Genomic DNA, 55,881 nt, shown 5'->3' on the forward strand with positions numbered 1-55,881 from the left:
ACGCCGGCATGGCGGTGGCGAGGGAGTGGATAACCTCCAAGTTCGAGGGCCTCTTCGTCCCGAGGAGGTGGGGCGAGGGAGGGGCTCACGAGGCGATCAGGCCTACCAAGCCCCTCAGCGCGGAGGAGCTGAGGAGGCTGATAGATGAAGGGCTAATAACGCCGCCGAAGGACCTCACCAACCAGCACTTCAAGCTTTACGACATGATATTCAGGAGGTTTATGGCCAGCCAGATGAAGGAGGCTAAGGTGAAGAAGGCCATATACGAAATAACGCTTGAGGAGGGAGGGAACGTAGTAGGTAAGAAAATCTTAGAGAAGTACGTAGAAAAGGTGTTTGACGGCTTCCTCCTCGTGTATCCGATAATCAAAACAGAAAGCTTCCCAGAGGGAGAGTACGAAGTGAAGGAGGTTGTTAGCGTCACCCGCCACACAGTGCCCTTGTACACCCAAGCAGACCTCATAAGGTTAATGAGGGAGAGGGGGTTGGGGAGGCCGAGTACGTACGCGAAGATAGTTAGTACATTATTAGAGAGGAAGTACGTAACCTTGAGCAAGGCCGGCAAGAAGCTGATCCCCACAGTCAGGGGCTACGCGGTCTACTCGTACCTCACCGGGAGGGTCGTGGGGAGGGGCTGGGCTAGGAAGTTGCTGGAGAGCATAATAAATCCGGAGGGCAAGTCGAGGTACTTCCAAAAGCTCGTGGACGAGGAGGCCACGCGGAGGCTAGAGAAGGTTATGGACGAGATAGCGGAGAAGAAGGACGAAACAACGTACATCAACGTTCTCAAGAGCATTATAGAAGAGACCAGAGCAATACCGTTCTTGAGCGACAAGGGGGCTCAAGCGAGCCTCCGGTAGGCCTCCTCCAACACCCTCAAGTAGTCCTCGTCCTTCTCGAGCCTAATCCCCAGCCTGTCGGCCAGCAACTTGAGTGATGACTCGCTGTTCAGCTTCCTCCTAACCAACGTATACAAGTTGGTTACCAAGCCTCGGGTGGCCGCCGCCAGATAAGTCCTATAGACCAACGGGTGCTCCTTAAGCACCGCCTCCAGCCTCCTCTCGGGCACGTAGGTTACCGCTTTCCCGCTGGAGAACACGTCCACTAACACCAACAAATCTCTGGGGTTGTTGAACTTCTTCTTTATTATTTCATTACCTTTCTTTATTAGTATATAATCGTCAAATATTAGGAAGTAGTTCGCCTCTTTCGGTTTTGGCTCGATCTCTTTGATCGTGCTCAAGCTTTCAAAGGCCTTCCCTCCCATTTCCAACGTAAGTTCAGCAGCCAACTCCTTGAGCTCGTTCCAACCGTCCTTCTTCAAGAACTCGCTCACTGAGTAGGGATCCACCATTAAGGCGACCACTTCTGTGAGCTTATCGTGCTTGTGGGACCTAACCTCCTCGCTCACCGAGTTCCAATCCAAGGACTTCAAGAGGCCTGAGGCCTCCCTCTCCCACACTACCACCTCTTTGAACCGCCCTTTCTTCAGGCTGTAGGCAATTTCTGTAATATCTATCGAGTCCTTCACCCTCAGCACAGCGAGCGCGTAGGCCATAGCGGCGTAGGCCTCCACTTCCTCCCACCTGTCGCTTATCGGGTAAGCGTAGCCGTAGGTGTAATCCTCGTACTCTCCGTAGACCTTTACGTCCAGCGTGACCTCTTCTCTCTCGTAAACGGGAACGTACCCCTTCCCCACCCTCTTTAAGTCGGCCTTGACCGACTCCACTATCCATTTCACGTGCAAGGGCTCCTCGCTCAGCTTGCCAAAACCCTTCTCGGGGGGCCTTACCAACAGCTCTACCTTAGAGGTTAACTTACCGAACTTGTAGTCCTTCTCCGGCGTGGTCCACGTCTCCCCCCACTTGGACTTTATCGTGTAGTATTGTTGCACCGCCTCGAAGGCCCAGCGGTAGCGCTTGACGGCCTCGCCCAACGGCATCTCCAGTATCCCCCTCTCGTCCACCTCCGTCACCACCGCGTCGGAGGAGTAGTCGAAGGAGCCGGGCTGGAACCTCTCCACCAAGTCCCTCCTCCCGACCGGCTCGAGCTTCTCCTCCGAACCGCCCTTCAGAACCCTCCTCGGCACTCCGTAGGGGGGGCCGTACTCGTAGAAGCCCAAGTTCCTCCAGACCCTCTTACCCTCCGGGGTGAGCGCGCCTTCCTCGTAAAGTCCCAAGGACTTCAACACCGCCTCCTCGTCGTCCCTAATTATTTGTCCAGCTACCGCCTTCCAGAGCCCGGTAAACATCTTCACCCACTCGTTTGTCGTGTCAACGTAGAGCTTCTCCAAATCCATTTTGGCCCACTCTAAGAGCGTCGAAGTTCCGTACTTCAACATCTTCTTGTCCCACTGACGGAACGGCAAGATTATGGTCTCCGTGAAGGCTATGTCGCCGCGCCTCCCCTTCCTCCCCTCCCTCTGCTTGAACTCCCTTACTGTGTCCGGCAAACCAACGTGGACCACCCTGACCACGTGTCCTATGTCTATTCCCTGTGCGAGCGTCTTTGGAGATATTATTACCTTCAATTTGCCCTCTCTTGCCATCTCTTCTATTTTGCTCCTCCTTTCCTTAGACACCATGTAGTGGTGGGTGGCCACCTTGTCTTGAAGGTTCGGGGGGAGCCTCTGTTTGACCTCGCTCGCGAGCTTCTCCGCTTGCCTTATGCTGGGCACGAACACGAGGGTTAGGCCGTCTCCCTCGCAAGTGACGTACGAGGATATTATTTCAGCAAAGTCCATGGAAGGAGAGGGCACCTTCATCCCTTTACTTCTCAAAACTTCTACTATCGTGAATACGTTTTCCTTAAATACGTCGTAGTCTACCAAGGCCTCTGCGAGTTGTGGGACCCTAGAGAGGACCTCCTCCCTCTTGGCCCTTATCCTCTCCCACAGCTTCCTCAAGTCCTTTGATATTACTAGGTATCCCCTGTTCTCCACCTTAAACGGCTTTCCGGAGACGACCACGCTCTCCCTCCCGGTGACGTCTTCCAACAGCTTGGCCACTTGCTCCGCATTGCCTAAGGTTGCAGTTAGCAACACCACTTGCGGTGGCTTCTCTGCGTACGAGGAGATTATTTCTATCATGCCCAGTATCGCTGACGTTCCGTGAGAGCCGTAGAAGTCCAACTCGTCGAAGACTAATAAGTCTGTCTTGAACAAGAACTCCCTCAAGTACCCCCTCCCTTCAGCAATCCTCTTTAGGTCCTGCATCAAGAAGGCCGGATTCGTAGCGACTATTTTGGCGTCGCTCAAATCGTTTAACCTCTTAACCGTTGTTGAGTCAACCTTCATTACGGCCTCCGGCACCCCCAAGTCCTCGAAGTACTCCTTGAGCCTCCTCAGCTGGTCTGAAGAAAGCGCCAAGGTAGGGTACACTGCCAAGGTCCTCAAGCCTCCACGGACCGCGGCCAGCGCCCACGCCTCGGTCTTGCCGGAGCCCGTGCCGGCCACGAGGATGACGTTCTTGCCCTCCTCGAGCGCCTCTACGGTCTCAACTTGGTGTTTGTAGGCGTAAAGCCCCTCCAACCTCTTCAGCCCCGGCGCGAGCTCGTCGAACCTTACGCCGCTGAGCTCGGGCTCGCTGGGGGGCTCTCTGTAGGACTGGAAGTCGTAGCCCATGGACCTCAGCAGCTCTCCGCTGTCGCAAGGCTTGAGCATTTCACTTGCTCCTAGCGCCCACACGAGGTGGAAACTTAAGTTGGGGTCGCGGGCGTTAGAGCTGCTAAAGGAGCTCTGCGAGGACCCGTGTTACCGTGAGCTGGAGGAGTGCGAGTACTTGGAGGAACTAGAGGAAGAGCCCCATCCCCACTTGGCCCGCAAAGCCTCCGTGGAGATCTTGTATTCGGCGTCCGAAAGGGGCTGCGACCCCTCCCGGGCCCTAGACCTCTTGATTAAGCTCTCGGAGGAAGGAGAGGAGGGCAAGCCTTGGAGGTCTTAAAGCCCGTTGACCTAGTGGGAGACAAGGTAGTGTGGCTGGACACGAGGTACGTGCCTTGGAAGGAGCTCTGGAAGGAAACCACCGACTATAAGGAGGTAGCCAAGGCTATAAAGAATATGGAGATTAGGGGAGCCCCGGCAATAGGGGTTGCTGCGGCCTTCGGGATGGCATTAGCGGCCTTGCACTACGGGGGCGAGGACGCGGAGGGGCTACTGAAGCGATTGAGGGAAGCAAAGGAAATATTGGCAAACACGAGGCCTACTGCAGTTAACTTGTTCTGGGCGTTGGAAAGGGTAATGAACGCCGCGGAGAGGGCCGCCGAGTCTGGCTCCGCAGAAGCAGTGAGGAAGGCCGTAGTTGAGGAGGCTAGGAGGATCCAGCAAGAGGACATAGAATCGAACATGAGGATGGGGAAGATCGGAGCTAAGCTAATAGAGGACGGGGACGTCGTGCTCACCCACTGTAACACCGGGAGCTTGGCGACGGCGGGCTACGGGACCGCCCTGGGCGTAATAAGGGCGGCCTGGGAGGAGGGGAAGAGGATAGAAGTAATAGCCACGGAGACAAGGCCTGTGGACCAAGGGGCCAGGTTGACCGTATGGGAACTCAAGAGGGATGGCATACCTGTGAAGCTGATATCTGATACTATGGTAGGATACTTAATGAGTAAGGATATAATAGACAAAGTGTTCTTGGGGGCCGACAGAATACTCCTCAGCGGTCACTTCGCCAACAAGATAGGCACCTACCAGATAGCGGTATTAGCGAAGCACCACGGGATCCCCTTCTACGTGGTGGCCCCAACTTCCACCGTGGACCCGAAGACCACGTTAGGGGAGCTGGTCATAGAGGAGAGGGACCCAGACGAGGTCAGGCGGTGTCCCTACCCCTTTGAGGAGGTGTACGTGACCGTGAGGGACGTCGAGGTCTACAACCCCGCCTTCGACGTAACGCCGCCGGAGCTGGTAACAGCCATAATAACTGAGAAGGGGATAGCGTACCCGCCCTTCTACGTGAGCTTGAAAAAACTGTTGGAGAGTTAGCCGCACCTCTTACCCACTACGGAAACGTGGAAGGTCTTTTCACCGCTCATCCCGTTTATAGTGTACACCACCTTAATCGTCGCCTCGTGCGTGCCCGGGACCGATGGCGAGAAGTAGAGGTCCGCCTCCAGGCCTTGTCCCGGGGCCAGCGTGACGGTTAGGGGCAGCGTCGCGGGCTTGCCCCCTACCACGGCGGCCACAGTAGCGTTGCTGACCTTCACGTAAACTGTCACCGTAGCCGGCGGGTTGGTGGCTGGGTTGAACAACTTCAACTTGAGATTGGCAATGCTGTTAACACACGTCGTGAGGATTTTGTTCCCTTCCAGCTCGACGCTCAACCCGTAGCCGGTTGGCCGGGCGGAGAAGAAGGCGAAGTACGCCAGCGCCCCAAGCGCGAGCAGGGCGAGCCCGGCTAAGGCTAGCAGATCCGCTTGACCCTTCTTTGGAGCCATACTCCCTCCACAAAAGCGACCTCGAGCAAACCAATAAGCTTTGGTATCACTAAGTCGGATTATTTTTTATTTAAGAGAAGGGGAAGTTGCGAATATTTCTTAGCGAACTCGAGTACTTCCCTAATCTCTATCTTTTCGTTAGGTTTGTGGGCCTCCGAGGGGTCCCCGGGCCCCCACGCGACGGCGTCGTAGCCTCTATAGTACCTTAAATCCAATCCTCCTTCGCACACCTTGGGAGGATGCCCCCAAGCGCTCCTTATCGTTTCCGCCAACTCGCTCTTGCTGTTTATGAATGGCTCCATGACCTCCAATACCTTGGCTTCGGCGTAGTCCGGCAAGAGGGAGTACACCTCCTTCGCTACCTCCTCGGCGCTTTCTTCCGGTATTACCCTTATGTCCACGCTGAAAACGAACGAGCCTGGCACGACGTTCTCCTTATTCGAAGTGGAATATGCAACTCCGCCTATGTTCACCGTGTTAAGCTTGGCCAACGGGTGGCCCGAGGTGTAATCGTAAGAGCTGGGCCTCTTGGAGAACCTCTCCGAGAGTTCGCGGTAAAGCGTCGTTGCTAAGTTGGAGGCCCTCAAGAAGGCGTTCTCCCCCAACCAAGGGGTGGAGGCGTGAACTTGGGAGCCCCTTACCTTAACCTCTAACCACACCGCCCCCTTGTGTCCTACCCAAACGCTCCCGCCGCTCGGCTCTGCAACAACTACGTACCTTCCTATTTGATACTTCTCCTTCAGCTTGCTAACCCTGTACCCGGTCCCGCACAGCCCGCCCACTTCCTCGTCCGGGACGAAGACGGCTTGTACCTTACTTCCCTTCCAGTTCGACAGCTCGGCCAGCGAGGCGGCCACGGCAGCAATCCCTCCCTTCATGTCCGTCGCCCCCCTCCCGACCAAGTACTCGCCCGCCGCTGTGGGCTCGAAGGGGTCCCCCTCCCAGCCCTCGCCCGGGGGAACCACGTCGTAGTGGCCGTTGAACTCCAACAGCGGATCCCCGTCGCCCACCCAAGCGAAGAGCAAGGGCTTGGGACCTTGGGGACAGTGGGCGGCTCTGTACTCCTCGTCCACGTACTCCACCTCGGCGCTTACGCCCCTCTCCTCGAGCCAGCCCTTGAGGAAACGGACCAAGTCCTCGTACTGCTCCCCTTCGGGAGAGACCGTATTGAAGGAGATGAGCTGGGAGAGGAGGTCCAGGACCTCTCGGGGCGACAAAGCGGGGGCACCGCGCAGGGGCCTCAGAAATTATTAATTAATGTCTCAGCAAGCCCTTGTTGAGCATTTCGTCAATTAGGGGCAGTATTAAGCTCTCCACCTCTTCCCTGTTCATCCCGCTGATGGCGGCTGCTTGTGCTACCACGTCCTCTGGCGTGGAGTCCTCCGAGAAGCTCTGCCAAACCAAGTACGCCCCATAGCCCATCAAGAACTTCTTCCCGTTGGCCTCAACTACCACTCCGTCCCTCCTCCGCGATATTACCCTCCCGCTGGCTAACACGTCGCTCCCCGTTCTTCGTATTTTGAGAAGCTTAAAATGCTCTTCCTGCAGGTAAGGTAACTCTATAATATTACCATGATACCGCGGGCCTCTTCAGCACGACCTCCGCCGGGAGTGCGATCGCTCCGTCGTCGGCCTTTATGTAGTAACACTCTTTCCTCAAGCACTTGTAAGCCGTCAATGCGCACAACGCCGCGTCCAAGAGGTCGCCGCTCAAGGGGAGGTTCACCAGCCCCCGCAACGGGGCCGGGAAGGTCTCTACCACCCCTATACCCCTCCTCGTCAGCTCCTCCCTCAGCCTCTCGCCTTCCTCCGCCAACGCCCTCATCCCCCTCCAACCCGGAGGGAGCACCTTGAGGCCCGCCCTCCGGGCGGCCAAGTCGACCTCCCTCCAGAGGCCTTTAGGGAGGCTAAGGGGGGCGTCCACAGCGACCAGCTCGGGCCTCTCGGCTTCTATTACCCTTATGAGGGTCTCGTTGTCCAAGTACCTTACCCAAAAGTTAGAGCCGTCGAAGAGGGCTGTTGCGGAGGCCCTCTTAGCCGCCAAGTCCACGCCAACCACCAAAAGCAATTACCCTCCCGCGATGTCGAAGGCAGGGAGGCGCTAAGGGATGAGCGTTCGTTCGGAGGCGCTGAAGTTGGTGGCGGAGGCGTGTGAAGACTTCGTGCTGTCGGTGATTCCGGAGCTCGTGGACGAGGACACAGCCTTCGAGCTGGCGAAGGCCTTCTCTTCGGACTCTCTCGCCCAGAAGGTGCTGGAAGTGGTAGGCAGCGTCCCCCCGGAGAAGCTGGTAAAGGCATACTTCAACTTGTTCGAACTAATAGGTAAGCCCTACTCTTACGAGGTAAAGAGCTTCAGACCCTTGGTCATCGAGGTAAGGAACTGTCCACAGAGGAGGAGGCTGAAGGGCAGGGGCTCTTGCGCCGCTTGCTTGGGTTTGATCGCCGGGGTCCTGGAAAGGGCCTACGGCAGCGCTGCGGTTGAGGCTTTCGGGAAGAGGTGGGGGCCCTCGGACGCCAGAGTCGTGCTCCGCAAGGAGGGGGAGCCGGGCAACTGTGTTTGGAAGATCGAGGAGCGTAGGAGCCCGTAGCCCGCTGTAGCGGGCCCGCCGGGATTTGAACCCGGGACCACCGGGTTAAAAGCCCGGCGCTCTTCCTGGCTGAGCTACGGGCCCTCCGCGGTAGCAAGCTTGAAAGAGGTTTTAGAGTTTTCTCCGGACCCCTCGGGGCAAGACCTTGAGGCTCTTACACGTAAGCGACTTGCACGGCTCCGTTAAGGCTTTAGAGCTCACTAAGGAGTTGTACTTTAAGCTGGAGGCAGACCTACTGGTCGTGTCGGGCGACTTGAGTGGGAAGTGCGTGTCCAACGGGAGGGTCACGAGGTGCGTCTGGGGAAGGCGAAAGGACCCCAAGGAGATGGGAGAAGAGCTATTCTTAGCCTCGGGGGGCTACTTCGTGAACGCCCCAGACAGGGAGGTGGAGAGGAACGCCCCCGGCTTGTTGGCCAAGGCAGCCGCCGCTAGGATAGGGGAGTGGCTAGGGGACCTAAAAGAGGCCGGAGTGAAGTACTTCGTAATAGCTGGTAATGTGGACCACCCGTATATGGATGAGGTCTTAGAGGGAGAAGAGGCCACGTTCTTCGGACTCAAGTTCTGTGGTCTCTCGTACGTGCCGTACACTCCCTTCGGCACCTATAGGGAAACTTCCGAAGCGCGATTGAAGGAAATGTTGCCCAAAAACAAGTGCGACGTCTTGGTCTCTCACACTCCCCCGAAGGGGTTCTTGGACTACAGCAACTACCACGAGGGGGGCCACGTGGGCTCGACGGCGGTTAGGGAGTGGATAGAAAAGAACGGGCCGCTCTTGAGCTTGCACGGGCACGTACACGAGTCGAGGGGGGTCGCGAGGGTTGGCAAGACCTTGGCCGTGAACCCCGGGTCGGAGGCAGAACACGGGGCGCTGCTGTACGCGGTAATAGACCTAGACGGCGAGCCCACGGCCGCGCTAGGGGAGGTGCGCTACTAAAAAAGGCCCGCTTTCGACGCCCCGAGGCTATGGCCAACGCTCTCTTGCTGGCGCTCACGTCACTGTGGCTCGGAGAAGAGCCTCCCTACGAGGAGGTCTTAGGCAGAGAAGGGAGCGAGTCGGAGGTAAGGGAGCTCCTGTCCCGCTTAACTGTGAACTGCTACCCCTACGAAGACAAGAAGCTATGCGTTTACTCATACAAGAGGCCGCCGAAGGAGCCTGTGCCCTTGTTATTGGACTCCAGAGGAACCGTAATAGAGTGGAGTAAGGAAGGTCCCGAGCTTGTCGCCTACCCCCTTCATAAGTTCTTTAACGTAGGAGAAATGGACTTTCCCGAAAAACCACTTTTAGCCTACGAAAAGTTGGACGGAACTATGGTTTCCTTGTTCTTTTACGACGGGCGCGTACGCGCGGCGACCAGAAAGAAGCTAGACGTGGACTCCCCCTTCGCCAAGAAGGCTCTGGAGCTCTTCGAGGGAGAGCTGGGGGAGGAGACGAGGGTCTTCGAGCTGTTGGGGCCCGGATCCGGGAGCCCTTGGGTGGGCGGCGACCACGGGCTCTTGAAGGGCGGGCGCTGGTCGTTGGTCCCCCTGGCCTACAGGGACATGAAAACCTTGAAGTTGTACCCTCTAGACGGTCCTAGGTCGGTGGAAGTTGAGGACTTGGAGGACGCGAGGAGAAAGGCAGAGGACTTCGGGGAGGGGTTGGTGTTGTGGTTTGAAGTTGGCTCTCAAAGGCCTCTAATGGCAAAGGTAAAGTCAGTTAAATACAAGAGGCTCGTAGAGCTTTTGAAGTTAGGCTGGCAAGGGTTGGCAAAAATAATATTGATGAACGCCTTGGACGACGTCGCTCGCTTCCTGGACGGCGAAGTTTATTTGAGGGCGAAAGAGGTGGAAAACAAGCTAGATGATATAGAGAGGTCAGTCTTGAAGGGGACGTTTCCGGACGAGGCGGTTAGGGAGTGGCTCCCCATAGACCCCTCTAGGGCCTTGGAAGAGGCAGTGAGAGTTTGTCTGGAAAGAGGTTGTTGAGGACGGTCTTCGTGGTCACTTGTAAGCCGGGAAAGGAGCTCAGAGCCTCAGAGGAGGCCCTGGACCTCTTGCTATATTGTGACGAGAGCGCCCTCGCCGCGCCTGCCGGAAAGGGTCTGGTCCTCGGGAGCGCTGCCTTGTCCCCGGACGAGGCCGCAACTTGCCTTGAGGGGAGAGTATCGGCCTACATAAACTGGATTTACCTCGGAAACGAGATTTGTGAGAGCTGTAAGGCGCTGAAGAAAGGGTGCCTGAGGGACCTAGAGGAAGGCTGCGAAGCTTTTTGCGTCGGAAGAGCCGTTTTGAGAATTAAAAAGGCGCTGAGATCCAAGAGGGGCGTTTTGGTCAGTGCTCTCCCTCGCTGCCGTAGTGGGCGATAATAGCTCTCAGTACCGGCCTCGCGAGCAGCATGTAAACCATCATTCCAGCCGCGTGCGCCGCTACCGTGAGTGCCCATTCTAACGGCGTCGGCTGGTAGACCACGAGCTTGCCCAACACGTCGGGGACGTACGCCGGTACGACTATGGGTAAGGTCTTCTCTCCGACCACCGCCAATATTATTAGGGTGCTCAGGAAGACCACGCCCTTGCGCGTCTTCCTCAGTTTCGGCACAAATATCGTCAACAACACCGCTATGGAACCGAGGATTATCCAAACGAAGTTCATTAACGCCAAGTACTCCATGCCGGGGTAGCCCCAGCTGCACCCTTGAATCGAGCCGGAGAAGAACACGGCGAAGTCTTTGAGTATAGGTTTTATGAGCGAGCAGAACGGCTGTAGGGCGAAGTTAAACACGCTGATCGCTTGGGCCCTCTTAGCCGGCTCTGTAGTATACCAGAAGAGCTCTTGGGCTTCCGAGAGGGTGAAGTAAAGCCCGACTATCATCGCTGCTGTCGCGGCTATTAGCGTCTTTTCGTATACGTAGTCAGGTACTCTGAAGCCCTTATAGAATTTCTCTGCTATTACGGACACTATTAAGAGCAGTGCCGGCCCGGCTGCCAACGCTGTGGCCACGTAGCGTGGCGCCAAGAGGGGGGCGTTCCATATGGGCCTCGCCGTCAGCGGCTGGCTGATGAAACCTGTTACCGTGTGTATGCCTATGGCCATCGGGGCGGCTATTACCATGAACAAGTACATCAGCCACTTCGGCGGGGCGTACTTAGGCCCTCTGCGGTACCAGTGCACCGCGATCAGTACCCCTATCAAGTTGATCACGAGGTAGCCGTTCAGTACGGTGAAGTCGTAGTCGAAAATCGATTGAGGGTTCGGGAACTGGAACTGCGTGGCTATCGGCAGAGCCAGCAGCTGTATAGTCCTTATCGGCCTCCCGACGTCGACAAAGACCAAGAGGAGCGCGACTGTCAGCGCAGCTACGGCTTGGACCTCGGCGAGCGGCGCTAGCCTCATGAATCCCTTGTCTCTGAAGACGTAAGCTGCTACGCCGAAGAGCACGCCGGCGGCTGCTACGCCGACCCAGAAGACGAAGAACGATATGTAGAGGCCCCACGCTACCCAGTCGTTCATAGCTGTGTAGACCATGCCGCCTCTCTGATCAGAGATCCCGAGCTGTTGCAACAGCTTGGGGTCTACCCCAAGGTGGTAGACCAGCTGAACGTAAATCGCCGGCGCTGCTTGGACCCCTGCCCACAAGCCCAAGCCGAAGGCCGTCAGGCCGGCCATTGCGAATATCCACGTCCAACCTCTCCAGTCTCCCTTGAACATGTGCTTTATTATGTACCATATTGTTAAAACGAATTCTATTATCGGATTGCTCACGGTAGCTCACCCCTTTCGCTACCTTTCGCGCGAGAGGCTTCGGAGGCGTTTTTCTCTACTCCTCCCTCGGCTTTTGGATTGCCCAGCCAGTTACTGGAATTGGGGTTCTCCGAATCCAGGGGAGGCGTCCTGGCCGGGCCGAAGTAGTAGAAGAACCTCGGCTTGGTGCCGGCGAAGGGCTTCAACACGAACACGCCGTACTCCTTTATTATCCTCTGTATCGGGCTATTCTCGTCGTGGAGGTTACCGAAGGCCCTGGAGCCCACCGGACAGATCTCCACGCAAGCGGTCGTGCCGCCGTCCCTGGTCCTCTGTATACACCAAGTGCACTTCTCCACCGTATGTACTTCTCTCGGTACGTTGCCAAAGACGTGCATGTTGGGGTTTAAGGTCAAAGCGTCCACAATTACGGGCTTCCAGTTCATGTGCCTGGCGCCGTAGGGACAAGCAGTTATGCAGTACCTACAGCCTATGCAGCGGTAGCTGTCGACGACCACTATTCCGTCGGCCTCTTGCCAAGTAGCCCTCACGGGACAAACCATGGTACAAGGCGGGTACTCACACTGGTTGCAAGCAACCGGTATGTAGACTCTGTCCTTGTAAGGGGCTTCCACGTAGTTAATGTCCACTCCTAGCAGCTCCAGCTCCTCCCTATTTACATTAACTACCTTAATCCATTCTATCCCTTGAGTACGATCGACGTTGTTCTCTTGTACACAAGCGTAGGCACAGCGCCTACAGCCTATGCACTTGTTCAAGTCCAGCGCCATAGCCCAGCGAACTCCCTTTTTAGCTAAGGTCCACTTTACTTTGATCTCGTTGCAGTGCTTCTTCGCCAGCCTGCACTCCGGGCTGTTCTCGCCGAGCCTCTGACATATCGAGTTAGCGCTCTCCATACACTTCTTCTTCGCATCCTCTTCCTTCTTCTTTGCAAGTTTTTTAATCTCCTCGGGGGTCTTGTAAGGACTGTACTCGCTTATCACGTACCCTCCTTCGTCGTAGACATAGCCTAACAACTCCTCGTCGCTGAGCTTGTGCAGTACCTTACCTACTTCGTCCCTGTTGATTGTCATGAGGCCTACCGCGCTCGCCGCGGCTATTCCCTTGAGTAAGTTCCTACGGGTCTGACTAGCCATGCTCCCACCCAACGTACTCTACCTCACTTCTTAACGTATGCTATAACAGAGAGAGCTGTAGCTAGGGCCATCAAGAAGAATAGCGAATTCAAGACGGCTTGCTGAGGGTAGGGCTCGGGTCGGTCGCTCGGAGGGGGCATTATGCTTGCCGGAGGCTTTATGGGGTTGTGCGGGTCGTGGCAAAAGACGCACGGCTTGCCCTGGACCACTTCCAAGTTAGTATATTGAGGGCACTCGTGGTACCAGTAAGGCGCCCCCTTGTAGCCGTAAACGAAGTGAGAGCTGCCACCCTCGCACACGAAGGTTTCGTTGGCGTGGGCCCCTACTAGATAGTCAGCGTACACCCTTGGGTGGCACTGGGCGCACAAGGTGTCGTACTGGTGCATTTGTTCCGGGGAGGCTAGGTTCTTGGGGACTACGGTAGCTCCGTTGACGAGCTTGATAGGGTCTTGGGAGTCGTGGCAGTTGGAGCAGTAGAGGCCGGCGTGGGCGCCTTGCAACAAGTCGATCTTGTGGAACCCGACTGTCTTGACGTTGCCGTTTAGCTTCAACCAAGGCGTGTGGCAGTAAGTACACGGGTAGGCCGGGGTGTAGGCCAGAGATATAGCGGCGAGTAGCGGTAGAAAAGCAGCGAACCTCTTCATAACCTCACTACCCAACTCCTGAGGCACCATTCTCCATTTTTATTGAAACTTGGCCGAGCAGTCCGTAAAGCCGTTTTCCCCTTGTCACCTCTCGAACACGGGGCCACATGCGTTGGGCGGAAACACAATAGGTAAGATGTTCAGTGTGACCACGTGGGGAGAGAGCCACGGCAAAGCGATAGGCGCAGTAATAGACGGCTGTCCGGCCGGCTTGCCCCTCAGCGAGGAAGACCTCTTGGTCGAGCTATCGCTCAGGAGGCCCGGGAGGAGGTTCACGACCCCGAGGAAGGAGCCGGACCTCCCCGAGATAATGAGCGGCGTTTTCAACGGGAAGACCACCGGTATGCCTATATCAATAATAATAAAGAATAGGGACGTTATCTCTAGTTACTACGAAAAGATCAAGGAAACGCCTAGGCCTGGCCACGCCGACTTAGCTTACATAAAGAAGTACGGTTACGAACACTGGGACTACAGAGGGGGCGGAAGGGCCTCCGGCAGGGAAACGGCAGCCAGAGTGGCGGCCGGGGCGGTGGCCAAGAAGCTATTGAGCTGTCTGGGCGTGGTGATCTCCGGCTATGTAGTGGAGCTGGGCGGGGAGGAGTTCCCGTCTGCGGTCGACGCCGAGGAGTCTTTGAGGTCGCGCCTCTCGCCCTTCCGCGTCTTGTGTTGCGAGGAGAGGGCCGAAGAGGTATTGAAAAGAGTACTCGAGAGGAGGGACAGCGTAGGCGGAGTCGTGGAGGCGGTGGCTTGGAACGTTCCCGCCGGGCTAGGGGAGCCGGTCTTCGACAAGCTAAAGGCTGACTTGGCTAAGGCAATGATGAGCATACCGGCGAGCGTAGGCTTCGAGGTGGGTTGGGGCTTCAAGCTGGCCCGCCTTCGGGGGAGCGAAGCGAGAGACAAGATAGTGAGCTCCGTCGGCGAGGCCACTTTGGAAGGCGAGAAGGCGGGTGGGATGTTAGGCGGGATAAGCGTTGGAGCGCCGATAAGGATCAGGGTGGCTTTTAAGCCGACAAGCTCTATAATGATTCCCGAAAAGACGGTCAACATCCGCACGCTGGATGAGGCAGAGGTAGAGGTCCCGGGAAGGCACGACCCGGCTATAGTCCTAAGGGCAGTATCCGTAGTCGAGTCTATGTTCGCCATAATCTTGGTGGATCACGCGATGAGGGCGGGCTTGTTGAACCCGGTTAGGGTGGAGTGGGGGCCCCACTGCCAGAGGGTGTGGGAGCTCTACGCCGAAAGGGTGCCCTAGCGCTTCCAACAAACGCCTTTCACCCTCATAACGAATGGATTGTTCAGTTCACCGGAGATCTCTATTTCGAGGTCCGGGAGGAACTTCTTGACCACGTGTACGTGCGTCCAAGCGTGCATAGTCAGCGCGGCGCCTCCCACCTCGGTCGTCCCGCACGCCAAAGAGACGTAGGGAATTATCATGTCGCTCATGTGTCTGTCCAAGGCCTTACCAGTGCCTAGATCCTCCAACAGCTTCCTCGCCGCCTCCTCGCCCACCTTTTCGGCCCTCTTCCCCCTCGCACCCAAGGAGTCTGCGCCGAGTAAGCTCTTCTCCGTTATTGCCCAAAGCACCACCCCGCTCCCCGGCCCTAGGTGGGGGTCCCTCTCAGGAGGGTACCACTCCAAGTCTATGTCCACGTTCCTCAGGCCGGCTTTCTTGAGCACCCCCTCGGCTGCCCTCGCTTGCCTCTCAGCGACGTGCTTGGGAAGCTTAACGCAGTGAGATAGGCCGCGAACTTTCAAAACGTCCCCGCGCTCCACCTCGCCCCACTGGACCAACGAGTCCGTCGGGGTAGAGCTGAACTCCACCTCTCCCCCTCCCTTGGGATAGTGACCGCGCCGCTTGAGGACCAACTCTACTTTGGCGCCGAACCTCTCCAGCAAGGGGTAGAAGACAAACCTCAAGTAGTCGGCTGGGGGACTCATCGGCACGTCCGTGCCTCCTCTCAGCCTGACCCTCACTTCTCCCGGGGCGAAGAGAGCTGCCGGAGTGATGGCTTGAAGCACCAAACTGACGCTGCCGGCCGTGCCTATGTCGAACTTGAACGTACCGGCTTTCAAAGTTCTCGGCACGAACACTATTTCGGTAGAGCCAAGTTCGAGGCCGCGGACCTCGGCGTCGGTCATCTCCGCCAAGGCCTTGACTGCGGTCATGTGTTGTCTCCTCAGGCCCGGGTTCTTTCTCTTAGCCCTTATGTTGAATATCCTAACGGGCTTCAAAGTTACTGCTGAGAGGGCGACTGAGGTCCTAAGTATTTGACCTCCTCCCTCGCCGAAGGAACCGTCTATCTCTATCATAGCGTACTCCTAAAAAACTGTAAAGGTCTAGGTTTTATTGTCGAGCCCCCTCTTCTGGGGGACAGCCGGGACCGGCAAGTACTCCACGCCAGGCCTCTGCGGCTGAGCTTGCGGGTAGAGCTCCATGAGGGCCCAGACCTCCTCGGGGACCCCCTTCTTGACCGGCAACCCGAGCCTCGCCAGATCCTCGTAGAACAACGGGTGGTCGTGGGTGTACTTGCCGGCCACCAGCTCTTCCGCCACCTTCCTCGCATTCTCCTCGCCAACCTTATCCTTGAGGATGTATGTAACAAACTCTAACATTTCGTTTAACGCCTTCTTGGCAACGTCTGCGTGCACTAAGAAGTATTCGCTGGCTTCCTTGCCCTTCTCCTCCGCTACCTTGACCACGCTCGGAGAGGGCAAGTGTATTGGGCCTGCGGGGGTGGCCACAGGCACTTGAGGGTCTAGCGGCCCTAAGGCTGCCGCAGGCCCCATCCATACTTCGTCCGCTGCTAAGGCTATCAACGTACCGCCACTCATGGCGTAGTGGGGCACCACGGCTACCTTCTTGGCGGGGTGGTCGTGAAGCGCCTTGGCTATCTGGGATGCAGCCAATACCATTCCGCCCGGCGTATGAAGTATTACCATTATCGGTACGTCTTTGGGGGTGTTGTGAATAGCTCTAATAACGGCCTCGCTGTCCTCCACGTCTATGAAGCGGTAGAAGGGTATGCCGAAGAAGCCCACCTTCTCTTGCCTATGTATCAAGGTGATGACTCTGTAGCCGTACTTCTCTTCTATTTTCCTCAATATGTTCATTCTTGCCGCCTTTACGCGTTGATATTCCAGGACAGGTTCGGTTATCATAGTTAACAACAATAACCAGAACAACAGCCCTATAAGATCCATGGTTGAATCCCTAAGAGAAAGCGCCCCGGAGGCTTTTTGAAGGTGGGCGCGGACCTTGAGGTGCGTTAAGTTCAAACATCTAGTATTCGCCATCTCCATTTACTTGTTCTTGTCCACTTTGTTCAACTACGCGTTGCTGGGCGGTTACTACGCACTCTCCAACTTCATCGTAGGGGCGCTTTTCTTAGTAACCTTCTCCATTGCTTTATTCATAGTAGAGGAGTTGGGTTGGTGAGGGAGTTGAGGAGCATAATAGTTGTCATGATCCTTACGCTGTCCTTACTCGCCGACTCCGGCGACTGCACGTTCGGCTGGTGGAAGGACGTTTTGCACGCCTCGAGCGCCTTCTCGGAAGGGATCACGGGCAAGGGCGTGAAGGTCTTAATTGTGGACACTGGGGCGGACATCGACGTTTTGAAGACCGTTTTCAACAGGACGGTGGACTGGTATTACAACGCGGTTTACAAGGCGCACGAAGGGGATTGCCTCAAATACGTCAAGTACAGAAACGTTACCATGTGTGTATATGAGTTAACCGAGATAAATGGGCGGAAAGCCTACTTGGCCGCGCCCGTTAACGAGACCACCGACTTGGGGGGCCACGGGACGGCGGTCGCTGCGGCGCTCCTATCAATAGCCCCAGACGTAACCTTGTACGTAGCTAAGGTGGCCAGCTACGTCCTCTTCCTCGACCACGACGGCTCCGTGGTTCAAGCCGTTCCTCTCATAGATCCGGAAGCGCTGGAGCTGGCCTTGGAGAAGGCTGTCGCGGGGCCGGACGGCGAGGCGGAGGTGGTGAACTTGAGCTTGGGCTCTGTAACTCCGGTGACCGGGCCTCTGTTGGACGTCCCCAGCGCCTTCGTGCTGAGGAGCTTGTGGAACACGATCTACTCTAAGAGTTCGGAGGTGGCCTTCATAGCCGCAGCGGGAAACGAGGGCCTCAAGGTCCCATCTTTCCCCGCGCTCTCGGAAAACGTCATAGGAGTGTCGGCCTTGTCCTACGAGGACGGGAAGTTTGAAGTTGCGGGCTTCAGCAACGGGGGCCCCGGCGTGGACTTCTCGAGCATAGGGGTTGGGCTCTACTTGCCGGTGCCCAATTATTCCTACATAGCTGACGTAGTGAAGGACCCGTGCGCCAAGGAGGACGGAAAGGCATTATTCTTAAGGCTCGACGGAACCTCCTTCGCCGCTCCTCTGGTCTCCGGCGTGGCCGCCCTGTGGGTCCAGAGGGAGAACGTCAAGGGCACCTCGGAGGTTAGGGAGGTGTTGAGGCAGAACTCGTTGCACCCCTTCGGTTCCGGCTGGACGCCCGAGGCCGGCTGGGGGGTGCCGGTCGCGGAGCCGATAGAAAGTCGGGGGTTCTCGCTAAGCGGAATACCCATCGCAGGTCTGCCGGCCTTGTTCTTAGTTAAGCGTAAGAGGAGAACGGCTCTTCTGGCAGTATTGGTCATAATAAGCGTCCCAGCACTGGCGCTGGAGCCCGAAGAGTTGGGCAAGGCCTTCGCCCTCTCAACCCTAATGACTTGGACTGTGTATTACGCGTTGATCGGCGCCGACTTGCTGTCCTCGCTCTGGATGGGAGTCCTCAACGCGCTCGTTTCCGCTACCTTATTAGCAATCTCGTGGAAAGTCGTGGAGCTGGTCTTGCGCAGCAATTAATTGTGTTCAGAAGCCCGAACGCGGGCACGCGAGATTGAGATTAATAGAAAAACTGGGAGAAAAGCTAGAAGACCCAGCTTCCGTAGCCAAGGCGACGTTTGTAATAGCAGTGGTGCTCGCGTCCATATCTTCCTTGTTCGTCATACTAACCACGCAAATTAAGCCCGTTAGAGTTGAGTGGAGCGGTTCGGTCTTCGTCACAGGATGCAACTACGGCATAATGGTGACGCCCAGCCCCTACAACCGCCCTACTATAGTGTTCTTCACCCCTCACGAGACCTCTACCGTTTGGTTGTTGTCTTTCAACGACGTGTTGAGCTATTTCAACGGCACTCCGCTTTCTCACTTGGGTTATCCTAAGGTTAGTGTCGTCAACGATTCCAAGATAGTTATCGATTACGGTAAATTTAAAAAGGTAGTATACATCGTAAACGACACGATCAACATAGATCTGTTGAACTTCACAAACGGCGTCTTGGGCCTCTCGGTCCCTGCCCTAGATGGAGTGGAGAGCACCGACGACGCCGTGAGGCTGATAGGTATTAAGGGACCTTTTGCAATGAAGTTTGACAGCATTATTAAGTTCGAGGGCTGCGAGCACGAGGTCCTCCGCTCGACGCCGTTCAAGGACGTGATCGGCCTCAAATACTTGGTCCAGATATCGCTAAAGTGTAATAAAACTTCAAGAATAAAAATTATCGCGAGGAATATTGAAGATCCATTGATAGGAAAGTTTATTTTGTTAACGATAGACTACTGGATATACGCTTTGCCATTAATTGTAGTACTCTTTGGGACGCTCTTGTGGTACAAGTGGCTTTCTAAGAACTTGGAGACCGTTAAGGGGGCTCTGGTCTTCATAGCCGTCTTGCTCTTGCTCTCAGGACTCAGCGGGCACCACTGGGACTTGTTAATGACTTTGAAGTTCGGCAAGTTGCTGACAGAAGGGAAAGACTTGTACCAGTGGACGTATAACAACACCCTTTTGATGCGAAGCCGCCTACCGAACCCTCAGATATTCTACCCGGGCTACGCTTACCTACCTCAGCTCTCACCCTTCTTCGTACCAGTTTACTTAACTTACAAGTTAGCTTTCGACAAGCCTTACTATTACCAAGTAGTCCCGAGGACCGTTGACATGGCAGAGATTAGGGCCTTGCTCTTCGGTGCCCCTGCCTTCGTTTACTACCTCCTCGCTCACGGATATTTCACGTTGTTCTATTTGATCGGCGCCTTCCTTATTTATAAGTTCTACGGCAAGGACAAGTTCCTATTAAGCTTATATTCATTCCTTCCCATAGTTATTATTATAGAGTGGGGGATGTTCGAGGCGTTCTTGATACCATTCTTGGTAGCTTCGTTGGTTTTGTTGAAGAGAGGTCGTAAGCTTTCCCAGTTCCTTTCGGGCGTCAGTTGGGGGATAGTCTCGTCCAAAATCTATGCAGCCTTAGCCGTGCCGGCGCTGCTGATGAACTCAAAGGAGAAACCCCTTTGGATGCTCGGCTTCTTAATAGCTAACTTGCCTTCGCTGTACTTCTTGATTGTGGAGCCACAGGTCTTCCTCTCATGTACTTTATTGTTCCACACTAACCGCAACATTGGTGACGTCAACTACTACCCCAGCTTCCTCGGTAACCCGGTAGAGTTGCTGTGGTGGGGGAAAGTGGGCACCTTCATAGAGGCAGCTTTACTCCTCATAACCTATTACTTGATATGGAAGGTTAGGCCTTCTCCGGAAACCGGCGCAGCAGTCGCCTTGGTGCCGTACTTACTCTTCAACCGCTTGGTATCCCCACAACACTACTTAACGTTCGCCACGCTAGTGTTGCTTTCCGGCGACAAGAGGACGTACGGCTTGCTGAGCTTGTTAATACTACTTCACGTGAACCTCATAAGGCCTACTGAGTTTTACTTGGCCTACCACTGGCTGAGCAGCGAAGTAGCTCTAAGTTACTTCTCCTACGATCCTACCGGAATTTTGAACCTGGTAATTACAAACATAATCCCGTCGATCGTGTGGCCCTTCTTTATCCCGACGCTGGCGGGAGTCCTAACGCTCTATTACTATAGGTCGCTGGGCCCTAGGGGTAGTTAAGTGGAAGTCGTAATCTCATTCAAGCCCGACGAGAGGGCTAGGGGACTGGCGAAGAGGGTCGCGAAGGAACTAGAGGGGGCGGGGGTTAGGGTGAGGTGGTTTCCCGAGGGAGACCCGTGCGCCGCGGACGGCTTGGTGGTCGTGGGAGGGGACGGGACGCTTCTGTACACCCTCTCGAGGGCCCCGTGCGAGACTCCCCCAGTGATGACGGTTAGGGCCGGAAGGAGGGCCTTCTTGCTGGACGTCGAGCCAGAGGGGGTCGACGAGGCTGTCAACAAGTTCGTCAGGGGGGAGTATCAGCTGGAGGAGCACAGGAGGCTCGAGGTCGACGGTCACTTCGCGCTCAACGAGTTCGCAGTGCTAAGCAAGTGGAAGAGGGTCACTAAGTTGAACGTCGAGGTGTCCGGGTATTCTGTATATGAGGGTTTAGAGGGCGACGGGATAATAGTTTCCACGACCTTGGGGTCCTCGGCCTACGCGCTGAGCGCCGGGGGCCCCGTGGTGGACCCGCGGACGGAAGTAATGGTGTTGGTGCCGGTCAACCCCATCCAGCTCGACGCCAGACCGGTAGTGATCCCGCACGACGCCGAAGTTAAGGTGAAAATTGTTTACAACGTCAACGAGGCTGTAGTACTGTTGGACGGAATCGTGGAGGTTTCCGGAGACGAGTTCACAGTAGCGCTAACGGGACCGAAGGTGAGGTTCGCGCGCTTCAAGAGGGAAAACTTCTATAGAAGGCTTATAGAGCTTAGGTCGTTCAGGGCATAGGCTAGGGGCTGTGGAGGCGTCTCTGGTTTTAGTAGCCCACGGGAGTAAGAACAAGGACTTCTATAAGATGGTAGATAACGTAGCCAAAATGCTCGAGAAGAAACTGGGAAAGAAGGTTTACGTGGGCTACCTAATGGGAGAGCCCAGCGTGGAGGACGCAATCAAAGAGGCCCCAGGCGAGTTGGTCGTGGTAGTGCCGTTCTTTATATCCGAGAGCAGCCACGTTGTTCGGGACGTTAGGGAAAGGGCTTTGAGAGCCTCTAACGGGAAGAACGTTGTATTCGCCAAGCCTCTGGGCGACCACCCCTTGATAGTGGAAGTGCTTTACTCCCGCTACTTAGAGGCGCTGAAAAGATGATATACTCTTTTACGGCCAAGTTCCACGCGAACGTCCAAGCGCTCCACAAGGGAACTTTGGAGGTAACGTGCGAAGAGCGCTTGACGCCCCGCGGAGATTGCGTGGTGCTCACTTCCTCCGACCACGACCCCTTGGAGCTGACGCGCTCTTGCCCTGAGGGTAGGAAGGCCGCGTTCGTGGTGGTAACCCGCTTCGGCGGGTTCTGGGTGGAGGGCACGTGTGCCCCCTTTCAAGTGGATTGTGAATTCGTGATTAGGAAGAGCAGAAACAAAGTCCCCAAGACGCTGATTGTCGGTGCGGACAAGGGCGCTTGGGACTTGCCCAGGGACGTGATCAGGAAGGCTTCCCTCTGGGGGGCCAGGGCGGTGGCGTTGCTAGTAGTACGCTAGGTAGGCGTGGAGCAAGAGCGAGGCCAGCGCCACCCCCAAGGTAGCCGCCACTGCCACAACTCCTACCTTAAACCACTCCCAGAAGTTCACCGTTCGTCCGTACCTTTCGAGTATCCCTAGGGCCACTATGTTGGCTGTGCTTCCTATTAGCGTCATGTTCCCTCCCATCGTAGAGCCGTACAACAACGCCCACCACAGCACCTCTCCTCCCGGGAGGCCCACTTCTATTAAGGTCTTAACCACGGGACTCAGAGCGACGACCACTGGCATGTTGTCTAAGAAAGCAGAAACTAATGCGGAAACGACAGCTATTGTAATTGCCAAAGTAACCGTGGACTCGAAAGTAAGCCCTCCGACCATCTTGACTAACGAGTAGGCCATCTTATCGGTCACTCCAGTGTAACTGAGTGCGGAAGCTATAGCAAACAGAAACATGAAGAACAGCAACGTCCACCATTCAACGCCCTTTTCTACCAACCTCCTAGGCTCCTCGTGAGTGAGCATCAAAACCGCAGCAACAACTATTGGACTGAACACCAATAAGGCCTCGGGCGATGCCTCTGCATGTATGCTGACCTCCGAGCCAGCGCTCATAGTAGCGTATAAAGAAGCTAGAAAGCTGTTCAAGACCTCCGAGAGAGGTCCATGGAACGCGATCAGAAGCAGTACAGTTATAAAGAAGGCCCAGCCCCTCTTGAACCTCTTGAGGGCGACCTTTACCTCCTCGGCCTCTTTGCCGGCCAGCTTGCCAGACTTGTAGGCATTGTAGAGCTCCACACTTATGCCCAAGGCGCTCCACTCGTCTAAACTTACCGTAGAGCCCTTTTCCCTTAACTTCTTGAATAGGCCAGACCTAGAGAGCCAGAGTAAGGCTATGGGTAAGAGCGTGAGTAAGGCGAGGAAGCTTCCGGGGGTAGCCCACTGTAAGAATTCCTCGAAGCTCTTGCCAGACTGAAGGGCTATGTATATCCCTATCGGGTTGCCTATCATTGTAGCCGAGGAACCTATGTTGGTTGCCATTACAGAGTATATGATTAGCGGGACGGGGTTTAGGTCAAGTATTGACGCTATCGACATGATTACTCTCGTTATGAATACTATACTGGTTACCTCGTCCACTAGGGCTGCCATAAGCCAGCTCAAGAATCCCAATATCACGATGAAACGGAAGGGTTTAAACTTGCTAGCCTTCACTAACTTTATTGTTATCCATCCCAAGACCCCGCTCTCGTTCAAGTATTCAACTATAATCATCATTGATATTAAGAACAATATCAAGCCTAACTCCATATGTTCCAATATCATTTTGAAGGGCGCGACCCCTAGGAGCAACAAGAGGGTGACGCCGATCATAACGAAGCTCAGCCTTTTGTTCCAAAACATTAAGGTACCTAGTATGGTAGCTACGAAAGAAGACGTCGCTAACGCCTCGCTGAACGCGACCACGGCAGAGTTCAAATCAACCTTACACTCCTCCAGTGCCTCTCGATACCCCAGTCCGTATTCCTTTGCGACCTTTATCCACTCGCAATGTTTCAACTTGAAGTTAATCATTATCTTCTCTACGATGTCCTTCAGTGGTCCTTCTGGCTCCACCTTTAATGTGCTGAACGCTACAAAAGATATTACGAACGTTGCAATTATCGCTATTATCATGATAGACGATTTTCTATGCAACCATTAGCCCCTAGCCTAGTGGGAGTATCATGTTAAAGGAGTTTCTGAAGAGCTCGGCTACCCCGGAGCTGCGCCCTCACCCCTCGGCGAGCATGACTTACCTCATCGCTAGGGCAAGTACGCGGGGGAGTTAACTACTTCCGTTATCACGGGACTGCCGTGTTCGGAAAGAGCTTCGTAAACGTCCTCGACCCTGTCTCCGTCTACCAAGGCGACGTAGGAGGGCCCATTGCCGCTGATAGATGCCGCTAGGGCGCCGGCCTTCAAAGCGTCCAGCACGGGCCCTTGGGGGTAGCCCAGAGCGCCGGCGACCAAAAAGCCGTTTAACGTCATAGCTCTGAACACATCCCCCTCCTTAAGCATCTCGTAAACTTTCATGAACTCCTTCTTAAGCGGCCTCAGCTTCGCCGCTACCTCCTCGTAACTCAGGCTCCGCCCTCCCCTCGGGAGGACGACCGCCTTCAAGCCTAGGAGGGGCCTCCTCTCTTCTATAATCATTTCTTTGTTGTCTGTGACGACCAAGCCGCCCAACATGCTCGCCGCCGCGTCGTCCAAGGCTCCGGTCACGGTGACCCCAGCCCTCTTGGCCGCCGTCACGGAGAGCTTGAGGGCGTAGTAGGGCGAGGGCCTCAGCCCGCAGCGCTCGAAGAGCGCCAGCGTCGCCGCGTTAGCCACGGCAGAAGAGGACTTGAGGCCGCCGGCTGGCGGCACCTCGCTCTTCACGACGAACGACACCTCGCCCGGGTCACAGACCTCTTCCTTGAAGACCTCGTATACGCTCTTCAATAGTCTGTTCATCGTCCCACCCTCCTCTACCGCCCTTACCCTCACCTTAAGCGATATGGCGAATGCCGCTCCCTTCCACGAGGCCACTGCGTTTAGCGCGCTCCCACCGGCGTAAGCAAACGGCAAAGCCTTCTCCAACGCGTATATGACGTCCAGTTAAATAGCTAGGTCTCCAACCCTCTCCATGGGACTTCGGAATGTCATTCAAGCTGAATAGGCTGTGGAAAGTAAACTTGCAGAAGAGGGTCAACTCGCTCTCTGTTTCAGAGAACGGCAGAGTGCTGGCAGCGTGCGACGACGGTTGCGCCTACTTGATGTATGATGGAAAGGTAATCAAGAAGGAGTGTGAGAAGGGCTCCTCCACCGCTTCCCACTACAAGGACGGCTTGTTCGCGGTCGCTTATAAGAACGGCATCCTTAAGGTGTTAACCTCCGATGGAGAGATAAAGGCCCAGATAAAAGTAGGGAGGTACAACGAAGCCGTAGCGTTAATAAACAAAAACAACTTAGTGGCGTGCTCCGACGCGTGCGTTAAGTTCAACCTAGAAGGAGAGAGAGGTTGGCACTACGACGTTGGGGGCGTAGGGAAGAACTTAGAAGTTGAGAACAACACCATCTATGTGCCTGACCAAATATGGAGGAAGGTACACGAGATCGACGCGATAAGCGGGAGGGGAGACGAGTTCTGTTCGTGCAAAGAGAAGGTGTACAGCGTGGACAAGAGAGGCGAGATTACTGCCGTCGGAACTACAAAGACCTTGATAGTGTTTAAGAATAAAGAGAAGGCGTGGGAGAAGGAGGTTGGAACGCACGTTACCTTGGTGAGGGTTATTGATAATTTTATATTTGTAACTAACATGGGATCACAGAGCCTGAAGGTCTACGACGTGGAGGGCACGGAGCTGTTGAATCTCAAGCTAGAGGGAAGGCCGTCCGCCCTGGACGCCCAAGGCAAGTACTTGGTAGTGGGCTTCCTTGACGGAAGCGTGGAGGCGTACGAGCTCCCCACAGAGACAGAGGAGAGAGGGACAGAGGAAGTAGAAGTGGCAGAGGAAGGCCCGGAGGGGGCGCCGGGCCTAGGCGAGATTAAAGACATAGCTGAGGGCTCCTACATGGGCACTCCCCTAGCGAAGGAAATATTAGAGGAGATAGAGAGTATTACAGAAACTATGGAAGGAACCAAAAACGCTAGCGACCTGATCTCTTCGGTTATAGCGAAAGTTGAGAAGCTCACCTCCGTAGCTTCCTCGGACTGGAAGCAAGTCTACGCAAACTACGAGGAAGCAGAAAGTTTGTTGGAAGACGCTCTAAACATTATAAAAGAGGTGAAGGAGAGGATAGGGGAAATACAAAACTGCCCTCCTCCGGATAAATTAATAGAAATATTAAAGCTTAAGAACCCTAAGGAGTTTACCTCGGCCCTCGCCGAGCTGGCCGAAGGCAAGAGCGTCGCAGAGAGGGTCAAGAAAGGTGTTCAAGTATTGAAAAAGTGTCTGGAGAGGTATTACTTATTGCCAAGCTCCGAAGAGGTCCAGAAGCTCGAGGCGAGGCTGAGGGAGGTGAAAGAAGAGAAAGAAGCTATAAAAGCGCTTATGGAGAGCGGTCTCTAGCGGTCCATCTCGGCTACGCACGTGTCCAAAGAGATGTAGAAGGCTAAGAAGTCTTGCAACAAGAGCCCCTTACCCAAGTACTTCAAACTCATAGTATGCACAAAGACCGGGGACCTCATGTGTACCCTCCACGGCCTAGTCCTCCACTTGGGGTCCGTTGGGTTGGCAACCAGCAGTATCCCGTTCTCCCCCCTGGGGCTGTCGTGGTAACCATAGGCTACCCCGGGCTTGCGCGGGAACGGCGGAACCCTCTTCAAGTGCGTGCCGAGCTCGTCTTGCCCCCTCTCGGTCAGCTCCCTCAGCACTTGCCTGATTATTTTCAGGCTCTGGCGTATTTCCTCGAACCGGACCAGCATTCTGTCCAAGTTGTCCCCGACGCTCCCTACGGCTCCCTCGAAGTCTATTCCGTCCTCGTATCCCCCGTAGGGCTTGTTTATCCTTAAGTCCCAAGCTACGCCGGAAGCCCTCAAGTTAGGGCCGCTCCAGCCATACTTTATGGCCTCTTCCGCGCTCACTTGTGCTACCCCCTCGGCCCTCATAGCTACCGTGGGGTTGTCGAGAGTAGTTTCTATTAGCTTCTCGAAATGTTTGCGGAACCTGGCGACGACCTTCTCGTACACGTCCTTAAAGCTCTGGGGGAGGTCGAAGGCCACCCCGCCAGGCCTTAGGTAGTTGAACGTCATCCTCTGGCCGGTAAGCATTTCTAACAAGTTGATGAATACTTCTCTGTCCCTTACGGTCCAAGCGAAGGCGGTCAAGTGATTCACGTTCTCGGCGAAGGAACCTATGTAAAGCAAGTGAGACTGTATCCTGCTCAGCTCGGCGGCCAAGATCCTCAGCAACTGCGCCCTCCTATCTACCTCAACGCCCATAATTTCTTCCAAGGCCATTACGTAGGGCCACTCCCAACCTATGCCGTCTATGTAGCATTGTCTGTCCAGCAGAGGTATCACTTTCAAGTACTCCTTTTGTTCGTATATCCACTCCACGCCTCTGTGTACGTAGCCCAAGCGGGGTATTACGTCTTCCACCACCTCACCCTTGAGGCCCAGCAAGAACCCCACTGGTCCGTGAGTGGCAGGGTGCTGGGGACCGACGTAGACGTAGGTTAGGTCCTCCCTCAAGCCTTCCCTCTCTCGATCCGTGCCCTCTATCTCTGCCCAGTTGACCTTAGGTAAGTTCTTGTAACCCCCAGAGTCCTTCAACAAGGGGAAGCGGTCCTTGGGGAAGAGCCTGGGGTCCTCGCTGAGGAGCAGTTTCCTTATCCTCCCCCACCTCTCGTAGTCCGGGTGGCCAGTGAAGTTGATCCCGAACATCTCGTACGTCTCGTTCTCGTGCCACTCCACGCCGGGGTAAAGTGAGCTCAGGCTGGGCAGCTCCCTGTGGTCCCGGTCCACCTTGGTGCTGAGGACTACGGAGCTGGCGTCCCTTATTCTATGAACTAAGAAGAAGACTTGTACCTTCTTCTCTCCCGGCCAATCGACGGCCGTCAGCATGGAAGTGAAGAGGTATCCTTGGTCCTTCAGCCTCGCGGCGTTCTCGTACCAGTACTGAGGCTCCACCTCAACGTAGAGGGCGTTGCTCCACTCTTTCCTCTCGACCTCACCCACGAAGTTCATTTTTCCTCACCCGCCTTGCGGTTGTTATAGGCGTAACGGAGCATGGGGTTCACGAGCTTCTTGTCGGAACCCTCTTCGTCGTACAAGCGGTAGCGCGTAAGGGGAGCCTTGGCGAGGTCTCCCTCATTTATTAGCTCCTCCATCTTCAATATGGCCCTCAACAAGCCCTCCGGCCTCGGGGGGCAGCCGGCCAAGTTGACCACGTGTACGTCCTTCCGGTACTCCTCGGGCAAGCTCTCTATCACTTCGTGTATTCCGTCGAGCACGTAGTCGCTCTGCCACCAAGGCCCGCCGTTTATCGCGCACTCGCCCATGACTATAACGAACCGAGGGCCCGGGATCTGCATGAACAGCCTCCTGAGCCTCTCCGCGAGCTTCCGGTTCACGGGGCCGTTGATCAATATGACGTCCACCTGTCTGGGCGTGGCTCGCGCGAGTACCCCCAGCCTCTCGAAGTCGTGGAACGCGAAAGCAGCTTGCATCATTTCTATTGCACAGCACATTATACCTAAGTGCAGTAACCACAAGCTGTTCCTCCGGCTCCACTTGAGCGCTTCCTTGACTGGGACACTCTTCTTTATCATTTCACGAGAGACCTTCTTGAACTTCATTGCGTCCACCTCATTATCCCTATCTTCCTTAACCAAATTAACCCAACCACCAAACTGAAGTACAACAACCCTATACCAACTAATGTGTTAGGCTTAGGGCTTCCGGAGGCCGCCAAGGCCAGTATGCTGGCCACCTCAGCGACGAAGAAGGCGACCAAGTAGGGGTAAAAGTTAACCGTGTAGTTGACGCTCTGGGGATCGCCTATGGTGAGCTCGCCGCACTCGTAACTTTCGAACTTGTCGGGGTGCGGAGGGGTTTTGTCTTCCAATATCTTGTTTATGAAGAGCGAGAGGCCCTCAACTAGGCCTCCGACAGCCATGGCTATAACTACTATAATAAAAGTGGCCGCGCCGGGCTCGATCATCCTATCACCCCCGCGAGCAGTACCGGCATCTGGTGGATTGCCTTAATTAGCGGGTCCATTACGAGGGCCGGCACTACCCCCACTATGACGCTTATCGCTAGCAAATACAGTATTGGCCCCACGTGATAGAACCGAACGTCTTCGGTCTCTAGCGAAGGACGGGTGAAGAGCATCCTTTGGGCGTCCCACACCAAGTAGCCCGTGACCGTGGCTATCGCTATTAACAGCAGAGCTAAGACCAAGGATCCCGCTGGGTTGTATCTCGCCATGCCGGCCGCTGAAGCAACCAAGCTGAGCTCGGCGGGATAGCCGCTGGTGCCGGGCAGCCCAAAGCCCGCGAAGATAGCCACCATTATTACTGTGCTCAGAACGGGTGCAACGAACGCCAGTCCCCTTATGGCCGGTATCCTCCTAGTGTGGCAGTAGTGCTTTATCACTCCGCTCAACAAGAATAGGGCCCCTACGACGAAGCTGTGAGATATCATCTCGAAGACTGAGCCCACGAAGCCGAGTAGAGAAGCTTCCTTGAGGCCCATGGCCCACACAGCTGCGCCTATGGTGCTCATGCTCATGTGAGTGATGCTGGTGTACGCAACTACCCTCTTGAAGTCCTCTTGAGCTATCGCGACGGTGGACGCGTAGACGGCCGCTAAGGCTGCCCAGACGGCTATGAAGGGAAGGGCACCCATTAGCACGTAAGGCACCATGCCCAAAGTTATCCTTATAAACGCGTATCCTCCCATCTTGAGCATCAACGACGCTAGTATGACTGAGCTGGGGCTGGGAGCCTCCACGTGGGCGGCGGGGAGCCACGTGTGGAACGGGGGGACGGGCATCTTGATGAAGAACGACAGCAAGGTTAACCACGCGAAAGCCGTCTTAACCCAGTCCGGCGTCACTGGTAACGAAGCCGCGAAGGCCGTGAAATCGAAGGTGTGGGCGCCGTAGAGCCAGCCCAACGCTATGGCGACTAGCAGCATCAGGCCTCCTACTTGTGTATATACGAAGAACTTGTAGGCCGCGTAGACCCTCCTCTCGCCGCCCCAATAAAGTATGTGGATGAACATAGGTAATAACGTGAACTCCCAGAACAGGTAGAACCAGAACAAGTTCCACGTGGCGAAGACTCCTATGAGCGCTGCCTCTGAGGCCAGCATTAAAGCCAAGTACAGCTTGGGCCTTTCCTCTATCTCCCAGCTGGCTGCCCACGCCACCGCTACGAAGATGAGCGCAGTTATCGCTAGGAACAAGGAGCTGAGCGCGTCTACTCTAAAGGTCAAATCAGCACCTATGGAGTGGAGGCCCGGTATGACGTAGCTCTCTAAATAAATTTTTCCGCTGGCCCCGACCAGTATGGGCTTCGCCAGCAGCAAAGCTATTATCACAGTTGTGACGGCGGCGAAGGCCTTCGCTTTCCTCTCCCCTATCAGCAGCACTCCTACGGACGCTAAGGCCGCTATTATTATGGATACTAACACCTCACACATACCTTACCACCCCACACCGAACAACAATATCAGCGTTACAAACATCAATAACGTCAGTCCTGCCGCTGAGAGCGCTACGTAGAGGTTTATATCGCCGTTCTGTAGCTCGAGGACCTTCTTACCCAACCTAGCAATTGACTTGGCTAAGCCGTCTATTACCTTGACGTCCCAGTAGTCTTCGTCAGCCAGCCTGACGCTAACCGCCCAGCCCCACGCGTAGGCACGGCCTACGAAGAAGGCTACGCTCACTAAGAAGGTAGTGTAGGCCTTCTCTACGGCGTCGACGGCCCTTGAGAGCGCGTAAGCCCAAAAGCCGGCCACCGAGTGGAAGAACTCGTGGAACCAGAACTCCTTGTAGAGCGGGTACCAGAGCTTCCTTATTATCCCGCCCCTCTCCGTAACGCCCATTATAACATAATAGGCTATGGGCGTGAAGAAGCCCGTTATCGCCAAGGCTAGGGCTGCGCTGCCCAAGGGGAGCTCGTACTTAGGTAAGCCCTCGTGAGCGCGCAGAGCCTTCTTTAGCGCGAACGTTATTGTGGGGCCAGAGATCAAAACTATTAAGGCTAGTGTGATGAGAGCGAACTTCATCGCCGGGCCAGCCTCGTGGAGGTGTTCTCCGTACGCTTTCCAGCGCGCCTTGCCAAAGAAGGTTAAGTACAGTAACCTCCCGCTATAAAAGCCGGTTAAGCCGGCGGCCAAAGTGAGGACCACCCCTACTACGAGGGCGTGGGGGACTTGGCTGTGAAGGGCGCTCTCTATTATTAACTCCTTGGACCACCAGCCCGAGAAGGGCGGCAGACCTATCAAGCTTAGAAGGGCTATAAGAGTTGTTACGAATGTGACTTTCATGTATCTCCACAGTCCGCCCATGTTGAACATATCTCTGGCCTTGTAGGGGTGGTGGAGCACGTGTTCGAGGGAGTGTATGACCGCTCCCGCGCCCAAGAACAGTAAAGCCTTGAAGAAGGCGTGGATGTACAAGTGCGCCGCGCCGGCCAACAAGCTCCCCAGTCCCAGCGCTGAGAACATGTAACCTAACTGGCTCATTGTGGAGAACGCTATTACTTTCTTTATGTCCCTCGCCGCTGCGCCAAACAGCCCGGCGACGAAGGCGGTGATCGCGCCAACTACAGCTATAAAGTCCATTAAGGTTAAGTTAAATGCTATGAATTCCTCGTACAACGGGAAGAGGCGAGCTATCAAGTAGGCGCCAGCCGCTACCATAGTTGCTGAGTGAAGCAATGCAGAGACCGTCGTCGGACCCTCCATCGCGTCGGAAAGCCACGGCCAGAAGGGCACTTGAGCGCTCTTCCCGAACGCGCCTACGGTTACTCCTACCAATATTGCAGTTAATGCCGCTGCCCCCAACCACTTTTGGAACGCCAAGGTTTCATAGTGTTGGAGTTCCAAGACGTTGCCCGTGCCCGCCAACGCGATGAGAGCTCCGAGGCCCGCTAGGAAGAACAAGTCTGCTATTCTCGTGACCAGTATCGCTTTCCTTCCCGCCCTAACCGCGTTGGGACCCACAATCGGGTCATACCAGTAGTAAGAAATCAGCAGGAAGCTGGCAGCCCCCACCAACTCCCAAAACAACATTATCAGTACTAAATTACCCGAAAACACTATACCTTCCATCGAAGCCAAGAATAGCATCATCTCGCTGTAATACCTGTTGGGACCTCTGGCGCCGGCCATGTATTCCCAGCTGTACACCAAATCCAAGAATGTTATCGTGGCCACTACAACAGCCATTATACTCGAGATTGTATCAACAAGAAGTGAGAAGTTATTAGGATGGGAAGGCAGAGGGTACCAAGGGTAATACTTTATCTCGTAACTCTTCCCGTAGCCTTCGGCGAGCAAGTAAATAGAGACTAGGATCACCGCCCCCGCGGTTGCGACGGCTAAGGACCACTCCCACCAGTCCTCCCTTTCCCCCGCCCACAGTGGTTTGAAGTTTATCCTCTTTTTGTAGAGTGGGCTTAACAACACTACTATTGACATCAACAACGGTAAAGCAATTGGGATCGGTGCTACAATTGCTAAGCTTGGCGGAGCGTAGTGGGATATACCTTCCATTACTTAGACACCGAAGTGAGGGGCAAGAAAGGCGTTGATAAAACTCATCTTCCGGCCTTCGAGGAAACCTAATAGATGAGTACCTCTACCTTGTCCCCGTCCTTAAGTTTCAGCGCTTTCCTCAACTCCACCGGAGAAATTAATTCTATTATTTCCGGAGGATGGTGGGTCTTCAAAGGTATAACCAAAGCTGCCTCCACTCCACCGACCCTCGCCGGGAACGCCAAGACCTCTCCATACCTCTTCCCGTTCTCCATAAATCCCATTAATATGATCGGCCTCTTGTACATTAAAGTGGATTTCTTCTCCGTAGAAGCCGGGTCCAGCAGAACGTTGAGAGTACCTGGGAAGGGGTCGAAGCCCAGTTTTTCCCTCACTTGCCTCCGGTAGCCCTCTAGGGATAGGTAATACCTCCCCTCCCCGTCCCCGCTCACCACTTTGCCCTTCAAGATAATTGGCTTGGAAATTAACTGTTGAATCAACTCCATACCCTTCTCTGTAATTTTCATGTCTTCCGTAAGCAGCTTCGCCCTCTTCAAGAATTCCAAATCCTCCTTCAGTGCTTTGTATGGGTCTCCCTTGAGAACGTAGTAAAGCGCGACCAGCAACCGTGCTACCTACCGCGCCGTCGCCCCCGTTTTTATAAAGAGTGGGTGATAACGAGGCTTGGGGAGCAGAAGTTGGTGGACGTGGTCGCTGTGCTGGCCGCGGCTGTGGCGGGGTTTGTGACGATGTTAATAACCGCTGCCGTGCTCCAAGTAACGCGTCCTCTGATAAATATGTCGGTGGACGCGCTGACATCTGGCCTCTCGTCGACTGCGTCGCTGCTCGTCGCGCTGGTCGTGACCTACTTACTCGTACTCCGTTACTAAGAGGGTGGTCGTGATGGATGTGAAGCTGATATTGGCCGTTATAGTATTCATAACCACTTGGCTCATAACCTACGCCGTCCTGCAAACTGCGGGCAAGTTCATAATTCAGAGCACCATCAGCTTGATACCCCCCGTAGTCGGCGTAATGGTAGCTCTCCAAGTCTACACCATGCTGGCTTCTTGAGAAGGCTTGGAAGTACTGGCTCCTCACGTCATCAACTAACAAGTGCAGATAGATCTGAGTGGTTTTCATGTCGCTGTGGCCTAAGAGCCTCTGCACGGCCGGCAAGCTCATCCCCCTCCTCAGAGCTTCCGTCGCGAACGTGTGCCTCAGCACGTGTGGGTGAAGCTTGTGTTCCGGCAATCCGGCCTTCCTCGCCAACTTCTTGAGCCTTTTGTACAGCGCTTGGTAGCTGAGCGGGACGAGCCTCCCTGAGGAAGCGACGTAACTCCACGCCCTCCGGAGGGCCTCCTCCGTCAGCGGGCCGTAGAACACCACCCGCTCCTTACCGTACTTCCCCCTAACCGCTATCTGCCTCCGACGGAAGTCTACTTTATCCAAAGTAACGTTGACTGCTTCGGAGGCCCGCAGGCCGGTCTCGAGGAGCAAACTAACTATTAGAAAATCTATAGGGTCCTCGTAAGCGGCTTGGAGCAACGCGGCGACCTCTTCTGGCCTCAAGGCCTCTACGCCGTCCTTCCTCTGCTTGGGAACCGCGGGCAAGCCTTCTAGGCCCAACCACTTGAGGAAGTTCCTAACGAACAAACTATAGTAGTGCAACGTAGTCTGTTGAGCTTTCTTGTCCTTCTTTACGCTTCGTGAAAACCCCTCCCTCATCCTTTTTCTTACCCACTTGACGTAGTCCTCGTACCTCACTTCGCCGACCTTCTTGTCCCCTACCACGCGCAAGAAGTCTTTGAGTGCGGATCTGTAGCTTTTCAAAGTTTTTTTATTTGCCCCTGAAACTTCCATGAACTCTAGGTACTCCTCTATAGCAGAGGAGAGCGGCTCGTCTGGCGAGGGCTTGAGGGGCGGCTCCTTCAAAGCTTCCCCGATCGACGTATTAGCTGGTAGTGAAAAGCTTATTAGGGTGTTTGCTGTGGAGACCTTTCCGCTGTTCTTGGCCCTCCTGACAGCCTACTTGTTCTTAGGCCTGGCCGACTACTTCACTACCATGGCCGTCGTTAACAGTGGCGTGGGCAGGGAGGTCAACCCGATAATGGCTCCCCTCGTGAAGGCAGGGGAGCCGGCGCTGTGGGCGCAAGTGGCCTTCGGTCTGCTCTCGGCCGTCTTCTACATCATAGACCCGAAGGAAGCCGTCGTCGGCCTCTTAATAGCAACGGTCTTGAAGGCCCTGGTGGTTGCGAACAATTCGATAAACGCTTACCTCGCCGTGTTAAAGTTAAAGAAGTAAGGTTCGGAAAGAGGATTGTAGTTAAGGAACAAGAAGTGGTAATAGAGAGGGGCGTGAGCTGCCTAGTGGGCCCCTCCGGGCTAGGTAAGAGCACTTTCCTCAAAGCCCTCCTCAAAGAGCTTCTTTGGCCTTACGTCCCCCAAGAGCTGAAGTTTCCCCCGGGGACCGTGGCTGAGCTAGCGACCCACTTGGCCTCTTTGAACGAATGCACGAGCTCCTCGAGGTACCTCAAGAACTTCATTGACATAATAAGAGATCTCAACCTCGGCTCGGACTACCTGACCAAGAAAGTCTGGGAGCTCAGCTCGGGTGAGAAGCAAAGGATCGCCGTCGCCTTACAGCTCGCCAGGGGGTGCTGTTCCATCTTGGCTGACGAGCCCACCTCTCAGCTCGACCCGTGGAACTCGGCAAAACTCATGGATACGATAAAGAAAAGGACCGCGGCCTCGTTCGTGGTGACCCACGACCCCGTAGCCTTGAGCTTCTGCGACCGAGTTTACACGCTGAAGGACGCCACGCTGGTCGAGGAAGACGAGCTCTCGGTAAGGGAATGCTTAGAAGGCTGCGTCAAATGTTTCCTACCCTCTTAAACTTATCCTTAGACTTGAGAGGGGCTGTAGCGTCCAGCCCCATCTTGCTGGTCAAGCCATCTTGGGAGCTGGGATCCAATGAGGAGCCCCGAGCGTTCTTAATTATTACCAAGTCCTCGTCGGCTTGGAACCTCGTTGCAATCGCCCACTCCACTTGGTAAGGGTCGTCCGGGTCGACGTCCGGGTCAACTACCACAACGTGCTTCAAGGAAGGGTGGCCCGCGAACGCGGCCAGTATGGCGTTCTTGGCGTCGCCGTCGACGTTCTTTTCAATGCTCACGACCGCGTGTAGCCACATCCCACCGCCTCTGGTCAACCTCACCTTGTGAACCTTAGGTACTACCTTCCTAACCGAGTCCCATATGCTAGCCTCCTTGGGGTAGCCCATCAAGAACTGGTGCTCCACGCCCCCGGGGAGGATTATGTGGAGGGGCTCGTCGCCCGCGTAGACCGCGTCGACCTCCAACACTGGCTCCTTCCTCAAGGAGTCGTAAGTGTGAAGCAAGTCGACGAACGGCCCTTCCTCAGCCCTCTCGGCGGTTATGCGGCCCTCTATGACCGCGCCGGCGTGGGCCGGGACTGGTATGGAGTACAAAGGAGTTTTGGTCACCTCCAAGGACCCAGCCAAGCCTGCGGCTATCTCCAGCTCGAACGCTCCAAGGGGAGGTGAAAGGGCCGCGGCGAACTCGACCTCGCTAGGGGGGCCAATGACTACCGCGACCTTGAGCTCCTCCCCCCTCTCGAGGGCTTCTTTATACATCTTGTATAAGTGGCGAGGCACCATCCTCAAGGCCGCCCTCCGCGCCCCCAAGTACATCGTTCTGTGGTAGGAGGCGTTGCAAATGCCGTCCAAGCAAGCAACGTAAATGGTAGCCGTGTGGTAGGCTCCTCCGTCCTCAGGGTAGAACTTGACCCAAGGCAAGTAATCCAAGCTCTCGACCCTTCTGTATCGAAACGGCGCCGGCTTTGTCGGGCCCCTCTTAGGGTGTAAGAGCTTCTCGTACGCTTCTTCGTCGCCTCCGGCGTTCAAGGCCATCCACACGGCCTCCCGAGAGGAGTAGAGGGCCGACACCGCTTCCGGTTCCCAACCTTCAACCTTGTAGATCACCGGTTTTCCGATCCTTTCGTACCTCTCCAGAACTTCCCTCACTTTCTCCGGGGGGACCTCGCCAAGCCTCTCCGCGCCCAAGGCCTCTGCCAGCTCTGACAGCCTCACCCTCGCTCCCTGAGCTCTCGGGGCAAGGGGACTTTTGCGTGTCTGGCGAGAGTCGAAAGGCCCAAGGAGCGGTAGAATTCGACCGAATCCTTCTTATAAACCTTGTCCATTATTATTAACTCGTAACTAGGCCTGCCCTTAGGCTCCCTCAACTTTAAGCTCTCTTCCGTGTTAACGTGGGCAAACTCGAGGGGGTCTCTAGTCAAAAGGGCGATCCCCACCAAGACCGCCCTCCCGGCTTGCCGAATGAAGTCCGTCATCTTGCCGCTGAATACAACGAAAGAGTCGGGGTCCACCAAGCTGAGGAGCACGGCCTCCACGCCGTTGTCGTGCAAGGGCGCGGCCACGTCAGCACCGAACGTCTCTCTGAAGGAGTTCAAGGCTTCCAGCGTGCTCCTCTTGAGCCACGGGTGGTCCCCGGGGGCCACGACCCACTCTCCCTCGCCCAAGGCGGCCACCGCGTGCGCCGGTCCCCTCCCCTCGTCGTACAGACACTTGCTGAATCCATAAAGCCTACACCGCTCTTCGTTGGTCGTGAGGCCGACGTCTGGCCTTAAGTTAAGCAAAACTTTCTCTATTACCGTCCTCCCGTCAATTAGCGCTAACAGTTTGTCCTTGCCGAAACGCTCGCTCCTCCCGCCGGCCAGCACGGCTACCTTCGTAGCTCCTTCACCATCAAGTAGGCGTTTTCGCCGTCCAAATAGTATACTGGTAATACCTTGTAGACTGTGTACCCGAACTTCTTGTAGAGGCGGATAGCTCTCTTGTTGCTTACCCTCACTTCCAGAAACGAGAAGTTAACGTCGTCGTCCTCTAAGCGCCTCAAGTACTCCTTCATCAATGCGCTCCCAACGCCCATCCCCCAGTACTCCTTCAAGACGCCCAGGGAGAGGAGGTGGGAGGCCCTCTCGCCCGCCTTGATCCTAGCAGCCAGAGATGTGTCCGGAATCATTATACTTCCTCTCCTCTCTATGATAGACATTAAATACCCTACGACCTTCCCGTTCATCGAGGCCACGAGGAAGTAACGAGGGTTTATTTTGTGTATGAACTCGAAGAAGCTAAAGGGGTAGTTCTCGGGTAACACAGCTCTATTTATCATAACTATAGTCGGTAAGTCCTCGTATTTCGCCTCCCTGACCTCGACCTCTCTAGCCTTAATTGCCGTCACGCGCGCCCACCTCCGGCAGTGGGAAGGGTGCACCCAGCAGAAGAGATCCGGGGCCTCAAGTGGCGCTCACTCTCTGGGAAAATAATAGCTTTGGGGGTCAGCTACAGCGTGGCCTTGTACAAGTCAATAGACGTCGCCAGAGAGCTCCTCAAGAGGAACGGGCGAGTTAAGGTATTAATGACGAGAGAGGCCGCAGGGGCCATTTCGCCAGAGGTCTTTCACTGGGCCACCGGCGAGCCCCCCGTAGTAGAGCTGACCGGCGAGACCGAACACATCTCCTTAGCCAAGGAAGTTAGCTCAATGGCTATAGCCCCAGCTACGCTAAACGTCATGAGCAAGCTTGCCTACGGCATCACGGACGACCCGGTGGTCCTAACCGCGCTCAATATAAAGGAGTATGGCAAACCAGTCTTGATATTCCCATCAATGCACTTGAGCATGTTGAAGAGTCCCCAATACTCGCGAGCAAAGAAGGCACTCGAGGAGATGGGCTACGTCGTAGTGGAGCCGGTGGTCGAAGGAGGAAGGGCGAGGTTCCCCGAGCCCGAGTGGGTTGCGAACGTAGTGGAGAGCGTAACCCTCAGGGGGAGGGATTATCTAGGGGTGAAGGCCCTCGTCACTTCAGGGCCCACGAGGGAGTACATAGACCAGATCCGACTCATATCTAACCCGAGCACCGGCAAGATGGGGTCCTCCTTGGCCTGGGAGCTCTTCGCCAGGGGAGCTGAAGTTACGGTCGTCCACGGGCCCTCCCAAGCCGTTTACCCTCCGTGGGTCAAGAGAATTCCCGTAGAAACTACGGAGGAGATGGCCGAAGTCGTGGGTGAAGAGGAATATGACGTGGTCTTCTTAGCTGCTGCCCCTGCGGACTACAAGCCTGAGCGGCGCTTCGAGGGCAAGCTGGACTCGACAGAGAGCGTGGAGCTCAAGCTGGTCCCGACTCCCAAGGTAGCTAAGAGGGTCAAGGCGAAGGTCAAAGTCGGGTTCACCGCTGTAGTGGGCGAGGACGTGTTAGCTCAAGCGGAGAGCAAGCTGGAGAAGTACGGTTTTGATATAATAGTTGCCAACAGGGTAGATAGGAAAGACGTGGGGTTTGCTTCGGATATGAACGAAGTATTCATACTACACAAGGATGGAAGGGTAAAACATGTAGCCAAAGTGCCCAAACTCTTGGTGGCTAGGGCAATTTTGGACGAGGTGAGGGACCTCCTCCGTTCAACCTTAAATAACCCTCCATAGTCCAGCCCCCGGGCCCGGAGGCCCCGTCGCCTAGCCAGGACAGGGCGCCGGCCTTCTAAGCCGGTAGTCCCGGGTTCAAATCCCTGCGTGGCCACCACTCCCGCCTTCCTCCCGGCCCCCCTCCGAGAGGACCAAAGGCGCGCTCGCGAATGTCAAAACGTAACACGTCGCGACGACCACCAAAATTCCGAATTCGCCGAGGAAAGAGACCACCGTTCCGCCTATCACGTTACCCAAGTCCCTTCCGAGGTTTATTAGACCTATCCTCTTCCCCACGTCACCCGTCCTGGCCGCCGCCGTCAAGGCGCTTCGCCACCACGCTAGAAAGCCTTGAGCGAAGAGCACCGATGTCGCGCTCGCCTTCGGGTCACCGTACAACAAGAAGGATGAAGATGCTAACGAGCCCGCCGCCGGCGCGAACAGAGACGTTGGAGACTGTCGGACGTCCAGCAGCGCCCTCCCGGCAAAGTAGCTGACCGCGCTCCCGGCCGCCGAGGCCGCAGATAACAGGGCGCCGGAGGCCCACCTCCCGAAGGCAGAACCTACCAAATACATTATTATTTCGGAATTTACTAACACATTTAACATTCCTGCGGATAACGCCATCATCAAGAGGGGAAGAGGGGGCGGCGCGAACAGCCCTCTCCCGGAACGCCTTACAAGCCTTATCTTGCCAGACTCCTTAAACAGATATGTGGAAACCGCCATCAGAGTGAGCGACGAGGTCAACAGCGACGCTGAGGGGGCCAAGGCGCCTATCATGTAAGCCAAGCTGGCCCCTGCGTTGCCTACAAAGAAGTACAACGAAGACACCTTGGCCCTCTCGTAATCTTTTGCGCTCATCATCACTAGAACTTGCATAGAAGGCCAAGTGAGGCCGGAGGCCAGCCCGTGGAAGAGCCTCAAGAACGGGTAGGCGGAAGGCGGGGCTAAGTAATAACACAACCCTATAACTGACAAGGCCGCGAAGCCTGAAGCCGTGACCTTCCCGCCGTACCTGTTGGCGGCTTCGCTGGAGAAAAAAGAAACTAACGACCTACCCAAACTGAAGGCGACCGCTAGCCCGGCCATGAAGCCAAGGCCTTCGTTCAACTCCTTGAACGCGCTCCCGGTCCTCAAAGTAACTCCGCTTAACACGCCCAAGAATGTGGCCGCCAAGAGTCCTCTCATCGCTGACGCCGGCGGGGCGGAGGTCGCGGAGCTTGTTAGGGTCAAGCGGGCCTTAAGCCATGATAAGCCATAAAATCTTAATATAGTTCTAGATGGTTGAGAAGGATCGGTGATGTCGAAGTGTTCGGACGACTTGCGTTGACGCTGTCGCTGCTCGCGTTCGCGACGTACGCAATAAGCTGCGAGGACGCCTTAGTGGGCATAAAACTGAGCAACGACACCGGGTATTATTACTATTACTTCTCGCCCCACAGCTGGCAGAAGGTGTTCAAGTTGGTCCAAATAGAAGGCGGTAAGAGGATAGAGAGGGCAAAGTTATACATAACCTTGGTTAACGAGACGACCCCAACGGTTACTGGTAGGTTAATCATAAAGCCGGCTAACCTAATGACCATCGTAGGAGCCGAGAACTCGACCGAGGCCGTCACCAAGGGCGACTTCCGCTTCCCCTCCGGTACGTTAATAGTGTGTATCCAGCAAGGCAACGAAGCCTACATCTTAATTCAAAGGAAGAGAGGCGAGGGGTGGTGGGTCGGAGCGGGAAAGACCGTGCCCATAATGGCAACTAAGGAGTTCGCACAGTACGAGATAGAACTTCAAGGAGGCGGGAAGGTGTTCTTCTTTCCTGACGGCGCGGTCGGCGAGTCCGGCGTGAAGCTAGTGCCGCAAGAGAGGGGAGGCGGGGGCTCGGGCCTACCGCTCTCGCCTTCCAGCCTACAACAGATAGCCCCGATAGTACTGGTCGCCGCGGCTTTAGTTGTCCTCCTAGCAATCGCTGCAATTGGATGAAAGCCTAAGTCCTCGTGTTTTTATTGCAGTCGTCCCAACTCCTTTACAACTCTTTTTACGACCCTAGGCGGGGGTGGTAGCCGGGCGGGGATTCGAACCCCGGTCACGGGGGCCAGAGCCCCGCATCCTTGGCCGCTAGACGACCCGGCTCCGAAGAGGCTTTACAAAGGAGCTTATAAACTTTTTTAATGCCGGTTCTGGCCGTCGCGCACAGAAAGGGCGGTCAAGTCTTCCTTAAGCTTCAATCCTAAAGTTATCAAGACCTTATCTATCTCGCGAGGACTCAAGTTTGCCGAACAGACCACGTCCTTCCCGCCCACCTCTCTAATCCCTATCTTTCTCAATTTCTCTATTAGGACCGTGTAATCCTTCTTCCCGCCTCTACAATAAACCCTCACGCCTTCGTTCCACAAAGCTATGACGACTGTCTCCTCGCCCCGACTGAGTCTCTTCCATAAAGAGGAAGCGACGAGCGCCGCCCTCTCGTCCTTTATTATGCAGACCCTCCTGCCGCCCTCTTCCCAGCACTCGGCCTTCTGCGTTAGTTCCTCCACCAGTCGGAGGGCCTCCCTCCTCTTTGCTCTTAACTCCTCGTCCTCTAAGATCTCTTCCAATCCCTCGGCATTGACGAGCTTCTTGATGGAGTTATGTATGCAATTGTAGTCCAACAACTTGTAACACGAGTTCAAGAGAGCCGCCGCCTCTATGGTTTCCTCCCCCTTCAAGTTTTCTTTCCTCAGTATCGCTTCCCACGCCTCGTTACCCCACGGGTCGTGAAGGTCCCCCGCTATCGCTATCGCGTCCCGCCAGTCGTAGGGTAAGCCGAAGAAGTCCGATACTACTAAGGATGCGCTCGGGACGTGTTCGCCCCTCAAGGCGGGGTTGTAGACCTCCCCGCAGGGGGGCTTGGGGGCCGCGTGGTGGTCGAGGACGACGAGTCCCTCGACGTTATCGCAGAGCTTCTGCCAGTCCTCATAGGGCATGGAATAGTCCATAACGTACAGCTTTCCCCCTAGGGCCTCTGGAGGAACCGCCTCGATTGACCACCTCCCTATCCGAGGGACGTGAACCTCGACCTCGCCTAGCCTCATCATCGCCTTGGCGGCCGAAACTATGCCGTCCGCGTCCCAGTGAGTGAGGACCTTAACTTTGTCAGCTTGCAAGCCCCTCGCCCTCCTCTAGGTGCAGGGCTTTCCTCCTCCTCACTTTGAAGTCCGGCGCTATTTTGAGTAGGATTCGTTCGACCTCCTCTCCGCTTCCCAAGTCGACCACTTCGGCCTCTGAATAAAGGGGGTATACGTAAACCAACGCGGCGACCTTTTCGCCCTTCATAACTATCAGCCAGTTGGCATGTCTCGAGACGTAAAACCCCTTGAACCTCAGCTCCTCGGCTAGCCTCTGAGGGACTAGTTCCCTCAAGCTCCCAACCTGTCCCTTATAGCCTTAACAACTTTTGAAGCCTTTCTCCTAGCCGTCTCCTCGTCGTCGGCAGTCGCTAAGGCACAAACCTTCACGTACGGCTCGCCGTCCTTCATGCCGGGGTGAGACTTTATGTAGATGTCTGGGTACGTCTTCGCCATTTCCTCTATTAAGGGAGCTATGTCGGCCTCCCTAACGCCCTCTATCGTCTCGCACACCTCTCCCTTGCGGAAGAGCGATATGTCCTCCAATACGTCTACGACGTAGTCCAGCATCGCCTCCACCTCCGCCGGCACTCCCGGGAGCGCGAAGATCCTCTTGTTGTTTATCTTGATGTATATCCCCGGTGCAACGCCTACGGGGTTCGGTATGGGTTTGGCAGTTAGCGGCATAATTGCCATTTTCAGCCTCTCCTTCGTCAATTCTAATCCCATCTTCTTTATCTTTTCTTCTATCATTTCTTTTGCCTTCTCGTTTATCCCTAGAGGAAGCCCCAACGCTAGGGAAATGGCCTCTGCAGTGACGTCGTCGTACGTAGGTCCTAAGCCCCCGGTAGTTATCAAAACGTTAGACGCGTGCAAGAGGTCCCTGATATTTTCGGCTATTTCCGTTATGCTGTCCCTAACCTTTCTTATTTCTATTACCTCATAGCCTAGTAAGGTCAACGCCCTCGCGACTTTGGCTGAGTTGGTGTCGACGACTCTCCCAATCAATATTTCGTTACCGATTATGAGGATGGACGCCTTCCAGAGTTCCGTCAAGATCTTAAGTCACCCTTGATCTGGTCAGCTACCTTTTTGCCGGACAAGAGCATTCCGGAAACGGCAGGCCCCATCCTGGGGAGTTTCTTCCAGCTGGCTACGGACATGCCGGCCGCGTACAACCCGTCCACGACCCTTCCGGTCTCCTTGACCACGAGCTCCTCGGCCCTTTCTGCCCACGCCCCCCTCTCAGTAGCCACGCCTAACGGCAAGCCCAGCTTCTTCTCCGCTACTTTTAAGACCTCTGCCCCGTGACCTGTGGCGTCGACCACTGCCTTCGACTTGAAGAATATCGGATCTACATGTAGGCCGGCAACTTCTATCGGAGACCAGAGCGCCACTACGCCGGTCACTTTGGTCTTTCCGCCCACATCGCGGTATATCAAGTCCTCGACGTGCCATCCCAAGAGAACTTTGGCCCCAGCCTCGACGGCCCTCCAAGCTAGCGTCGCGGTCAACGCGACAGCGTCGATCAGCTTTACCCCATCGTACTCGGTCTCTTCCAAACTCAAGCCGAGCTCCTTCGTGATCTCGAAACTCGAATAGCCGTCTACCTCCAAGTCTTCGACCACAACCTTGTGGAAGAGGGTTCCGCCTCCGTTTATGCCGCCGCCGTAAGATATCTTGCGCTCTAAAACCAAGGTCTTGAAGCCTTCCTTGGCAAGGTAGTAGGCGGCCGTGAGCCCGGCGGGGCCGGCGCCCACTACTATCACGTCGCTCCCTTGGGCGTAACTCATCAGCTCCTCGACGCTTCTCTTAAGTATGGTCGTAGTGATTACCCCCTCATCAAGCATGTTTAGAACCCTAACATGAGCTCCGGGTCAGACTATATCATGGTTACTCGAACCGAATCTCCTCCCACAAAATAAGCTCGGCTTTGATACCGAAAAACGGTAGAACGGGGTTGCGAAAGCTTTCATTAAACTTAGAAAAGGACTTCACCTTCTTTACGGAAGGGGGCTCCCTCTCTATAGATACTAAGGATAACTTGTTAGCAATAGCAGTGTCCAAAGCCTCCCCAAGAAGTGAGGGAACGGGCGAAGAAGGAGGGCACGCGTACGTCGTAACCAAGAGGGGAAAAGTTATAATGAGCTGGAGGTTCGACGCATCAAGAGGCTTCAACTGCGCTGCTTTCCATCCAGAAAACGACCTAGTAGTCTTCGGCAACGACGACGGTTCTTTGTACATCTTTAAGACTGATGGAGAAATTGTTAAGAAGATAGACTTGGACTCGGCGATATACTCGTGTGCCTTCTCCCCATCCGGCTCTTTCATAGCCCTCGGCACAGAGGGCGGGAAGGTCTCGGTAAGGGATTCTTCCTTTGAACCGATGTGGGAATATTTGACAGAGGACAACGTGTGGGGACTAAGCTGGTCGCCCGACGAGAGGTACATAGCGGTGGCCAGCCACGACGGCCGCTTGTACGTATTGACGAAACCAAAAGAGGTCTGGAAGGAAGACCTAGGGGGTCCAGTCAACAAGGCCAAGTGGTGCGACAACTACTTGGCCGCCTCCACTTGGGAGGGGGTAGTGATAACATACGACGCCTCGAACCCCCAAGCGCCATCGAAACTATGGGAGGGGAGGCTGGGCTCCAACGTGTGGGGGTTGGACTTCGACGACACGTGCTCCTACTTGGCCGCTGGCAGCAAAGGCTCCGATTTGGTGATCTTCGATATAAACGGAAACTCTATGGTTTCCACAAAAATCGGGCCAGTGGACGACTTGTCGTGGGGAAGCTCGCCCTTAGCGGCGGCAAGCAACAACAAGGTCGAGGTGTTTAATATAATGAGTTGTGTACCTTACATATTCCCGTTGCCGAAAAAGTTCAGAGTGGCCAGCTTTTCGAAGCCAGAAAATATAGACTTTATAGAGATGTCTAAGACATTCTATAAACTTCTCGGTAAACCTAAGAAGATCAAGGTTAACGGCGAAACGTACTGGGTAAAGGTAATAGGTGGGGACTTCCTTTACATATTCTCTCAGCACGACGGAGAGGTGGAGGTGGAACTGGTTGATGAGGGTTAGCGAGGACGAGGCCAAGAAGGTTGCAGAAAAGCTGAACTACAGGTGGCCCGACCAAACAGTGGTGGCCGTGGCGCAAGAGTACAAGAGCGGGAAGGTCTTAATGGTTGCTTCTATGAACAAAGAAGCTGTGATAAAGACCCTCACGACCGGGATAGTCCACTACTGGAGCAAGAGCAGGAAAGAGCTTTGGGTCAAGGGGGCCACCAGCGGCCACATACAAGTTCTCGAGAAGTTCTACTACGACTGTGACGCGGACTCTGTGCTATTGGTGGTAAGGCAAGCCTCCCTCATAGCTTGTCACGAAGGCTACCGGTCGTGTTTCCACTACAAGGTGGAGGACGGAAGGACGGAGGTTGAGGAGCCCAGTTACGAGTAGCCCGCACAATAAACTAACAAAGCCAAGAAGGCAGCCAGAGCGATCGGTCCGGCCACCTTCGCGAGGGTAGAGTTATTCTTAAACAAAATAAAACTCAAAATTAATGCCACCACAAAGACCGTCACTGAGGTGATCAAGGGTACCACTCCCCCGTAAGGCCGTGGAACTTACCCTTGAAGTTGAGCCTGAAGCCGCACTTGGGACAGCGGAAGTCTTCGGAGAGCTTCCAAGCGACTATGTAGAAGCCGTACCTCTCCACTACGACTTCGCCGCACTTGGGACAGTAGGTGTGTTCGTAGGGGTGGCCGGGGACGTTGCCTATGTAAGCGTAGTGCATTCCCAGCTTCTTTGCCAGCTCGACGTGCTTTTCTAGAGTCTCGACGGGCGTCGGCATTACATCCCTCATCAAGTAGTCTGGATGGAAGCGCAAGAAGTGCATAGGCGTTTCGGGGCCCAGGAGCTCCTTTATTCTCATTATCAGCTTCTCAGCGTCCTCTAGCTTGTCGCCGTACTTCGGGACGACTAAGTCCGTCACCTCTATGAACCAGCCTACCTCCTTCATTACCTTCAAGCTTTCGAATATGGGCTCGGGGTCGGGAACTCCCATAAACCTCCTGTAGAACTCCTTGTTGGCGTTTCCCTTGAAGTCTACAGTTACGGCGTCCATATAGTTGCCCAACTTCCTTATCGCTTCCGGAGTGATGTAACCGTTAGTTACCATCGTGTTGAACAATCCGTGTTTCTTCGCTATTTTTGCCACGTCATACATAAATTCGAAAAATATGGTCGGCTCGTTATAGGTGTAGCTTATGCCGTCGGCTCCCAAGTCTAGGGCCAGCTGGACCACCCTTTCGGGCTCTAGGTACTTCCCATAGATCTGTTCCCTCCTGCTTTGACTTATCTCCCAGTTCTGACAGAACTTACAGAAGAAGTTACATCCAGTCGTTGAAACGCTGAAAACCTTAGCTCCGGGATGGAAATGCATTAGCGGTTTTTTCTCTATAGGATCTAAGTTGGCGGCCGTCACGTAGCCATACACGAGAGTGTAGAGCTTTCCACCAATGTTCGCTCTGACCCCACAGACCCCGTAGGTGTTCGGGGGGAGCTTGCACCTCCTCCAGCAAAGGTCACATTCGACCCAACCATTTCCCAAATCCTTGGTCAGGTCCGGGTCTGCCTCCCTAACCCAAGGCTTGTCCAACCACTTCTTGGCGAGGTCTTCCATGATTTCAAGCCCCCTTCTTTCGAACCACCAAGACGGGGCAATGGGCGTGGTTGGTTACGTAACGGGCCACGCTGCCCAGAATTATAGCCTTGATCCCGCTGAGGCCTCGGGTACCCAAGGCTACCAAGTCCGCGTCGAGTTCCTTCGCAGCCTCCACTATGGTCTTACCCACATGACCTTCCTTAATCAAAGTCGAGGTCTTAAATCCCTTCTCTTGAAACGTCCTCGCGGCATCCTCTACTATCTTCTTGGCGTTCTCTTTGAGCTCCTCTAAGAGCTGTGCGACCAGCGAGGGCGGCGCGACGCTCTCTATCCCGAACTCCTCCATGTTAGGGATTACGTGGAGCACTATTACTTCCCACGCCTCTTTGTTTAACAGGTCGGAGACGTACTCAACGGCGTACTTGCTGTACTCGGAACCATCGACGGCAACCAGTACCTTCTTCAAATTTCTCCTCCCGAGAGTATCTACGGCGCTGGAGGTTTTTGGATTGGGGTCAGCCGAACGGCTTCTTCAATATATAGAAGAAGCCGAGAACGCTTAACACCAAAGATACTATTGCCAGCATCAATACCATAACTTCGTCGAGTGTGACGCCCGGTCGGAGCCTTCTGGGCACGGCCACCAACAGCCAGATCACCTCCCTCCTCCTCCCGGGCTAGTAGAGAGTAGAAAGTATCTCGCACTCGCCCCTCGGGGGGTTACCCTCTACCACCGTCTCGAGTACGTCTACGAACTTCTTAATTATAGATAACGCTGGGCTGGACTCAGGGGGGTAGTTCAGGGAGGCCGGCGAGGCGAGGCTCTCCGCGAACACGTCGTAGAGCTTGCCGTCGAACGGTATGGCCATCGCCACCCGACCATTCACTTCTTTACAAAGTTTCAAGGCTTGGTCCTTCGCCCTGTTGAACTCCTCGGGAGTTGGCCTGACCATGTTTATTATCGTGCCGAGGACGGGGATGTTCTTGGTGTACCTCTGGTGGAGTTGGGCTATCAACTGAATCATGTTCGGGTTGCTATCCGAGAGCAAGTTTATCCACGAGCTAGTGGTAGAGAGCAAGTGTTGGTAGGTGTAGTAGGTAGCCCACGAAGGAACGGGGTAGTCGTTGAAGACTACGTCGTATTCTTTAGCGAGCCTCTCTACAGAACCTTTCATTTTGTTGACTATCTTAATTACCTTTGATGTCTCGTTCATTTCTTCCAGAAGCTTGTTTATGTTCTCAGGCACGTCGTCCTCCGTAACCGCCGGGACCAAGTGTACGGTCACCGAGCCCCTCCTGCCGCTAATTACTGTGTCCCTGACCGCCTCTGTAACATCCATCATGCCTATCAACACTTTAACTAAGCTAGGCCCTTCCTTCAACTCTTTCAATAACCTTAATGAAAGTCGGGGGCTCATGATGTCCCAGTCAATGAAGACTACTTCTCTGCCCCTCAGCACGAGCTGAACCCCGCTCTCAAGCTGTATAGTGGTCTTTCCAATACCTCCTTTGGGGGAGGAGTTGCCTATGGCGTTAGGGACGGTTACCCTCTCTTTCTTAACGGCCTCTAAATCGATGTTTGCAGATACCTTCTTACGCATGAAGATGAGCTTCAGCAACCTCAGTAAGTTCACCACAGATCGGTCACCTCTTCCTCCTCCACTTCCTTCGGGAGCTAGTGGTTTGAGAAAGCTTTAACGTTTCATCCTTGTCGGCACGGCACCACCCGCGTGCCCGGGCAGCCCCCTTTCAAGAAATCCTCGAAATTGGGTACGTTGAATCCGTTGAAAACGCAAACTTCAGCCGTGCGAGCTGCCTCCTCCAGTAACTCCAATTTTCTTTTCATCCCACCCGTCACGTCTATGCCTTCGCTTCCCTTCGCTTCCACATCGCAAGGGCTCGCTTCCTCCAAGGGCCCGCCCTTGGGAGGCCAAGTCTTGTAAACTCCGTCCACGTCCGTCGCGACGCCAACTCTCTTGACTCCTAACTCCTTCGCCAGCTCCACTACCAACTCGTCGCCCGAGACCACCTTGCCGGGAGGGACGACGTTGCCTTGAAGGACCGGCACCCAACCGGCTTTCGCGGCCGAGGCCAGCGGACGGGCGTTTAACCTCCCCTCCCACAAAGAGGGGGTGGAGTAGGGCGCGAATGGGTCTCCCAGAGCTTCGACCACCATATTGGTCATTAAATTCATTACCCTTATTACTTCGAATCCCTTGTCAGCGAGGGTGTGCCCCCTTTCAATTATTTCCTTGACCTTAGGGTGGCCGAAACTCCCCCCTCCGTGGACTAGCACCAACTCGCCGGCGTACTTCCTCAAGACCTCGCCTATCTCCCTTATCAGTTCTACGTTCAAGCTGTAGGGTACTTTCTTGTCGCTTATTACGCTACCCCCTAACTTTATCACTATCAACTTCCACGGCCCCCGAGAGCCGATGAGGAGCAGTGGGTCTGGCTAAAAACGGTGGCCGAGAACCCAAAGGCTGAGGCGATCAAACTAGCTTAAGGCGTGGGGGCCCGAGGCCGCTATAGCCCACCTTCTGTACTGCGGCGGCATTTGGCTGAGCGGCCCCTTGGGACCCTCGCGCGGCCCTCCTCGGGTCCCCACGGCCTTGCTCCCCGGGGGGCGGCCGTTTCAGCCCGCCCTCGGCTCACCGCTCCGGGTAGAGCCCTCGTCGCCGGGGGCCCTCCCCTTCACGGCTCCCCGAGGGGGGTCTCGTTTCTGTGCCGTTGCCCGGGCTCTCAACCCGGTCCCTCGCGGGACCCCGGCGCCGCGGGGAGGGTGGAGCTTCCTCAGGGCCCAGAGGCCCCGTGGCCGCCAGCGGCCTCGGGCCGGAGGTCCGGGCTTCGAAAGGCCTATTTAATTCAAGCACCTACAGAGAAGCTGTCGACCGTCCGGTTGTCGACAGTCAAGGAGCCCATCACTTCGATGCCCTTAATTTTGTTCTTGCTCAGCTCCTCTGCTAACAACTTCATAATTACGTAGAATTGTAGCATCGCGAAAGTCACGAAGGGAAGGTTATAGTAACCCAATTTTTTCGCTTCTACCCACTTGTCCACCCTTTGGGGTCTCTCCACGCGGGCCAAGGTAGACAACGGCGTTTGGTTCCACATCTCTCTAATGCCGTAGTCCTCAGTCAGTATAACTTTATTAGTTAAGAGTAGGACGTCTACTTGGAAAAGGGCTTTATCGCACAAGTCCGTGGGGCTGGGGAACACTAGAGCTTTAGCCTCCTCCATTACATATTTCGCGAGAAGGCCGTAGTAGTTTGTTTTGAGCTTCTTCATACTTTCCTCGTACTTATGTAGGAGTTCGTAGAGCGCACATCTAGGGACCTTAGCACTGATGAGCCCGGCGTTGTGTAGGTTTAGAGCCCCTATTAGGATGCTGGAAGTGTCCAAGAGGTATTCGGAGTGTTGAGACCCCTCAACCTTAATTGGAAGGAGACCAGAGAAGTAAAGCGAGCTGTCGAAGCCCATCCACCCCTTCGAGGTCCTGCTCAACACCTCGAACTTCTTCAAAGCACTTAACGATTTTTCGAATACCTTTTTAGTCTCCTCTTCTTCACTGCCGCAGAGGTTAACATCGACCTTTATTATTTCGTAAGATCCCAACTTCGGGTCTCCCACACCAACGTCCATCTTAATTAGTGGACAACTTCCCGAGGTCTCGTTAATCTTCTTGGTTAGTTCAGCTACCCTCCTCCTTATAGGCCCTAAACGATCCAAATTTATTTTTACCCTAGCTGCGTAGTTTGTGAACCTCCTATTGGCGATATTTGAAGGCAGAAAGTAGACCTTCTGGAAGGGCCGGGGCACGTAGGGAAAGTACAATCCTCTCCATAAGGAGAAAGGAAAGCTGACGTGCGCCACAGCTTTGAACGCCCTCGAGGCCGCCGCCGCGAGGGAAGCCCCTCCGGGCGAGACCACAGCGACTTCTGCCTTAACCTCTTTCAGTTTGTTAACCCTCGCTTCCAAATCAGCCTCTAAGTCGTTAGGAATTTCCTTCATCTCCACCTTAAATCCTGCCTCTTCTAGAACCTCCTTCAGCTTCCTCGAGTTCGTCCTCCCTCCCTCAGAGTTTGTGTAAACTATGGTTACTTCATCTACCCCCAACTCCTCCAAAACTCTTACTGAGGAGAAAGCAGCTTCGAGGTTGAGCCTCCCCGCGACTAGCAGAACCGCAACCCTCATTCATCTTCCCATAGGAGCCGGCCCCCCAAGGTCCTTTATAGAGGAGCCGCCCAAGAAGGCCCTCAGCTTCGCCGGGAGCTCCTCCACCCTCACGCGGACTTGCATCCACGTGTCTCTGTCTCTCAGAGTTACTGTGTTGTCTTCTAGGGTCTGGAAGTCTACCGTTATCGCGGCCGGGACGCCTATCTCGTCGTACCTGGCGTACCTCCGCCCTATCGAGCCCTTCTCGTCGTACTCCACCCGGAATCCCGCATCGGCCAAGATCTGCCAGACTTCCTTGGCTTTCTTGACTAACGGTTTCTCCTCTAAAAGCGGCAAGACTACGGCCTCGATGGGGGCCAGCCTCCTAGGCAAGCTAAGTATCAGCCTCCCTTCCTTCTCTCTCAGCGCGTACTCCAAGGTGACGTACAGTAGCCTCTCCACGCCAAAGGACGGTTCGACCACGTGGGGCACGAACCTCTCGCCCGTCACCTTCTCCTCAACTTCTTCAACCCACACCAGGCCCCTTTCCAGCCTCTCGCCCGCGACCTCGACGTATCCCTTCTCGTCCAAACTTTTTTCTATATCTTCGGGACTGAGCTTCTTAAGTTCTTCAATAACTTGCTTTGTCTTGCCCTTCAGTCTCACGCCTATCTCCTTTATGTTCCACTTTACTACCTTCACCTTGACAATTTTAGGCTCCTTGTACCTCCTGAACGCGTACAAGTCCTTTCCGCTGTACCTTATGTGCCGGCTCAAGTCGTAATCTCCCCGATAGGCGTGACCGCTCACCTCCATCCACCCGTACCGCTCGGTCTTCACCAGCTGGTCGTAGGTCTGGGAAGAGTAGTGGGCCCTCTCATCTGGCCCCTTTTCCTCGAAGTACTGGTTCTCGTCCGGCACGCCCAAGGCGTTCAACAACTCCTTAGCCTTCAACATCCAATAAGCCATCCACTTGTTTATTATCCATCCCCTCTCCAAGGCTTCCCTTACAGTAACCTCGAGGGGTTCCTTCCTCCCTTCCCTCGCGAGCTCCCACGGGAGGAGCCTCAGCTTGGCGTCGTAGTCTAACGGGGGTTCGCCAGGGTTTTGCGGGTCGAGGAAGAACTCTATCTCAGCTATTGTGAACTCCCTTAACCTCAACAGCCCTTGACGAGGGGATATCTCGTTTCTCCCAACTCTGCCTATTTGCGCTATCCCGAAGGGGAGTTTCTCCCTCATGTACTGGTACACGCGCTTGAAGTTGACGAACGCCCCTTGGGCGGTTTCGGGCCTTATGAAGCCCTTGTCGCCTTCATAGGGACCTATCTGGGTCTGAAAGAGCAAGAGGAACGGACGGACCTCCCCCAGCTCGCCCCCGCACACGGGACACCTTATGTTGTTCTCTATAATGAGTTTGGTCAAGTCTTCCGGAGTGAGGCCTTCTACCTTTATTCCCAACTTCTCTTCTATCAAGTGGTCTGCGCGAAACTTCCTCCCACACGACTTGCATTCGACCACCGGGTCTGTGAAGTTCTCTACGTGGCCGGAAGCTTCCAACACCTTGTAAGGTGTGATAATAGGTGTCTCTATCTCCACCACTATCCTTTGAAGGGGCCTTACCAGCTTTTCCTTCCACAGCTCTACTATCTTGTTCTTTAACTCCTTGCCCAAGGGGCCTAGGTCGTAGAAACCCGCTACGCCGCCATATATCTCCCAGGACGGCCAGTAGAAGCCCCTCCTCTGGGCGAGGTCGGCAACCTTCGAGGCCTTGTCTTGCAATTCCGCGTCCCCGAAGGGGGTTTAAGCGGAGCATATATCCACCTCGGGGTGATACCGAGGTTGGGGAGACGCCATTACGGCCCCTTGCTGAGAGTCTCAGTGGCATCAGCCACATTCTTGCCCTTGGTAGTCTTACTGATGCTCCCCTTTATATTCAAGGAGACTTTCTTCCTACTGCTCGGGGTCCTCTCCTTCGTATACATAATTATCAACTTGGCATTCTTCGCTTACTTAGAACTCTCTCTATGAGTTCTTCTATCAATTCCTCGTTGCGGGTCTTTTCTTTCAGCACGCACCCGCACTCCCTCGTACCCCCCCTCACCAACTCGAGGGCCGTCTCGAGGAGCTCCTCGAAGTTGTTAACTAATAGCGCACAATCACACTTCTCCGTCAAAGCTTCGAGTGTTTTTACGTATTCTTCGTTGTTCCAAAGTATAATGGGTTTGTTAAACAGAACATAGTCCGCAAGCTTAGCGGGGGCGCCGTAGAACTTGTAGGCTCTGAAGGGGTCGTAGAGCGCTAAGAAGGCGTCGCACTCGCGCGAGTACGCCTCGTAAAGTTTCTCCTTAACAGTTATGTAGTCGAACTCGACGTTGTTGAACGATCCTACTAAGTTCTTGAAGAACGGGTAGAGGTTTATGGAAGCTCCGAATATTTTGAACTTAACCTGGTCGCGCAAGTCGAAAGCTTCGTTAAAGGTATATATTAGCTTTGCCAGCTCCTTCCAGCCTTGATGAGGGTAGAAACTGCCGGAAGTACAGAAGGTAAAGGGGCCCCCCTCCTTCGCGCTTGGATACTTCATCTTAGTGTACAGAGGAGGGTACAAGGCTACCATCTTGCCCTCGCACAACTTCCTCAAAGGTCTAGGCAGCTCCTCGAGAATGGCCTCCGACCCCCCTTCGGATATGGTGAAAACCATGTCGTGGAGAGCACACGAGAGGAGTTGGGTGAGCCCGACGTATGGCGCTTGCAAAGCTATGGCCTTAACCTTAGATGGGAAGGCATCTACACCAAGTTCGATTAAGCCCCACAACCCTTCGCTGAAGTTTTCGTCAACCAAGATCGCGTCTCTAGGCGCTGAGAGACGTAGGGCTAACCAGTACGCCAACGAAATAAACGTATTTGCCGGGTGTCTACTAATTATTAAGTCGCTAAACTTCAATACCTCTTTAAGTTGCTTTAACCCCTTCTTGGATAACAACAGAGGTGGAAAGTAGTTAAATGTGGTCCGGATGATCCTCTGGAAACTCTTCCTCAACTTGTTTTGCTCATAGTAAAGTGGGTTGTAAATTTCCACCGCATTCACATTTATGTTCAGCGATTCGTCGAACTTCGGTCTATCCAAGTACATCCTCCCAACAAACACCAAATTTACCTCGTAGTCCACGTTCTTCTTCTTCAAGATGCTAGCTATTGACTGTGCTAAGTTGATTACGTGGGAATAAGAGCCTCCCGCGATCTTGACCTCTGGGTAGCCGTAAACCACGCTCACTTTTACCATCCCGCCACCACCTCTTCCCAAACGCTGTAGGAGAACACTTGCCACGCGACGAAGGACAACCTCCTCGTGTCGTACCTATTAAATATATCCGGGTCTATGATCTTCTTCAAGGTTTTGCTTTCCTTGAGCCTTAACGGAGCCTCTTCTTGAGCTATCCTCATCAAGACCTCCTTCGCTTGCTGACCAAACCCTACTTTCCTCGAAGTCACCATTCTCCAGGTTCCTTCGTTTAAGTACTTTTTTAATATTAACTTTCCTATAAGCTTTGGTTCTTTCATCATTATATATCTCTTCCAAGAGGGGTCCAAGCTCATAGCCTTCTCTATTAATTTGTAATCGAGTAGCGGCGCCCTGGCCTCCACGCTGGCCGCCATGGAATAGAAGTCTACCTTCAAGTTTAGATGGTTCGGTATCCTTTGGTTGTACTCGTAAGAGAGGAGTCTCTCGGCTAGGTTCCTCGGGGCCGAGAGGGACTCCAGCGTTCGGTAGCTCAGAAGCAAGAGGTCGCAGAGGTCCGGGGGAAAGGCTTTGCAGCACTGGGCAGTCAGCGACATCCCCCTAGCGCTCACGATCCTGTGTAGCACGGCGAAACATAAGGTCTCATTATAGTAGCTCCTAACTCCCTTTAGGAACCAAAAGAGGAGGTCGATCAACGGGAGGGAGGAGAGAGTTAGTATGTGCTCATAGATCTGCTTGTATAGTGGATATCCGAAGAAGAGCTCGTCGCCACCCTCTCCGACTATTATTACCTTGTAACCCCTTTCTCTAGCAGCCTTAGCCATTCCGTATCCCATTACCAAGCTGGGATCTGTTATAGGCAGGCCCACCTTTCTGGTCAACTCATAAGTTAGTTTTACGTAATCCTCAAAATTGAACTCTATTACTGTGTGGTTTAGGTTCAACTCATCAGCGACTTTAGAAGCCAGCTCAACCTCATCGAACTCACCGGCGCCCTTTACTGTGACCGTGAAGGCGCTTATGTCATTCCTGTTTAGTTCTTTTGTTATTATTGAGGCTAACAACGTAGAATCTACTCCTGAGCTCAAGGCCAACGACACCGGTACGTCGGCGACCAGCCTGTACTCCACCGCCTTTATTAGCTCTCGATGAAGCTCCTTGACGTAACTGACTATGTCGAAAGTCCTTTTATTGAACTTAAGCGTGTAGTACTTCTTCTTGTTCACTACTTTCCCGTCCTTTATTACCAGATACTCTCCGTTCTTCAGTAGCTTAACGCCTTCGAAGAAGTGTTGTTCCGGAAGGGGGGAGAAGTGAGCGAATAGGTAGAAGGCCCCAAGCAAGTTTTTGTTTAACCTTTTGACTAACGCCTTAATCGCCGGGGGCTCCGAGGCGAGGACTACAAAGTCTTCGCCTTGGTAATAGAATAGAGGCTTCTTGCCGATGTGGTCCCTGGCGACGAACGCCTCTCCCTTCCTTTCATCGTATATGACGAACGCGAACATGCCTCTTAGGGAGTGAACTACCTCCTTTCCCATCTCTTCGTATGCGTGGAGCAAGACCTCAGTATCGGTGTCTGACAAGAACTCGTGCTTGTCCTTCAAGTTCGCGCGAATCTCCTTGTAATTGTATATTTCGCCGTTCAGTACTATCCCCACCGAACCGTCCTCGTTAAACATGGGCTGTAGTCCCTCGTCCTTCGGGTCTATTATGGCGAGTCGGACGTTGCCCAGAGCGACCTTGCGGTCCTCGGACACCCAGTAACCCATCCCGTCGGGCCCCCTGTGTTCTATCGCGTCCAGAGCCGCAACGAGGGCCGTCTCGTCAACGCAAGGTTTGGCACAGCTCACCGCGACTATTCCGCACAAGTCCCCTCACCTTACCAACCACTTCCGGCTCCGGCTCATGGGGGCCGCGGGGCGTTTTGACCTAAAAGCCGTATTCGTGCCACCTCCTCTCCACGAGCTTCGAGACCTTGG

At 54.7% G+C, this 55,881-nt stretch carries 61 protein-coding genes, 3 tRNA genes, 1 other RNA gene and 1 pseudogene (1 of these 66 only partly in view); 25 read left to right on the forward strand and 41 right to left on the reverse strand.

Going from position 1 to position 55,881, the window contains the following annotated elements; genetic code table 11:
• Nucleotides 1–860 (forward strand): DNA topoisomerase (locus AC1HCZ_RS05140; protein WP_479462479.1); only part of this gene is annotated, 860 nt, incomplete at its 5' end.
• Here AC1HCZ_RS05140 and AC1HCZ_RS05145 read toward each other — a convergent pair.
• Entirely contained in the window at nt 842–3,685 is a 2,844-nt protein-coding gene (locus AC1HCZ_RS05145; protein ID WP_479462480.1) for a DEAD/DEAH box helicase, read from the reverse strand. The two genes, AC1HCZ_RS05140 and AC1HCZ_RS05145, sit on opposite strands and share 19 nt — an antisense overlap.
• Before the next feature lie 16 nt (nt 3,686–3,701).
• On the opposite strand from AC1HCZ_RS05145, the gene AC1HCZ_RS05150 reads away from it, so the two are divergent.
• Together AC1HCZ_RS05150 and mtnA are read left to right on the forward strand one after the other, a co-directional pair.
• Nucleotides 3,702–3,941 carry a hypothetical protein gene (locus AC1HCZ_RS05150; RefSeq protein ID WP_479462481.1) on the forward strand — a complete coding sequence of 80 codons (240 nt, stop codon included), beginning with the start codon at nt 3,702–3,704 and terminating at the stop codon, nt 3,939–3,941.
• A complete protein-coding gene (mtnA, locus tag AC1HCZ_RS05155) occupies nt 3,929–4,984 on the forward strand; it encodes an S-methyl-5-thioribose-1-phosphate isomerase (protein WP_479462482.1) in 1,056 nt (351 codons plus the stop codon). Before AC1HCZ_RS05150 ends, mtnA begins: the two co-directional genes overlap by 13 nt.
• On the opposite strand, the gene AC1HCZ_RS05160 is transcribed toward mtnA, so the two are convergent.
• From AC1HCZ_RS05160 to AC1HCZ_RS05175, 4 genes are all read right to left on the reverse strand, one after another.
• Nucleotides 4,981–5,436 (reverse strand): hypothetical protein, encoded by a 456-nt coding sequence (locus AC1HCZ_RS05160; protein WP_479462483.1) that lies wholly within the window; start codon nt 5,434–5,436, stop codon nt 4,981–4,983. The two genes, mtnA and AC1HCZ_RS05160, sit on opposite strands and share 4 nt — an antisense overlap.
• A gap of 59 nt (nt 5,437–5,495) precedes the next feature.
• Nucleotides 5,496–6,653 carry a M20 family metallopeptidase gene (locus AC1HCZ_RS05165; RefSeq protein ID WP_479462484.1) on the reverse strand — a complete coding sequence of 386 codons (1,158 nt, stop codon included), beginning with the start codon at nt 6,651–6,653 and terminating at the stop codon, nt 5,496–5,498.
• A gap of 37 nt (nt 6,654–6,690) precedes the next feature.
• On the reverse strand, nt 6,691–6,933 hold the full coding sequence (locus tag AC1HCZ_RS05170; RefSeq protein ID WP_479462485.1) for a hypothetical protein: 243 nt from the start codon (nt 6,931–6,933) through the stop codon (nt 6,691–6,693).
• Between the two features lie 70 nt (nt 6,934–7,003).
• Nucleotides 7,004–7,495, reverse strand: a complete 492-nt coding sequence (locus AC1HCZ_RS05175; protein ID WP_479462582.1) for a DUF429 domain-containing protein — start codon at nt 7,493–7,495, stop codon at nt 7,004–7,006.
• Between the two features lie 49 nt (nt 7,496–7,544).
• Between AC1HCZ_RS05175 and AC1HCZ_RS05180 the strand changes: the two genes are divergently transcribed.
• A complete protein-coding gene (locus AC1HCZ_RS05180) occupies nt 7,545–8,024 on the forward strand; it encodes a hypothetical protein (protein WP_479462486.1) in 480 nt (159 codons plus the stop codon).
• 10 nt (nt 8,025–8,034) lie between these two features.
• On the opposite strand, the gene AC1HCZ_RS05185 is transcribed toward AC1HCZ_RS05180, so the two are convergent.
• Nucleotides 8,035–8,108 (reverse strand) — tRNA-Lys (locus AC1HCZ_RS05185).
• Nucleotides 8,109–8,169: 61 nt separating this feature from the next.
• Between AC1HCZ_RS05185 and AC1HCZ_RS05190 the strand changes: the two genes are divergently transcribed.
• From AC1HCZ_RS05190 to AC1HCZ_RS05200, 3 genes are read left to right on the forward strand one after another with little or no spacing between them, the layout of a single operon-like run.
• Nucleotides 8,170–8,958, forward strand: coding sequence for a metallophosphoesterase family protein (locus AC1HCZ_RS05190; RefSeq protein WP_479462487.1), 789 nt, complete (start codon nt 8,170–8,172; stop codon nt 8,956–8,958).
• A 29-nt stretch (nt 8,959–8,987) separates the two neighbouring features.
• Entirely contained in the window at nt 8,988–9,989 is a 1,002-nt protein-coding gene (locus AC1HCZ_RS05195; protein ID WP_479462488.1) for a hypothetical protein, read from the forward strand.
• Entirely contained in the window at nt 9,968–10,369 is a 402-nt protein-coding gene (locus AC1HCZ_RS05200) for a hypothetical protein (protein WP_479462489.1), read from the forward strand. The genes AC1HCZ_RS05195 and AC1HCZ_RS05200 overlap by 22 nt, the downstream gene beginning before the upstream one ends.
• Here the strand turns inward: AC1HCZ_RS05200 and nrfD are convergent.
• The 3 genes from nrfD to AC1HCZ_RS05215 are packed head-to-tail and all read right to left on the reverse strand — an operon-like array spanning nt 10,335 to nt 13,575.
• Entirely contained in the window at nt 10,335–11,765 is a 1,431-nt protein-coding gene (gene nrfD, locus AC1HCZ_RS05205) for an NrfD/PsrC family molybdoenzyme membrane anchor subunit (protein WP_479462490.1), read from the reverse strand. The two genes, AC1HCZ_RS05200 and nrfD, sit on opposite strands and share 35 nt — an antisense overlap.
• Nucleotides 11,762–12,901 carry a 4Fe-4S dicluster domain-containing protein gene (locus AC1HCZ_RS05210; RefSeq protein WP_479462491.1) on the reverse strand — a complete coding sequence of 380 codons (1,140 nt, stop codon included), beginning with the start codon at nt 12,899–12,901 and terminating at the stop codon, nt 11,762–11,764. Before AC1HCZ_RS05210 ends, nrfD begins: the two co-directional genes overlap by 4 nt.
• A gap of 23 nt (nt 12,902–12,924) precedes the next feature.
• Entirely contained in the window at nt 12,925–13,575 is a 651-nt protein-coding gene (locus AC1HCZ_RS05215; protein ID WP_479462492.1) for a hypothetical protein, read from the reverse strand.
• Between the two features lie 82 nt (nt 13,576–13,657).
• Between AC1HCZ_RS05215 and aroC the strand changes: the two genes are divergently transcribed.
• Nucleotides 13,658–14,800, forward strand: coding sequence for a chorismate synthase (gene aroC, locus AC1HCZ_RS05220; RefSeq protein WP_479462493.1), 1,143 nt, complete (start codon nt 13,658–13,660; stop codon nt 14,798–14,800).
• Here the strand turns inward: aroC and rtcA are convergent.
• Together rtcA and AC1HCZ_RS05230 are read right to left on the reverse strand one after the other, a co-directional pair.
• Entirely contained in the window at nt 14,797–15,858 is a 1,062-nt protein-coding gene (gene rtcA, locus AC1HCZ_RS05225; protein ID WP_479462494.1) for an RNA 3'-terminal phosphate cyclase, read from the reverse strand. The two genes, aroC and rtcA, sit on opposite strands and share 4 nt — an antisense overlap.
• A gap of 27 nt (nt 15,859–15,885) precedes the next feature.
• Entirely contained in the window at nt 15,886–16,749 is an 864-nt protein-coding gene (locus tag AC1HCZ_RS05230; RefSeq protein ID WP_479462495.1) for an SDH family Clp fold serine proteinase, read from the reverse strand.
• A 55-nt stretch (nt 16,750–16,804) separates the two neighbouring features.
• Between AC1HCZ_RS05230 and AC1HCZ_RS05235 the strand changes: the two genes are divergently transcribed.
• Genes AC1HCZ_RS05235 through AC1HCZ_RS05260 form a run of 6 tightly spaced genes read left to right on the forward strand, consistent with a single transcriptional unit; the run spans nt 16,805 to nt 22,018 of the window.
• A complete protein-coding gene (locus AC1HCZ_RS05235) occupies nt 16,805–16,984 on the forward strand; it encodes a hypothetical protein (protein WP_479462496.1) in 180 nt (59 codons plus the stop codon).
• Nucleotides 16,981–18,408: a S8 family peptidase gene (locus AC1HCZ_RS05240; protein WP_479462497.1), complete on the forward strand. Its 1,428-nt coding sequence runs from the start codon at nt 16,981–16,983 to the stop codon at nt 18,406–18,408. The genes AC1HCZ_RS05235 and AC1HCZ_RS05240 overlap by 4 nt, the downstream gene beginning before the upstream one ends.
• A gap of 34 nt (nt 18,409–18,442) precedes the next feature.
• The gene (locus AC1HCZ_RS05245; RefSeq protein ID WP_479462498.1) at nt 18,443–20,503 is read left to right on the forward strand and encodes a hypothetical protein; all 2,061 of its coding nucleotides are present in this window, start codon (nt 18,443–18,445) and stop codon (nt 20,501–20,503) included.
• Nucleotides 20,504–21,271, forward strand: coding sequence for an NAD(+)/NADH kinase (locus AC1HCZ_RS05250; RefSeq protein WP_479462499.1), 768 nt, complete (start codon nt 20,504–20,506; stop codon nt 21,269–21,271). It abuts the gene before it with no gap.
• Nucleotides 21,272–21,281: 10 nt separating this feature from the next.
• A complete protein-coding gene (locus AC1HCZ_RS05255; protein ID WP_479462500.1) occupies nt 21,282–21,629 on the forward strand; it encodes a sirohydrochlorin chelatase in 348 nt (115 codons plus the stop codon).
• The gene (locus AC1HCZ_RS05260; RefSeq protein WP_479462501.1) at nt 21,626–22,018 is read left to right on the forward strand and encodes a DUF371 domain-containing protein; all 393 of its coding nucleotides are present in this window, start codon (nt 21,626–21,628) and stop codon (nt 22,016–22,018) included. Before AC1HCZ_RS05255 ends, AC1HCZ_RS05260 begins: the two co-directional genes overlap by 4 nt.
• Here AC1HCZ_RS05260 and AC1HCZ_RS05265 read toward each other — a convergent pair.
• Together AC1HCZ_RS05265 and AC1HCZ_RS05270 are read right to left on the reverse strand one after the other, a co-directional pair.
• Nucleotides 22,004–23,695 carry an ArsB/NhaD family transporter gene (locus AC1HCZ_RS05265; RefSeq protein ID WP_479462502.1) on the reverse strand — a complete coding sequence of 564 codons (1,692 nt, stop codon included), beginning with the start codon at nt 23,693–23,695 and terminating at the stop codon, nt 22,004–22,006. The genes AC1HCZ_RS05260 and AC1HCZ_RS05265 overlap by 15 nt on opposite strands.
• Nucleotides 23,696–23,803: 108 nt before the next feature.
• Entirely contained in the window at nt 23,804–24,619 is an 816-nt protein-coding gene (locus AC1HCZ_RS05270) for a shikimate kinase (protein ID WP_479462503.1), read from the reverse strand.
• Nucleotides 24,620–24,678: 59 nt separating this feature from the next.
• Here AC1HCZ_RS05270 and AC1HCZ_RS05275 point away from each other — a divergent pair, with 59 nt between their 5' ends.
• Complete coding sequence (locus AC1HCZ_RS05275; RefSeq protein WP_479462504.1) at nt 24,679–26,091, forward strand: hypothetical protein; 1,413 nt, start codon at nt 24,679–24,681, stop codon at nt 26,089–26,091.
• Here AC1HCZ_RS05275 and AC1HCZ_RS05280 read toward each other — a convergent pair.
• The 6 genes from AC1HCZ_RS05280 to AC1HCZ_RS05305 form a co-directional block, all read right to left on the reverse strand.
• Nucleotides 26,088–27,710: an NADH-quinone oxidoreductase subunit D-related protein gene (locus AC1HCZ_RS05280; protein WP_479462505.1), complete on the reverse strand. Its 1,623-nt coding sequence runs from the start codon at nt 27,708–27,710 to the stop codon at nt 26,088–26,090. The genes AC1HCZ_RS05275 and AC1HCZ_RS05280 overlap by 4 nt on opposite strands.
• Nucleotides 27,707–28,321 carry an NADH-quinone oxidoreductase subunit B gene (locus AC1HCZ_RS05285; protein WP_479462506.1) on the reverse strand — a complete coding sequence of 205 codons (615 nt, stop codon included), beginning with the start codon at nt 28,319–28,321 and terminating at the stop codon, nt 27,707–27,709. Before AC1HCZ_RS05285 ends, AC1HCZ_RS05280 begins: the two co-directional genes overlap by 4 nt.
• Nucleotides 28,318–28,686, reverse strand: coding sequence for an NADH-quinone oxidoreductase subunit A (locus AC1HCZ_RS05290; protein WP_479462507.1), 369 nt, complete (start codon nt 28,684–28,686; stop codon nt 28,318–28,320). Before AC1HCZ_RS05290 ends, AC1HCZ_RS05285 begins: the two co-directional genes overlap by 4 nt.
• Nucleotides 28,683–30,173 (reverse strand): complex I subunit 4 family protein, encoded by a 1,491-nt coding sequence (locus tag AC1HCZ_RS05295; protein ID WP_479462508.1) that lies wholly within the window; start codon nt 30,171–30,173, stop codon nt 28,683–28,685. The genes AC1HCZ_RS05290 and AC1HCZ_RS05295 overlap by 4 nt, the downstream gene beginning before the upstream one ends.
• Nucleotides 30,174–30,176: 3 nt before the next feature.
• Complete coding sequence (locus AC1HCZ_RS05300; protein ID WP_479462509.1) at nt 30,177–32,255, reverse strand: NADH-quinone oxidoreductase subunit 5 family protein; 2,079 nt, start codon at nt 32,253–32,255, stop codon at nt 30,177–30,179.
• Nucleotides 32,256–32,323: 68 nt separating this feature from the next.
• Complete coding sequence (locus AC1HCZ_RS05305) at nt 32,324–32,863, reverse strand: DUF120 domain-containing protein (protein WP_479462510.1); 540 nt, start codon at nt 32,861–32,863, stop codon at nt 32,324–32,326.
• 45 nt (nt 32,864–32,908) lie between these two features.
• On the opposite strand from AC1HCZ_RS05305, the gene AC1HCZ_RS05310 reads away from it, so the two are divergent.
• Both AC1HCZ_RS05310 and AC1HCZ_RS05315 read left to right on the forward strand, forming a co-directional pair.
• The gene (locus AC1HCZ_RS05310) at nt 32,909–33,127 is read left to right on the forward strand and encodes a hypothetical protein (RefSeq protein WP_479462511.1); all 219 of its coding nucleotides are present in this window, start codon (nt 32,909–32,911) and stop codon (nt 33,125–33,127) included.
• 13 nt (nt 33,128–33,140) lie between these two features.
• Complete coding sequence (locus tag AC1HCZ_RS05315; RefSeq protein ID WP_479462512.1) at nt 33,141–33,311, forward strand: hypothetical protein; 171 nt, start codon at nt 33,141–33,143, stop codon at nt 33,309–33,311.
• 51 nt (nt 33,312–33,362) lie between these two features.
• On the opposite strand, the pseudogene AC1HCZ_RS05320 reads toward AC1HCZ_RS05315, so the two are convergent.
• Nucleotides 33,363–34,100 (reverse strand): annotated as a pseudogene (locus AC1HCZ_RS05320) (tyrosine-type recombinase/integrase); the annotation flags it as partial.
• On the opposite strand from AC1HCZ_RS05320, the gene AC1HCZ_RS05325 reads away from it, so the two are divergent.
• Complete coding sequence (locus AC1HCZ_RS05325; RefSeq protein ID WP_479462513.1) at nt 34,099–34,542, forward strand: DUF5658 family protein; 444 nt, start codon at nt 34,099–34,101, stop codon at nt 34,540–34,542. The pseudogene AC1HCZ_RS05320 and the gene AC1HCZ_RS05325 sit on opposite strands and share 2 nt — an antisense overlap.
• Nucleotides 34,543–34,577: 35 nt before the next feature.
• Nucleotides 34,578–35,132 carry an ATP-binding cassette domain-containing protein gene (locus AC1HCZ_RS05330; RefSeq protein WP_479462514.1) on the forward strand — a complete coding sequence of 185 codons (555 nt, stop codon included), beginning with the start codon at nt 34,578–34,580 and terminating at the stop codon, nt 35,130–35,132.
• Here the strand turns inward: AC1HCZ_RS05330 and AC1HCZ_RS05335 are convergent.
• The 3 genes from AC1HCZ_RS05335 to AC1HCZ_RS05345 are packed head-to-tail and all read right to left on the reverse strand — an operon-like array spanning nt 35,110 to nt 37,519.
• Nucleotides 35,110–36,348 carry a UbiD family decarboxylase gene (locus tag AC1HCZ_RS05335; protein WP_479462515.1) on the reverse strand — a complete coding sequence of 413 codons (1,239 nt, stop codon included), beginning with the start codon at nt 36,346–36,348 and terminating at the stop codon, nt 35,110–35,112. The genes AC1HCZ_RS05330 and AC1HCZ_RS05335 overlap by 23 nt on opposite strands.
• Nucleotides 36,345–36,998, reverse strand: a complete 654-nt coding sequence (mobA, locus tag AC1HCZ_RS05340; RefSeq protein WP_479462516.1) for a molybdenum cofactor guanylyltransferase — start codon at nt 36,996–36,998, stop codon at nt 36,345–36,347. Before mobA ends, AC1HCZ_RS05335 begins: the two co-directional genes overlap by 4 nt.
• 2 nt (nt 36,999–37,000) lie before the next feature.
• Nucleotides 37,001–37,519 carry a GNAT family N-acetyltransferase gene (locus AC1HCZ_RS05345; RefSeq protein ID WP_479462517.1) on the reverse strand — a complete coding sequence of 173 codons (519 nt, stop codon included), beginning with the start codon at nt 37,517–37,519 and terminating at the stop codon, nt 37,001–37,003.
• Between the two features lie 18 nt (nt 37,520–37,537).
• On the opposite strand from AC1HCZ_RS05345, the gene coaBC reads away from it, so the two are divergent.
• Complete coding sequence (gene coaBC / locus AC1HCZ_RS05350; RefSeq protein ID WP_479462518.1) at nt 37,538–38,758, forward strand: bifunctional phosphopantothenoylcysteine decarboxylase/phosphopantothenate--cysteine ligase CoaBC; 1,221 nt, start codon at nt 37,538–37,540, stop codon at nt 38,756–38,758.
• Nucleotides 38,759–38,777: 19 nt separating this feature from the next.
• Nucleotides 38,778–38,855, forward strand: a tRNA-Arg gene (locus tag AC1HCZ_RS05355).
• Here AC1HCZ_RS05355 and AC1HCZ_RS05360 read toward each other — a convergent pair.
• Nucleotides 38,834–39,928 (reverse strand): MFS transporter, encoded by a 1,095-nt coding sequence (locus tag AC1HCZ_RS05360; RefSeq protein WP_479462519.1) that lies wholly within the window; start codon nt 39,926–39,928, stop codon nt 38,834–38,836. The two genes, AC1HCZ_RS05355 and AC1HCZ_RS05360, sit on opposite strands and share 22 nt — an antisense overlap.
• A gap of 96 nt (nt 39,929–40,024) precedes the next feature.
• On the opposite strand from AC1HCZ_RS05360, the gene AC1HCZ_RS05365 reads away from it, so the two are divergent.
• Nucleotides 40,025–40,717 carry a hypothetical protein gene (locus AC1HCZ_RS05365; RefSeq protein ID WP_479462520.1) on the forward strand — a complete coding sequence of 231 codons (693 nt, stop codon included), beginning with the start codon at nt 40,025–40,027 and terminating at the stop codon, nt 40,715–40,717.
• 74 nt (nt 40,718–40,791) lie between these two features.
• On the opposite strand, the gene AC1HCZ_RS05370 is transcribed toward AC1HCZ_RS05365, so the two are convergent.
• The 5 genes from AC1HCZ_RS05370 to AC1HCZ_RS05390 all read right to left on the reverse strand — a co-directional run bounded on the left by AC1HCZ_RS05370 (nt 40,792) and on the right by AC1HCZ_RS05390 (nt 43,691).
• Nucleotides 40,792–40,867: transfer RNA gene (locus tag AC1HCZ_RS05370), tRNA-Gln, on the reverse strand.
• 35 nt (nt 40,868–40,902) lie between these two features.
• The gene (locus AC1HCZ_RS05375; RefSeq protein WP_479462521.1) at nt 40,903–41,880 is read right to left on the reverse strand and encodes a hypothetical protein; all 978 of its coding nucleotides are present in this window, start codon (nt 41,878–41,880) and stop codon (nt 40,903–40,905) included.
• Entirely contained in the window at nt 41,870–42,136 is a 267-nt protein-coding gene (locus AC1HCZ_RS05380; RefSeq protein ID WP_479462522.1) for a hypothetical protein, read from the reverse strand. Before AC1HCZ_RS05380 ends, AC1HCZ_RS05375 begins: the two co-directional genes overlap by 11 nt.
• Nucleotides 42,133–42,897: a molybdopterin-binding protein gene (locus AC1HCZ_RS05385; protein ID WP_479462523.1), complete on the reverse strand. Its 765-nt coding sequence runs from the start codon at nt 42,895–42,897 to the stop codon at nt 42,133–42,135. The genes AC1HCZ_RS05380 and AC1HCZ_RS05385 overlap by 4 nt, the downstream gene beginning before the upstream one ends.
• Nucleotides 42,894–43,691 (reverse strand): sulfide-dependent adenosine diphosphate thiazole synthase, encoded by a 798-nt coding sequence (locus AC1HCZ_RS05390; protein ID WP_479462524.1) that lies wholly within the window; start codon nt 43,689–43,691, stop codon nt 42,894–42,896. Before AC1HCZ_RS05390 ends, AC1HCZ_RS05385 begins: the two co-directional genes overlap by 4 nt.
• A 110-nt stretch (nt 43,692–43,801) precedes the next feature.
• Between AC1HCZ_RS05390 and AC1HCZ_RS05395 the strand changes: the two genes are divergently transcribed.
• Entirely contained in the window at nt 43,802–44,926 is a 1,125-nt protein-coding gene (locus tag AC1HCZ_RS05395) for a WD40 repeat domain-containing protein (RefSeq protein WP_479462525.1), read from the forward strand.
• Complete coding sequence (gene hisI / locus AC1HCZ_RS05400; RefSeq protein ID WP_479462583.1) at nt 44,916–45,302, forward strand: phosphoribosyl-AMP cyclohydrolase; 387 nt, start codon at nt 44,916–44,918, stop codon at nt 45,300–45,302. Before AC1HCZ_RS05395 ends, hisI begins: the two co-directional genes overlap by 11 nt.
• Here hisI and AC1HCZ_RS05405 read toward each other — a convergent pair.
• From AC1HCZ_RS05405 to glyS, 9 genes are all read right to left on the reverse strand, one after another.
• Nucleotides 45,293–45,439, reverse strand: coding sequence for a hypothetical protein (locus AC1HCZ_RS05405; RefSeq protein ID WP_479462526.1), 147 nt, complete (start codon nt 45,437–45,439; stop codon nt 45,293–45,295). The two genes, hisI and AC1HCZ_RS05405, sit on opposite strands and share 10 nt — an antisense overlap.
• Complete coding sequence (amrS, locus tag AC1HCZ_RS05410; RefSeq protein ID WP_479462527.1) at nt 45,436–46,527, reverse strand: AmmeMemoRadiSam system radical SAM enzyme; 1,092 nt, start codon at nt 46,525–46,527, stop codon at nt 45,436–45,438. Before amrS ends, AC1HCZ_RS05405 begins: the two co-directional genes overlap by 4 nt.
• A 4-nt stretch (nt 46,528–46,531) precedes the next feature.
• Nucleotides 46,532–46,975: a universal stress protein gene (locus tag AC1HCZ_RS05415; RefSeq protein ID WP_479462528.1), complete on the reverse strand. Its 444-nt coding sequence runs from the start codon at nt 46,973–46,975 to the stop codon at nt 46,532–46,534.
• Nucleotides 46,976–47,024: 49 nt separating this feature from the next.
• The gene (locus AC1HCZ_RS05420) at nt 47,025–47,168 is read right to left on the reverse strand and encodes a hypothetical protein (protein WP_479462529.1); all 144 of its coding nucleotides are present in this window, start codon (nt 47,166–47,168) and stop codon (nt 47,025–47,027) included.
• A gap of 18 nt (nt 47,169–47,186) precedes the next feature.
• Entirely contained in the window at nt 47,187–48,146 is a 960-nt protein-coding gene (locus AC1HCZ_RS05425) for a ParA family protein (protein WP_479462530.1), read from the reverse strand.
• A 65-nt stretch (nt 48,147–48,211) separates the two neighbouring features.
• Complete coding sequence (locus AC1HCZ_RS05430) at nt 48,212–48,916, reverse strand: amino acid kinase family protein (protein WP_479462584.1); 705 nt, start codon at nt 48,914–48,916, stop codon at nt 48,212–48,214.
• A 110-nt stretch (nt 48,917–49,026) separates the two neighbouring features.
• Nucleotides 49,027–49,340, reverse strand: an RNA gene (gene rnpB, locus AC1HCZ_RS05435) — RNase P RNA component.
• A 34-nt stretch (nt 49,341–49,374) separates the two neighbouring features.
• Nucleotides 49,375–50,703: a hypothetical protein gene (locus AC1HCZ_RS05440; RefSeq protein ID WP_479462531.1), complete on the reverse strand. Its 1,329-nt coding sequence runs from the start codon at nt 50,701–50,703 to the stop codon at nt 49,375–49,377.
• Nucleotides 50,704–52,443: a glycine--tRNA ligase gene (gene glyS / locus AC1HCZ_RS05445; RefSeq protein WP_479462532.1), complete on the reverse strand. Its 1,740-nt coding sequence runs from the start codon at nt 52,441–52,443 to the stop codon at nt 50,704–50,706.
• 48 nt (nt 52,444–52,491) lie between these two features.
• Between glyS and AC1HCZ_RS05450 the strand changes: the two genes are divergently transcribed.
• Complete coding sequence (locus AC1HCZ_RS05450) at nt 52,492–52,692, forward strand: hypothetical protein (RefSeq protein WP_479462533.1); 201 nt, start codon at nt 52,492–52,494, stop codon at nt 52,690–52,692.
• On the opposite strand, the gene AC1HCZ_RS05455 is transcribed toward AC1HCZ_RS05450, so the two are convergent.
• The 3 genes from AC1HCZ_RS05455 to AC1HCZ_RS05465 all read right to left on the reverse strand — a co-directional run.
• A complete protein-coding gene (locus AC1HCZ_RS05455) occupies nt 52,652–53,944 on the reverse strand; it encodes a glycosyltransferase family protein (RefSeq protein WP_479462534.1) in 1,293 nt (430 codons plus the stop codon). The two genes, AC1HCZ_RS05450 and AC1HCZ_RS05455, sit on opposite strands and share 41 nt — an antisense overlap.
• A complete protein-coding gene (gene asnB / locus AC1HCZ_RS05460) occupies nt 53,938–55,770 on the reverse strand; it encodes an asparagine synthase (glutamine-hydrolyzing) (protein WP_479462535.1) in 1,833 nt (610 codons plus the stop codon). The genes AC1HCZ_RS05455 and asnB overlap by 7 nt, the downstream gene beginning before the upstream one ends.
• Nucleotides 55,771–55,831: 61 nt before the next feature.
• Nucleotides 55,832–55,881: the final stretch of a UbiD family decarboxylase gene (locus tag AC1HCZ_RS05465; protein ID WP_479462536.1), read on the reverse strand. The gene runs 1,387 nt beyond the window's last position; the window shows 50 of its 1,437 coding nt (coding positions 1,388–1,437); the start codon falls outside the window, past its right edge — the gene reads right to left on this strand; it ends in the stop codon at nt 55,832–55,834.

This window comes from Ignicoccus sp. (genome assembly GCF_056435145.1).

Excerpts from the sequence above, each read along its gene's own strand:
- AC1HCZ_RS05160 (WP_479462483.1), bottom strand. The coding sequence starts at position 5,436 with ATGGCTCCAAAGAAGGGTCAAGCGGATCTGCTAGCCTTAGCCGGGCTC.
- AC1HCZ_RS05180 (WP_479462486.1), top strand. The coding sequence starts at position 7,545 with ATGAGCGTTCGTTCGGAGGCGCTGAAGTTGGTGGCGGAGGCGTGTGAA.
- AC1HCZ_RS05195 (WP_479462488.1), top strand. The coding sequence starts at position 8,988 with ATGGCCAACGCTCTCTTGCTGGCGCTCACGTCACTGTGGCTCGGAGAA.
- AC1HCZ_RS05210 (WP_479462491.1), bottom strand. The coding sequence starts at position 12,901 with ATGGCTAGTCAGACCCGTAGGAACTTACTCAAGGGAATAGCCGCGGCG.
- AC1HCZ_RS05215 (WP_479462492.1), bottom strand. The coding sequence starts at position 13,575 with ATGGTGCCTCAGGAGTTGGGTAGTGAGGTTATGAAGAGGTTCGCTGCT.
- rtcA (WP_479462494.1), bottom strand. The coding sequence starts at position 15,858 with ATGATAGAGATAGACGGTTCCTTCGGCGAGGGAGGAGGTCAAATACTT.
- AC1HCZ_RS05230 (WP_479462495.1), bottom strand. The coding sequence starts at position 16,749 with ATGGATCTTATAGGGCTGTTGTTCTGGTTATTGTTGTTAACTATGATA.
- AC1HCZ_RS05260 (WP_479462501.1), top strand. The coding sequence starts at position 21,626 with ATGATATACTCTTTTACGGCCAAGTTCCACGCGAACGTCCAAGCGCTC.
- AC1HCZ_RS05275 (WP_479462504.1), top strand. The coding sequence starts at position 24,679 with ATGTCATTCAAGCTGAATAGGCTGTGGAAAGTAAACTTGCAGAAGAGG.
- AC1HCZ_RS05280 (WP_479462505.1), bottom strand. The coding sequence starts at position 27,710 with ATGAACTTCGTGGGTGAGGTCGAGAGGAAAGAGTGGAGCAACGCCCTC.
- AC1HCZ_RS05285 (WP_479462506.1), bottom strand. The coding sequence starts at position 28,321 with ATGAAGTTCAAGAAGGTCTCTCGTGAAATGATAAAGAAGAGTGTCCCA.
- AC1HCZ_RS05290 (WP_479462507.1), bottom strand. The coding sequence starts at position 28,686 with ATGATCGAGCCCGGCGCGGCCACTTTTATTATAGTAGTTATAGCCATG.
- AC1HCZ_RS05295 (WP_479462508.1), bottom strand. The coding sequence starts at position 30,173 with ATGTGTGAGGTGTTAGTATCCATAATAATAGCGGCCTTAGCGTCCGTA.
- AC1HCZ_RS05300 (WP_479462509.1), bottom strand. The coding sequence starts at position 32,255 with ATGGAAGGTATATCCCACTACGCTCCGCCAAGCTTAGCAATTGTAGCA.
- AC1HCZ_RS05315 (WP_479462512.1), top strand. The coding sequence starts at position 33,141 with ATGGATGTGAAGCTGATATTGGCCGTTATAGTATTCATAACCACTTGG.
- AC1HCZ_RS05325 (WP_479462513.1), top strand. The coding sequence starts at position 34,099 with ATGAACTCTAGGTACTCCTCTATAGCAGAGGAGAGCGGCTCGTCTGGC.
- AC1HCZ_RS05360 (WP_479462519.1), bottom strand. The coding sequence starts at position 39,928 with ATGAGAGGACTCTTGGCGGCCACATTCTTGGGCGTGTTAAGCGGAGTT.
- AC1HCZ_RS05390 (WP_479462524.1), bottom strand. The coding sequence starts at position 43,691 with ATGCTTGATGAGGGGGTAATCACTACGACCATACTTAAGAGAAGCGTC.
- hisI (WP_479462583.1), top strand. The coding sequence starts at position 44,916 with ATGAGGGTTAGCGAGGACGAGGCCAAGAAGGTTGCAGAAAAGCTGAAC.
- amrS (WP_479462527.1), bottom strand. The coding sequence starts at position 46,527 with ATGGAAGACCTCGCCAAGAAGTGGTTGGACAAGCCTTGGGTTAGGGAG.
- AC1HCZ_RS05440 (WP_479462531.1), bottom strand. The coding sequence starts at position 50,703 with ATGAGGGTTGCGGTTCTGCTAGTCGCGGGGAGGCTCAACCTCGAAGCT.
- AC1HCZ_RS05455 (WP_479462534.1), bottom strand. The coding sequence starts at position 53,944 with ATGGTAAAAGTGAGCGTGGTTTACGGCTACCCAGAGGTCAAGATCGCG.